At 57.5% G+C, this 44,134-nt stretch carries 43 protein-coding genes; 14 read left to right on the top strand and 29 right to left on the bottom strand.

Features of this window, described 5'->3' with window-relative positions; translation table 11 throughout:
- Positions 1-120: 120 nt before the first annotated feature.
- The 3 genes from arcD to EAY64_RS08715 all read right to left on the bottom strand — a co-directional run bounded on the left by arcD (position 121) and on the right by EAY64_RS08715 (position 3,331).
- Entirely contained in the window at positions 121-1,560 is a 1,440-nt protein-coding gene (gene arcD, locus EAY64_RS08725) for an arginine-ornithine antiporter (protein WP_103524380.1), read from the bottom strand.
- Between the two features lie 366 nt (positions 1,561-1,926).
- Positions 1,927-2,064: a DUF3149 domain-containing protein gene (locus EAY64_RS08720; protein WP_082086308.1), complete on the bottom strand. Its 138-nt coding sequence runs from the start codon at positions 2,062-2,064 to the stop codon at positions 1,927-1,929.
- 238 nt (positions 2,065-2,302) lie between these two features.
- Positions 2,303-3,331: a CDP-6-deoxy-delta-3,4-glucoseen reductase gene (locus EAY64_RS08715; RefSeq protein ID WP_103524379.1), complete on the bottom strand. Its 1,029-nt coding sequence runs from the start codon at positions 3,329-3,331 to the stop codon at positions 2,303-2,305.
- Between the two features lie 38 nt (positions 3,332-3,369).
- Here EAY64_RS08715 and EAY64_RS08710 point away from each other — a divergent pair, with 38 nt between their 5' ends.
- Positions 3,370-4,287, top strand: a complete 918-nt coding sequence (locus tag EAY64_RS08710) for a Rossmann-fold NAD(P)-binding domain-containing protein (RefSeq protein WP_103524378.1) — start codon at positions 3,370-3,372, stop codon at positions 4,285-4,287.
- Between the two features lie 36 nt (positions 4,288-4,323).
- On the top strand, positions 4,324-5,004 hold the full coding sequence (gene trmB, locus EAY64_RS08705) for a tRNA (guanosine(46)-N7)-methyltransferase TrmB (protein ID WP_103524377.1): 681 nt from the start codon (positions 4,324-4,326) through the stop codon (positions 5,002-5,004).
- A gap of 13 nt (positions 5,005-5,017) precedes the next feature.
- Here trmB and EAY64_RS08700 read toward each other — a convergent pair whose 3' ends face one another.
- The gene (locus EAY64_RS08700; protein ID WP_103524376.1) at positions 5,018-5,512 is read right to left on the bottom strand and encodes a glutathione peroxidase; all 495 of its coding nucleotides are present in this window, start codon (positions 5,510-5,512) and stop codon (positions 5,018-5,020) included.
- 58 nt (positions 5,513-5,570) lie between these two features.
- On the opposite strand from EAY64_RS08700, the gene EAY64_RS08695 reads away from it, so the two are divergent.
- Positions 5,571-6,050: a DUF1841 family protein gene (locus EAY64_RS08695; protein ID WP_199734418.1), complete on the top strand. Its 480-nt coding sequence runs from the start codon at positions 5,571-5,573 to the stop codon at positions 6,048-6,050.
- 290 nt (positions 6,051-6,340) lie between these two features.
- On the opposite strand, the gene EAY64_RS08690 is transcribed toward EAY64_RS08695, so the two are convergent.
- On the bottom strand, positions 6,341-7,294 hold the full coding sequence (locus tag EAY64_RS08690) for a D-2-hydroxyacid dehydrogenase (protein ID WP_103524375.1): 954 nt from the start codon (positions 7,292-7,294) through the stop codon (positions 6,341-6,343).
- A gap of 10 nt (positions 7,295-7,304) precedes the next feature.
- Positions 7,305-8,087, bottom strand: a complete 783-nt coding sequence (locus tag EAY64_RS08685; RefSeq protein WP_103524374.1) for a DUF2189 domain-containing protein — start codon at positions 8,085-8,087, stop codon at positions 7,305-7,307.
- Positions 8,088-8,249: 162 nt separating this feature from the next.
- Between EAY64_RS08685 and EAY64_RS08680 the strand changes: the two genes are divergently transcribed.
- On the top strand, positions 8,250-8,576 hold the full coding sequence (locus EAY64_RS08680; protein WP_059286051.1) for an FKBP-type peptidyl-prolyl cis-trans isomerase: 327 nt from the start codon (positions 8,250-8,252) through the stop codon (positions 8,574-8,576).
- Between the two features lie 53 nt (positions 8,577-8,629).
- Here the strand turns inward: EAY64_RS08680 and EAY64_RS08675 are convergent, their stop codons facing one another.
- Positions 8,630-9,259, bottom strand: coding sequence for a DedA family protein (locus tag EAY64_RS08675; RefSeq protein ID WP_103524373.1), 630 nt, complete (start codon positions 9,257-9,259; stop codon positions 8,630-8,632).
- A 116-nt stretch (positions 9,260-9,375) separates the two neighbouring features.
- Between EAY64_RS08675 and alr the strand changes: the two genes are divergently transcribed.
- The gene (alr, locus tag EAY64_RS08670) at positions 9,376-10,446 is read left to right on the top strand and encodes an alanine racemase (protein WP_103524372.1); all 1,071 of its coding nucleotides are present in this window, start codon (positions 9,376-9,378) and stop codon (positions 10,444-10,446) included.
- Positions 10,447-10,524: 78 nt separating this feature from the next.
- Here the strand turns inward: alr and glmM are convergent, their stop codons facing one another.
- The 4 genes from glmM to rlmE all read right to left on the bottom strand — a co-directional run bounded on the left by glmM (position 10,525) and on the right by rlmE (position 15,524).
- Positions 10,525-11,859 carry a phosphoglucosamine mutase gene (gene glmM / locus EAY64_RS08665; protein WP_103524371.1) on the bottom strand — a complete coding sequence of 445 codons (1,335 nt, stop codon included), beginning with the start codon at positions 11,857-11,859 and terminating at the stop codon, positions 10,525-10,527.
- Positions 11,860-12,003: 144 nt separating this feature from the next.
- On the bottom strand, positions 12,004-12,846 hold the full coding sequence (folP, locus tag EAY64_RS08660) for a dihydropteroate synthase (protein WP_103524370.1): 843 nt from the start codon (positions 12,844-12,846) through the stop codon (positions 12,004-12,006).
- Between the two features lie 69 nt (positions 12,847-12,915).
- A complete protein-coding gene (gene ftsH, locus EAY64_RS08655; protein WP_103524369.1) occupies positions 12,916-14,826 on the bottom strand; it encodes an ATP-dependent zinc metalloprotease FtsH in 1,911 nt (636 codons plus the stop codon).
- Between the two features lie 80 nt (positions 14,827-14,906).
- Positions 14,907-15,524: a 23S rRNA (uridine(2552)-2'-O)-methyltransferase RlmE gene (gene rlmE / locus EAY64_RS08650; protein ID WP_103524383.1), complete on the bottom strand. Its 618-nt coding sequence runs from the start codon at positions 15,522-15,524 to the stop codon at positions 14,907-14,909.
- Between the two features lie 136 nt (positions 15,525-15,660).
- Between rlmE and EAY64_RS08645 the strand changes: the two genes are divergently transcribed.
- Entirely contained in the window at positions 15,661-15,993 is a 333-nt protein-coding gene (locus tag EAY64_RS08645) for a YhbY family RNA-binding protein (RefSeq protein WP_103524368.1), read from the top strand.
- 82 nt (positions 15,994-16,075) lie between these two features.
- On the opposite strand, the gene EAY64_RS08640 is transcribed toward EAY64_RS08645, so the two are convergent.
- From EAY64_RS08640 to EAY64_RS08605, 8 genes are all read right to left on the bottom strand, one after another.
- Entirely contained in the window at positions 16,076-16,504 is a 429-nt protein-coding gene (locus tag EAY64_RS08640) for a DUF4149 domain-containing protein (protein ID WP_103524367.1), read from the bottom strand.
- 58 nt (positions 16,505-16,562) lie between these two features.
- Complete coding sequence (greA, locus tag EAY64_RS08635) at positions 16,563-17,039, bottom strand: transcription elongation factor GreA (RefSeq protein ID WP_103524366.1); 477 nt, start codon at positions 17,037-17,039, stop codon at positions 16,563-16,565.
- Positions 17,040-17,207: 168 nt separating this feature from the next.
- Complete coding sequence (carB, locus tag EAY64_RS08630) at positions 17,208-20,417, bottom strand: carbamoyl-phosphate synthase large subunit (RefSeq protein ID WP_103524365.1); 3,210 nt, start codon at positions 20,415-20,417, stop codon at positions 17,208-17,210.
- 26 nt (positions 20,418-20,443) lie between these two features.
- A complete protein-coding gene (leuE, locus tag EAY64_RS08625) occupies positions 20,444-21,100 on the bottom strand; it encodes a leucine efflux protein LeuE (RefSeq protein WP_103524364.1) in 657 nt (218 codons plus the stop codon).
- A gap of 23 nt (positions 21,101-21,123) precedes the next feature.
- Positions 21,124-22,254, bottom strand: a complete 1,131-nt coding sequence (carA, locus tag EAY64_RS08620; RefSeq protein WP_103524363.1) for a glutamine-hydrolyzing carbamoyl-phosphate synthase small subunit — start codon at positions 22,252-22,254, stop codon at positions 21,124-21,126.
- 244 nt (positions 22,255-22,498) lie between these two features.
- Positions 22,499-24,280, bottom strand: a complete 1,782-nt coding sequence (locus EAY64_RS08615; protein WP_103524362.1) for an acyl-CoA dehydrogenase — start codon at positions 24,278-24,280, stop codon at positions 22,499-22,501.
- Between the two features lie 216 nt (positions 24,281-24,496).
- Positions 24,497-25,432: an electron transfer flavoprotein subunit alpha/FixB family protein gene (locus EAY64_RS08610; protein ID WP_103524361.1), complete on the bottom strand. Its 936-nt coding sequence runs from the start codon at positions 25,430-25,432 to the stop codon at positions 24,497-24,499.
- 3 nt (positions 25,433-25,435) lie between these two features.
- Positions 25,436-26,185 (bottom strand): electron transfer flavoprotein subunit beta/FixA family protein, encoded by a 750-nt coding sequence (locus tag EAY64_RS08605; RefSeq protein WP_103524360.1) that lies wholly within the window; start codon positions 26,183-26,185, stop codon positions 25,436-25,438.
- 241 nt (positions 26,186-26,426) lie between these two features.
- On the opposite strand from EAY64_RS08605, the gene EAY64_RS08600 reads away from it, so the two are divergent.
- Both EAY64_RS08600 and EAY64_RS08595 read left to right on the top strand, forming a co-directional pair.
- Positions 26,427-26,846 carry a MaoC family dehydratase gene (locus EAY64_RS08600; RefSeq protein ID WP_103524382.1) on the top strand — a complete coding sequence of 140 codons (420 nt, stop codon included), beginning with the start codon at positions 26,427-26,429 and terminating at the stop codon, positions 26,844-26,846.
- Position 26,847: 1 nt separating this feature from the next.
- Complete coding sequence (locus EAY64_RS08595; RefSeq protein ID WP_103524359.1) at positions 26,848-27,312, top strand: GNAT family N-acetyltransferase; 465 nt, start codon at positions 26,848-26,850, stop codon at positions 27,310-27,312.
- Between the two features lie 43 nt (positions 27,313-27,355).
- Here the strand turns inward: EAY64_RS08595 and queG are convergent, their stop codons facing one another.
- Complete coding sequence (gene queG, locus EAY64_RS08590) at positions 27,356-28,423, bottom strand: tRNA epoxyqueuosine(34) reductase QueG (protein ID WP_226034322.1); 1,068 nt, start codon at positions 28,421-28,423, stop codon at positions 27,356-27,358.
- Positions 28,424-28,453: 30 nt separating this feature from the next.
- Here queG and tsaE point away from each other — a divergent pair, with 30 nt between their 5' ends.
- Together tsaE and EAY64_RS08580 are read left to right on the top strand one after the other, a co-directional pair.
- A complete protein-coding gene (gene tsaE, locus EAY64_RS08585) occupies positions 28,454-28,939 on the top strand; it encodes a tRNA (adenosine(37)-N6)-threonylcarbamoyltransferase complex ATPase subunit type 1 TsaE (protein WP_226034321.1) in 486 nt (161 codons plus the stop codon).
- The gene (locus tag EAY64_RS08580) at positions 28,900-30,141 is read left to right on the top strand and encodes an N-acetylmuramoyl-L-alanine amidase (RefSeq protein WP_103524356.1); all 1,242 of its coding nucleotides are present in this window, start codon (positions 28,900-28,902) and stop codon (positions 30,139-30,141) included. Before tsaE ends, EAY64_RS08580 begins: the two co-directional genes overlap by 40 nt.
- A gap of 65 nt (positions 30,142-30,206) precedes the next feature.
- Here EAY64_RS08580 and yacG read toward each other — a convergent pair whose 3' ends face one another.
- The 7 genes from yacG to EAY64_RS08545 all read right to left on the bottom strand — a co-directional run bounded on the left by yacG (position 30,207) and on the right by EAY64_RS08545 (position 36,990).
- Entirely contained in the window at positions 30,207-30,404 is a 198-nt protein-coding gene (gene yacG / locus EAY64_RS08575; RefSeq protein ID WP_103524355.1) for a DNA gyrase inhibitor YacG, read from the bottom strand.
- Positions 30,405-30,407: 3 nt separating this feature from the next.
- The gene (zapD, locus tag EAY64_RS08570) at positions 30,408-31,166 is read right to left on the bottom strand and encodes a cell division protein ZapD (protein ID WP_103524354.1); all 759 of its coding nucleotides are present in this window, start codon (positions 31,164-31,166) and stop codon (positions 30,408-30,410) included.
- A gap of 39 nt (positions 31,167-31,205) precedes the next feature.
- The gene (gene coaE / locus EAY64_RS08565; protein WP_103524353.1) at positions 31,206-31,817 is read right to left on the bottom strand and encodes a dephospho-CoA kinase; all 612 of its coding nucleotides are present in this window, start codon (positions 31,815-31,817) and stop codon (positions 31,206-31,208) included.
- Positions 31,807-32,667 (bottom strand): prepilin peptidase, encoded by an 861-nt coding sequence (locus tag EAY64_RS08560; RefSeq protein ID WP_226034320.1) that lies wholly within the window; start codon positions 32,665-32,667, stop codon positions 31,807-31,809. The genes coaE and EAY64_RS08560 overlap by 11 nt, the downstream gene beginning before the upstream one ends.
- An 11-nt stretch (positions 32,668-32,678) precedes the next feature.
- Complete coding sequence (locus tag EAY64_RS08555) at positions 32,679-33,899, bottom strand: type II secretion system F family protein (RefSeq protein ID WP_103524351.1); 1,221 nt, start codon at positions 33,897-33,899, stop codon at positions 32,679-32,681.
- Positions 33,900-33,916: 17 nt separating this feature from the next.
- Positions 33,917-35,629 carry a type IV-A pilus assembly ATPase PilB gene (gene pilB / locus EAY64_RS08550; protein ID WP_103524350.1) on the bottom strand — a complete coding sequence of 571 codons (1,713 nt, stop codon included), beginning with the start codon at positions 35,627-35,629 and terminating at the stop codon, positions 33,917-33,919.
- Positions 35,630-35,862: 233 nt separating this feature from the next.
- Positions 35,863-36,990 (bottom strand): porin, encoded by a 1,128-nt coding sequence (locus EAY64_RS08545; protein WP_103524349.1) that lies wholly within the window; start codon positions 36,988-36,990, stop codon positions 35,863-35,865.
- Between the two features lie 335 nt (positions 36,991-37,325).
- Between EAY64_RS08545 and EAY64_RS08540 the strand changes: the two genes are divergently transcribed.
- Positions 37,326-38,729 (top strand): cryptochrome/photolyase family protein, encoded by a 1,404-nt coding sequence (locus EAY64_RS08540; protein ID WP_226034319.1) that lies wholly within the window; start codon positions 37,326-37,328, stop codon positions 38,727-38,729.
- A 45-nt stretch (positions 38,730-38,774) separates the two neighbouring features.
- Here the strand turns inward: EAY64_RS08540 and EAY64_RS08535 are convergent, their stop codons facing one another.
- Together EAY64_RS08535 and EAY64_RS08530 are read right to left on the bottom strand one after the other, a co-directional pair.
- Complete coding sequence (locus EAY64_RS08535; RefSeq protein ID WP_103524348.1) at positions 38,775-39,131, bottom strand: ComEA family DNA-binding protein; 357 nt, start codon at positions 39,129-39,131, stop codon at positions 38,775-38,777.
- Positions 39,132-39,194: 63 nt separating this feature from the next.
- Positions 39,195-40,046 (bottom strand): cytochrome C assembly family protein, encoded by an 852-nt coding sequence (locus EAY64_RS08530; RefSeq protein WP_226034317.1) that lies wholly within the window; start codon positions 40,044-40,046, stop codon positions 39,195-39,197.
- A gap of 78 nt (positions 40,047-40,124) precedes the next feature.
- Here EAY64_RS08530 and ffh point away from each other — a divergent pair, with 78 nt between their 5' ends.
- The 3 genes from ffh (at position 40,125) to purB (ending at position 43,872) form a co-directional block, all read left to right on the top strand.
- On the top strand, positions 40,125-41,480 hold the full coding sequence (ffh, locus tag EAY64_RS08525) for a signal recognition particle protein (RefSeq protein ID WP_103524346.1): 1,356 nt from the start codon (positions 40,125-40,127) through the stop codon (positions 41,478-41,480).
- Positions 41,481-41,527: 47 nt separating this feature from the next.
- A complete protein-coding gene (locus EAY64_RS08520) occupies positions 41,528-42,436 on the top strand; it encodes an ATP-grasp domain-containing protein (protein ID WP_103524345.1) in 909 nt (302 codons plus the stop codon).
- Positions 42,437-42,501: 65 nt separating this feature from the next.
- Positions 42,502-43,872, top strand: coding sequence for an adenylosuccinate lyase (purB, locus tag EAY64_RS08515; RefSeq protein WP_103524344.1), 1,371 nt, complete (start codon positions 42,502-42,504; stop codon positions 43,870-43,872).
- Positions 43,873-44,134 lie beyond the last annotated feature (262 nt).

Genomic DNA, 44,134 nt, shown 5'->3' with positions numbered 1-44,134 from the left:
CTGCGCAGCTTGCCGCATTCGGAATGAACACCAAATTTAGTCATGATCAAACTCCTTCAATGTGTGGTAGGGGAGTCGGGGAGCGCCTGGTAGGCGCTCCTCAATAAACAGTTGTTGTCTTTAGAGGGTGAGCTGACCGGTAAACAGTTCGTAGGTGGCGATGGCACCCAGTACCACGATGATGGCGGCCAGTACGGCTTCAGCACCCTTGAACGGCTTCTCGCCATGTTCTTTCTTGGCCCACAGGTAGAACAGCAGGCCCGGGGCATACAGCACCATCGACAGGAACAGATACTTCACACCAGCGGCGTAGATCAGCCATACACCGTACACACTGGCGATACCGGCAATACTCAGGTCACGACCCTTGCTTTCACCTGCTTGGTAACCTTCGCCACGCTGGGCCACCATGAAGGAGTACACAGAGCACAGCAGGTAAGGAATCAGAATCATCGAGGTCGCCAGCGACAGCAGTGCCAGGTAACCGGCCGAGCTGAACAGGGTGATGACCAGGAACAGCTGGATCAGGCCGTTGGTCAGCCACAGCGAGGCAGCAGGCGAACCATTGGCATTGGTGGTGCCGAAAATGCGCGGCATCACGCCATCTTTACCAGCCAGGTAGGGTGCTTCAGCGGCCAGCAGGGTCCAGGCCAGCAGCGCGCCACCGACAGAGATCACCAGACCAGCGTTCATGATGTTGGCACCCCAGGGGCCAATCGCCTTTTCCAGTACATAAGCGGTGGACGGGTTCTTCAGTGCAGCCAGTTCCGGCTGGGTCATCACACCCAGTGCCAGTACCGATACGGCAACCAGCAGGGCGATGGTCAGCAGGAAACCCACTACAGTAGCCTTGCCCACATCACTCATCTTCTCGGCACGGCCCGAGAACATCGAGGCCCCTTCGATACCGATGAACACCCACACGGTCACCAGCATGGTGCTCTTCACCTGATCGACGATGGAACCCAGTTTCGGATTGCCCCAGAAGTCCAGATTGAAGGTGTCAATCTTGAAGGCAAACACCACCAGTACGATGAACAGCGCCAGCGGTACCAGTTTGGCAATGGTGGTGATGGTGTTGATGAACGCCGCACCATGTACGCCGCGCAATACCAGGAAATGCAGGCCCCATAACAGGACAGAGGCACAGATGATGGCCGTCGGCGTGTTGCCGTCACCAAAGGCATGGAACCAGAAGCCCAGTGCCGAGAACATCACGACAAAGTAGGAAACATTACCGATCCAGGCCGAAATCCAGTAACCCCAGGCCGAGTTGAAGCCCATGTAGTCACCGAAACCGGCGCGGGCATAACCATAAACCCCGCCTTCTACCTCCGGTTTGCGGTTGGCCAGCATCTGGAAGGCAAATGCCAGCGTCAGCATGCCCAGAAAGGTAATGGCCCAACCGATGATGATGGCGCCTGCTCCTGCGCCTGCCGCCATGTTCTGCGGTAGCGAGAAGATGCCGCCGCCTATCATGGAACCCACTACCAGTGCGGTCAGTGCGCCCAGTTTCAGTTTGGGTGCTCCGCCACCTTGTACTTCCGTTTCAGTGGACATTTTCGTTCTCCGTGAAATACATTAACCTGAAAACTATCTGTATATTATTAATTTCTTATTCGTTGATGTAATGATAATGACGAGACACAGCAGATTCCAGAAACGTCAAACACATGTTTGATCAGGATCAAATGGGCAGAGCGGGCAAATCCTGGCTGGTAGTAGGGGTAACGAGGAGGTTATAGGTGGCAGCGGGAAGATATCCCAATAGAATTTTTAAATTCGTAGCGGACAAACATTCACAAAAACTAAGTTAAATCATTTTTACAAATAATCGCAGGCAAAAAAAATGGATACGGCCCACCACCGTATCCACCAACACACACATCAAGAGGAAATCTAGACACCAATCAACATCAGGCCAGCTCAGTCATTGGGGCCGGCGTTTTTCACTTTGCGGCTGATAACGAAGATCACACCGCACACTACAACCGTGGCAAACACGATGGTCGCCAATCCCAGTACGCCGACATCGTCGGATAGAAGTTGTCCCAGCAGTTCCATCTTCCACTCCTCTAGCTGGCGGTATGCCGCCTTGATTGATTAGTCGATAGTCATAATAGCCATACTCAAAATAGGGATGTTGATGCAGGTCAAAAATACGCCTGCCGGGCCGAATGCTGGCCATAAATGTGGCAATTGAGATGATGACAGGCAGAATGCTGCCATCAGTACAGATCGGGTTTGCAAATGAAAAACCCCTGCATGCAGGGGTTTCGTGGTGTTGCTATTGCCGGCTTGCTTACTTGCCGCCAGCCATGTCCTTGGACAGGAAAAAGGCATCCGAGAAGAATTCGTCTTCCGGCAGCTTGCGTTCCTGAATGAAGCTGCGATGGGCGGACTCCACCATCACCGGTGCGCCGCAGGCATACACCTGATAGCCGGACAGATCATCAAAGTCGTCCAGCACCGCCTGGTGTACAAAGCCGGTACGGCCCTGCCAGGCATCTTCCGGCAAGGCTTCGGACAACACCGGTATCACCGTGATATTGGCATGCTGGGCCTGCCAGCTGGCAGCCAGTTCGGCCATGTACAGATCGGCCTTGGTCCGGGCGCCCCAGTACAGCACCATCTGCCGCTGGATGCCGTGATGGATGGCATGCTCGATAATGCCCTTGACCGGGGCAAAGCCGGTGCCACTGGCTACCAGAATAATCGGTTTGTCCGACTCTTCGCGCAGGAAGAAGGAACCCAACGGGCCCTTGAAGCGCATGATCTCGCGCTCCTTCATCTGGCTGAAGACGTATTCCGAGAAGCTGCCGCCCGGCTGATGGCGGATGTGCAATTCGAGGAAGGCATCGTCATGCGGCGCATTGGCGATGGAGAAACTGCGCTTCTTGCCGTCCTTCATCAGGATGTCGATGTACTGGCCGGCGCGGAACTGCAGACGCTCCGATACCGGCAGCTTCAGCTTGAGCACCGCCACATCATGCATTTTCACCATGCTTTCCACGCGGCACGGCAAGGTCTTGATCTGGATATCACCGGCACCGGCCACTTCACGGGCTTCGATGGTGATATCGCCTTGCGGACGGGCACAGCAGAACAGGGCCATACCCTGCACGCGTTCGCTTTCCGGCAGGGCTTTTTCCTGATAGCCATCCTGGCTCACGTCGCCTTCCAGCACTTTGCCCTTGCAGGCGCCACAGGCACCATCGCGGCAGCCATAAGGCAGGCCGACATTCTGGCGCAAAGCCGCTTCCAGAATGGTTTCATGCGCTTCAACACTGAACGTATGCCCACTCGGGAGCACTTTGACCTGGGAACTCATTGGGTACCTTTATTCCAAATCTGGGTAATATGCTGCCTATGCGTACATTATTGATTGCAGGTCTGGGCGATGTCGCCCGGCGCGCTCTGCCCGAGCTGGTCCGGCACTGGCGCGTTTTCGCCATTGCCCACCATCCGGCCGCAGCCGAGGCAGCACGCCAGGGCGGCGCCCTCCCCATCATGGCCAATCTGGACTGCCAGGAAAGCCTGCGCCGCATGGCGGGACTGGCCGATGACGTCTGGATTACCGCCCCGCCTCCCGCCAGCGGCCTGCGCGACAATCGCACGCGCAAGTTGTTGTACGCACTGGCAAAAGCCGACAGGATACCACAGCGTATTAGCTATATCAGCACTACTGGCGTGTATGGAAATGGGGACGGAGCCTGGCTCGACGAGTGCTCAGCGCTACACGCGCAGACCGAGCGCGCCCGGCGTCGGGTCGATGCCGAAAGCACACTGCGCGACTTTGCCTGCCGCCATGGCTGTCAGCTGAATATCTTGCGCGCACCGGGCATTTACGCGCTGGAACGTCTGCCACTGACCCGCCTGCTGCAAGGCACCCCGCTGATCCTGCCGGCGGAAGACAGCTATAGCAACCATATCCATGCCGATGATCTGGCGCGCTTGTGCATTGCCAGCCTGCAACAGCAACGGGGCGGCATCCGGGTATTCAATGCCTGCGATGACGAACCACTGACCATCACCGACTGGTATGCCATGCTGGCCGAGGCACTGGCACTGCCCATACCGCCACAACTGAGCCGTGCCGAAGTCCGGCAGCAGGTCAGCCCTGCCTTGTGGTCGTATATGGCGGAATCGCGGCGCATCCGCAATGTGCGCCTGGCGGAGCTGGGCGTCGCACTACGCTACCCCACGGCGCGGGAATTTGTCGCGCAACTGGCGGCAAATCCAGCCTGGCAAGCCGTGGCACTCGCTAAGGCAGGCAAGATTCGGTAACATGCGCGTCTTCCCGCAATTATCTGTTTGAATCACATGGAAAATCCGGCATTCGGGCGCGCCATCAGAAGCTTTGTGCTGCGTCAGGGACATCTCTCGGCAGGCCAGCAACGCGCCATGGACGAAGGCATGCCCAAATGGGGCATCGACTATCAGGCGGAAGCCATCGATCTGCAGCAGGCTTTTGGCCGCCAGGCACCCAAGATTCTGGAAATCGGCTTTGGCATGGGTGGGGCAACGGCGGAAATCGCTGCGGCCAACCCCGAGCGCGACTATCTGGGCGTGGAAGTGCATTCGCCGGGCGTGGGCAATCTGTGCAAGCTGATTGCCGAAAAGGAGTTGAGCAATCTGCGCATCATCCGCCACGATGCGGTGGAAGTGCTGGACCACATGCTGGCCGATGGCTGCCTGGATGGAGTCCATATTTTCTTCCCCGATCCCTGGCACAAAAAACGCCACAACAAGCGCCGGCTGATCCAGGCGCCGCTAGTGGAAAAACTGGTGAAAAAGCTGAAGCCGGGTGGCTATCTGCACGCTGCCACCGACTGGGAAGACTACGCCATCCAGATCATGGAAGTGTTCAGCGCCAATGGCGATCTGGCCAATAGCGCTGACGGCTATGCGCCGCGCCCAGACTATCGTCCGCTCACCAAGTTTGAAGCTCGCGGCATCAAGCTGGGGCACGGCGTGTGGGACATCATCTTCCGCCGTAAATAAACCATGGCGGGCATCAGCCGCTGGCTGCTGCCCGTTTCAGCAGGTTCTCGATATCCTCCCGCAGTTCATGCGGTTCCACCGCCGGCTCGTAGCGCTTCACCACCCTGCCCTGCCCATCTACCAGAAACTTGGTGAAATTCCACTTAACCGGGTGCGGGTGCGGCGTATCAGCCTGGGTCAGCCAGCGCCACAACGGGTCGGCCTGCGCACCGTTGACCTCGACCTTGGCCAATACCGGAAAGCCAACGGCAAAACGGCTGCTGCAAAAATCCGCAATATCCTGATCGCTACCCGGCTCCTGCCCGCCAAACTGGTTGCAGGGAAAGGCCAGCACGCTCAGCCCAGCGGCTGACAGCTCTGCATGCAGCTGCTGCAGTCCGGCATATTGCCGGGTATAGCCACATTCGCTGGCTGTGTTCACCAGCAAAACCACTCGACCTTGCAGACTGGACAGGGGTAATGGGCTACCCGAGGTGGTCAGGGCCGAGAATGCGTAAAGCGTGGTCATGGCTATCTCCCTTCCGTATAATCCTGGCTTATCCGAGAAACGTACTCAGGTATTGCACATGCTGTTTTCACCCAGCCGCCAGGATGCGCGCGGCTTCTTCTTCGACACCTGGAAAAAGCACCAGAATGGTGTGGTATTGACCGATCTGGAAAAGATCGTGCTTCCCATTCTTATAGACCACCCTGAGTACCACTCCATCCTGAATCATCCGGAAAAATATCTGGAACAGGAATGGACCCCGGAAATGGGCGAGACCAACCCCTTCCTGCATCTGGGCCTGCACGTGGCTATCGAGGAACAACGCTCGATTGACCAGCCCTTCGGCATCCGCTCACTGTATGCGCAGCTTGCCTTGCGCCATGATGACGAGCACCGCGCCCAGCACGAGATGATGGAATGCCTGGGTGAAATGATCTGGCATGCGCAGCGTTACGGTGGCGGCCCGGATGTGAACCGCTATATTTCCTGCGTGCGCGGCAAACTGGGCATGGGCGAGGAAGAACGCCCGCGTATCAATCCCAACGACATTCCGGACTGAACGGTCCGCCCTGACACTCCCCGGTGCTAGCCGCTTTTGCTGGCAGCGCAGCCCGCTGTGGACAAAAAAAGCGCCGTGGAAGACAGAGCAACCACGGCGGATCAAGCGGGGCAGCCTGAACCCGTCTCGGGCCCAGACCACTTAATACTATGCCTTAATTCAATCATTAACAATATTTTAAGCAATGCCAAAGGCATTATCAGACAGGATCAGCATTGCTATTTTAATATTTTTTCTGATTAAACAATATTTAACAAGAAGTCAGGTTTGGCCAAGCGCCAGTGCCTGGCTCACACCAGCCGGTTTTCTGCCCGGCCTGCCACATAGGCGGCAATATTGTCGGCCAGCTGCTGCGCCAACCGCTGCATGGCCTGCTGGCTGGCCCAGCCGATATGGGGCGTCACGATCAAATGCGGCAGACGGGCCTTGAGCAGCGGATTACCCTGCGTCGGCGGCTCGGTACTCAGCACATCAAAACCGGCACCTCCCAGCTGACCGTACTTCAAGGCGGCAACCAGCGCCTCTTCATCCACCAGCCCACCGCGCGCGGTATTGATCAGGATGGCCCCCGGCTTCATCGCCATCAATTCGTCCTGGGCAATCATGTTGCGGGTGTCATCATTGAGCGGACAGTGCAGGGACAGCACATCGGACGTTGCCAGCAAGTCGGCAAAGCTGACATAGCCTTCACGCACCACGCTCGCCCCTTTGCGCTCACCAAACTGCACCCGCATGCCAAAGGCGCGCGCGCGCTCAGCCAAAGCCTGACCGATGCCGCCAGCGCCGAAAATCCCCAGTGTGGCACCTTTCAGATCGCGGATTGGCGCACCAAAATGGCAGAATTGCTGCGCCTGCTCCCACACCCCGGCGGCCACATCACGCTGATAGGCCGGCAGGTTTTTCACCAGCGCCAGCATCAGCGTGAAGGCATGTTCGGCCACGGTTTCATCGCCATAGTGGCGAATGTTGGCCACAGCGATACCGCGCTCACGACAGCATGCCAGGTCGACATGGTTGTAGCCGGTCGCGGCAATGGCCAGCATTTTCACGCCAGGCAGTTGCTGCAGGGTTTCACGGGTGAAGGCCACCTTGTTGGTAATAACGATGTCGGCATCACCAACATTCCGGATAATCTGCTCCGGGGTGGTAGCGGCAATTTCGCGGTAGGCATGCTCAAACGGAAAAACGGGAACCGGGACAGGCAGGCTGTCCCGGTCGAGGAATACGATGGATGGGTGGGTCATCGGTCAGGCATCAGCTTTCATAAGTGATCATGGCGCGGTAGGCATGCCAGCTGGCCAGTCCAAGCAGCGGCATGATGATGATCAGGCCGATGAAATAGGTGGCAAAACCCACGGCAGTAAGGATCACAATCATAGCGGCCCATACTGTCATCGTCAGCAGATTCTTGTATACCGCCTGCAGGCTGTTGACCATGGCTGTCACCGTATCAACCTCCTTGTCCAGCAGCATGGGGATGGCCACCACACTGAGTGCGAACACCGTCGCCGCAAACAGGAAACCAACACCAAAATAGGCCAGCAGGAAAGGCAGGTTGGCGGGCAGCATGGCATTGGCGAGCAGCTCGTCCAGACTCGGCAGGGCTGCCGTGTCGTAGAACAAGGCAAACAGCAGCAAAGACACGCGGAACCAGCCAAACACCAGCACCGCCAGCAAGGCGGCAAACAGGGTGAAGCCCGGCAGATTAGCTTTCCAGGCAGTCATGCTGTGCCACAGGCTGACGCGCTGCGGTGCACGCACCTCCTCGTGCTGGCGCGCCAGGTCATACAGGCCGATGGCCAGAAAAGGCCCGCCAAGCAAGAACAGTGTGCTGAGCGTCAGTACAAACTGCGGCGCGCTATCGAAATAGCTGATCAGCAGATAGCCCATCAGCACAAAAGCGGCGCCGTAAAACAGGGCATCGGCAGGCGCTTTGCGCAGGTCGTTCAGGCCTTGGCGCAGCCAGAACAGTGGTTGGGTAACGGATACATGGTGAACAACCGGGTGCTCCCGGGACGTGCCGTGGGTAATGTCCATGACGAATCCCCTTCTGGTGGTGGGTGGGTAAACCAGACAGTTAATTTCTTTATAAGCCATTGATTGTAAAATACAAATACAATATGACGATCCAGCAGCCATACAAGCAGGTGAATGGTACAATTTCGCCCTGCTTGAACCAGATACAAGGACTACGACAAGATGAGCGCATTGATCATTGAAGACCTGACCGTCGGCGAAGGTGCCGAAGCCGTTGCCGGTGAAGAAGTCACCGTGCACTACACCGGCTGGCTGACCAATGGCAGCAAGTTCGACTCCAGCAAGGATCGCTATCAGCCCTTCAGCTTCCCGCTGGGAGCCGGCCATGTCATCAAGGGCTGGGATCAGGGTGTTGTCGGCATGAAGGTGGGTGGCAAGCGCAAGCTGACCATTCCGCCGGAACTGGGCTATGGTGCACGCGGCGCCGGCGGCGTGATTCCGCCGAATGCCACCCTGGTATTCGAAGTGGAATTGCTGCAGGTGGGTTGATTCTGGCCCGAAAAAAAAGCCACCGTCAGGTGGCTTTTTTCATGCTCGGCAAGCTATTTTTTCAGTTCGGAAGCAGCACAGCACTTTTTGCGGCGGCACAGATAAACAATGAGCAGCACCGTCAGCAGCACACCGACTGCCGAGAGAATGCCCACTTGGCCGCGATGCACCATGTGCATCAGCCATTCGCGCTGGGTGGCGCCGTAGTGGCCCAGATACACCCAGACAGGTACGGAAATCAGTGCGGCAAAGCCATCCATCAGCAGAAAACGCCAGTAGGGCACGCGCCGGGTCATGCCGGCAGTGATGAAGATGGGCGAACGCAGGCCGGGCAGAAAGCGGGCAACGAACAGCACCCAGGTGCCATACTTTTCAAACTTTTCCTGTACAGCCTCGAAACGCTCCTGCGTCAGGATGCGCGCAATCGGCCGGAAGCGCTGAACCTTGTGCCCATAAAAGCGGCCGGCTGCAAACATGATGCCATCGCCCGCCAGCACGCCGGCCATCCCCACCAGGAACATGATGTCCACATCGGCATAACCCAGGCCGGAAATGATGCCACCGGCGACCAGAGTGATGTCCTCCGGAATCGGAATGCCAAACCCACACACCAGCAATACGGTAAAGACAGCCACATAACCGTAACCGGTAAAGAAATCGAGAAGTATCTGCAGTATGTCCATAGTGCTCCGCCGACCGGCGCGGTCTTGTCCTGACACAAGATTTGGCCGCGGGCTGATTGTCCGAGTGCATGATCGGGCGCTTATAATAGCACACCTCGACCTTATCCTTTCTTGACATGACACGCCCTATACGGGTGGAAATCAATCATTCCGCCCTGCGCCATAATTATTTACAATCCCGCAAACAAACCTCAGGCCGCCGTGCCCTGGCCGTGATCAAGGCGGATGCCTATGGCCATGGCAGTCTGGGCTGTGCACAGGCTCTGGCCGACATGGCCGATGGCTTTGCCTTGCTCAACATCGAAGATGCCATCGCTCTGCGCCAGGCAGGTATCCAGCAAGACATCATCCTGCTGGAAGGCCCTTTCGACCGTGCCGAAGTCGAAGCCATGGCCACATATCGCATTGGCGGCGCCATTCACTCCCCTCACCAGATTGCCTGGCTGCGCGAAGGTTCCCTGCCCGGCCCTGTCGAGGTATGGCTCAAGATCAATAGCGGCATGAACCGGCTGGGCTTTCGCCCGGAGCAAGTCGCCGCCACGCTGGCCCGTCTGCAGTCCCTGCCCCAGGTCCACACCAGCACCATCATGACCCACTTTGCCACCGCAGATGATGCCCGTGGCGTAGCCGCGCAATGGCAGGCCTTTGCCCCAGTAGCAGCAGCCAGTGGCCTGGCGGTCAGCGCTGCCAATTCGGCAGCGGTATTCCGCCATCCGCAAACCCATGGCGATGTGGTACGGCCGGGCATCACGCTGTATGGCTGCTCGCCCTTTGCCGAATGTCACGGTGCTGCGCTGGGTCTGCAAACCACCATGACACTGAGTGCCGACATCATCGCCACCCAGCAGCTGCAAGCCGGCGATACCGTGGGCTACGGGCTGAACTTCCGCGCGGAGCACGCCATGCGCATCGGCATCGTCGCCTGTGGCTATGCAGACGGCTATCCGCGCATTGCCGCCAATGGCACACCGGTGATGGTGGCCGACCAGCGCAGCGCCACCGTGGGGCGAGTATCCATGGACATGCTGGCCATCGATCTCAGCCACCTCCCCGCTGCCGATATCGGTAGCCGGGTGGAGCTGTGGGGGCCGAATGTGGCAATTGAAGAAGTGGCTGCCGCAGCCGGCACCATCGGCTATGAGTTGATGTGTGCCATTGCCCCCCGGGTGCCACGCCAGTTGATCTGAACTACCCGAACTGATCGCTGCTGCCCATAAAAAAAGCCGCTGCATCGGGCAGCGGCTTTTTCTTGCACTCGGACGGAATCAGGCCACGCGCTCGATGGTGGCAGCAATGTCTCTTGCCCACTTTTCCGACAAGCTACGGTCGCTGGCCTCCACCATCACCCGCACCACCGGCTCGGTGCCGGAGGGACGCAATACCACGCGCCCCACACCGACCAGCGCGGCTTCGGCAGCGGCCAGCGCTTCGGCAGAAGCGGCTTTCCAGTCGCAGCCATTGTGGCGGACATTGATCATGGTTTGCGGGAATGGCGTCCAGTCGTTACAGGCTTCTTCCATGCTGATGCCCAGTTCGGCCAGGCTGGCCAGCACCTGCAGGCTGGAGATGATGCCGTCGCCGGTAGTGTGCTTGTCCAGACACAGGATGTGGCCAGAGGCCTCGCCGCCTACCTGCCAGCCATGGGCATGCAGCATTTCCAGCACGTAGCGGTCACCCACCTTGGCACGGCCAAAAGCCACACCCAGCTTGTTCAGGGCCAGCTCCATCGCCATATTGGTCATCACGGTGCCGACCACGCCGCCCTTGAGCTCACCGCGTGCGGCACGGGCTTTGGCGATGATGTAGATCAGCTGGTCACCGTCATACACCTTGCCGTTGCGATCCACCATGATCAGCCGGTCGCCGTCGCCATCCAGTGAAATACCGAAATCGGCATGGTGTTCCAGCACGGCGACTTGCAGGGTCTTGGGATAGGTCGCGCCCACCTTGTCATTGATGTTGTAACCATCCGGCTCGCCACCAATGACCACCACTTCGGCACCCAGTTCGTGAAACACCTTGGGCGCGATATGGTAGGTGGCACCATTGGCGCAATCCACCACCAGTTTGAGCTGCTTGAGGTCGCGCTCGCCCGGGAAGGTGCTCTTGCAGAACTCGATATAACGTTCGGCCGCACCGGAAATACGCCGGGCACGCCCCAGCTCCACCGAGCCATTGGTGGTCATCGCTTGTTCCAGCATGGCCTCGATTTCCAGCTCCAGCGTGTCATCCAGCTTTTTGCCACCTTCGGCAAAAAACTTGATGCCATTATCCTGATACGGGTTATGCGAGGCCGAAATCACCACCCCGGCCTCCAGCCGCAACGCACGGGTCAGATAGGCAATGCCCGGAGTCGGCAGCGGCCCGGTCAGCAGCACATTGACACCGGCAGCGGTAAAGCCGGCCTGCAGCGCCGCCTCCAGCATATAACCGGAAATCCGGGTGTCCTTGCCAATCAGCACGGTGGGGCGATGCGCCTTGTCATGATCCACCAGCACCCGACCGGCGGCATGGCCCAGCTTGAGAACAAAATCCGGCGTAATGGGAAACTGCCCTACTTCGCCACGCACACCATCCGTTCCAAAATATTTGCGACTCATCTCATTATCCTAATCACGTTGCCGCCACTTGGCTGGCAGCGCATAACAGCAAAATGGCCCCTGCGGGAGTAATGCATTGTACCTGTGCCCCAAGCTGCTTGGCAGCTGTCGCACCGCAAAACGCTGCGGGTCTGCCGGCTGGCATCAGCCGGCATAGGCTTGCATGGCACGCCATACCTGCAGGGCCTGATGACTGGCCTTGACATCGTGTACCCGTACTATCCTGGCACCCTGCTGCAAGGACAGCAGCGCTACGGCCAGGCTGGCTCCCAGCCGCTCGGCGGGAACGGCCTCGCCGGTAATCGCACCCAGCATGGATTTGCGCGACAGACCAACCAGTACCGGAAGACGGCTGATGGCTTCGATGCGACGCAGGCCTGCCAGTAGCTGCAAATTGTGCTCCAGCGTTTTGCCAAAACCAAAACCGGGATCGATCAGCAGGCGGGCATCGGTAATGCCGGCAGCGCGGCATAGCTCAACCCGGCGCAGCAGGTACTGCCCCACCTCTTCAACCACATCCTGATACGCCGGGGCCTGCTGCATGGTGTCGGGGTTGCCCTGCTTGTGCATCAGGCACAGCGCTACATTCGATGCAGTCACCGCCTCCACCGCGCCCTCATCTTCCAGCGCGGAAACATCATTGATCAGATCCACCGCGCCCAGTTGCAAGGCGGCGCGCATCACGGCGGTACGGCGGGTATCCAGCGACAGGGGAGCGCCTATCTCCTTGAGCTTCTCCAGTACCGGCATGACCCGGTCCAGCTCTTGCTGCACACTGACTTCCGGCGCACCGGGACGGGTGGATTCGCCACCGATGTCCAGAATGGCCGCACCGTCTGCCAGCATGCTTTCGGCACGTTGCAGCGCACTATCCAGGGTATTGAAGCGACCACCATCGGAAAACGAATCCGGCGTGACATTGAGGATGCCCATGATCATGGGCTGGGTCAGATCGAGCTGAAAACGCCCGCATTCAAGCAATTGCATGGAAAATATCTGCCTGATAAATGCAAAACAGGGCGACAGCCTAAGCTGCCGCCCTGCAAAAACCGGTGATCAGAGTTCCTGAGCCGGCGTCGATGTCGCTGCTGCCGGGCTGGCTTCCGCCGGCTTGTCTTCCGGCTTGGCAGGGAAACCGCTGCCCGGTTTGGGCGGACGCGGCGGCTTGCCATCCATGATGTCGTTGATCTGCTCGGCATCGATGGTTTCCCACTCCAGCAGGGCGGCGGTCATGGCTTCCACCTTGTCGCGATTGTCTTCCAGCAGACGGCGGGCCAGCCCGTACTGCTCGTCGATAATGCGGCGGATTTCCATATCCACTTGCTGCATGGTGGCTTCGGACAGGTTCTTGTGCGTGGTGATGGAACGACCCAGGAACACTTCGCCTTCGTTGTCGCCATACACCATCGGACCGAGCTTGTCGGACATGCCGTAGCGGGTCACCATGTCGCGCGCCATTTGCGTGGCACGTTCGAAGTCGTTGGAAGCACCGGTGGTCATCTGATTCATGAACAGCTCTTCGGCAATACGACCGCCGAACAGAATGGCCAGTCGGTCCATCAGGTAGCCGCGATCATAGGCAAAGCGGTCCTGCTCCGGCAACTGCATGGTCACACCCAGCGCACGGCCGCGCGGAATGATGGTGACCTTGTGTACCGGATCAGACTTGGGCAACAGCTTGGCGACAACGGCATGACCGGATTCGTGATAAGCCGTATTGCGCTTTTCCTCCTCCGACATCACCATGCTGCGGCGCTCGGCACCCATCATGATCTTGTCCTTGGCCGACTCGAAATCCACCATGTCCACCAGGCGCTTGGCGCGACGGGCAGCAAACAGCGCAGCCTCGTTCACCAGGTTGGCCAGATCAGCACCGGAGAAACCCGGCGTGCCACGTGCGATGACTGAAGGTTCCACATCGGCAGCAATCGGCACCTTGCGCATGTGCACGGACAGGATCTGTTCGCGACCACGGATATCCGGCAGCGGCACCACCACCTGGCGGTCGAAACGGCCCGGACGCTGCAGGGCGGGGTCGAGTACGTCAGGACGGTTGGTCGCAGCGATCACGATGACAGTGGTGTTGGTTTCGAAACCATCCATCTCCACCAGCAGCTGGTTCAGCGTCTGTTCGCGTTCATCGTTGCCACCGCCCAGACCAGCACCACGCTGGCGGCCAACAGCATCGATTTCATCAATGAAGATGATGCACGGCGAATTCTTTTTCGCCTGCTCGAACATGTCGCGGACACGGGCAGCACCCACGCCGACAAACATTTCCACAAAGTCCGAACCAGAGATGCTGAAGAACGGCACCTTGGCTTCGCCGGCAATCGCCTTGGCCAACAGCGTTTTACCGGTACCCGGCGAGCCACACAGCAGGATGCCGCGCGGAATGCGGCCACCCAGGCTCTGGTAGCGGGACGGATCACGCAGGTAATCGACGATTTCCTTTACTTCTTCCTTGGCTTCATCGCAGCCGGCCACATCCGCAAAGGTTACGGTATTGGTGTCCTGATCCAGCATGCGCGCCTTGCTCTTGCCGAAGGAGAAAGCACCGCCCTTGCCGCCGCCCTGCATCTGGCGCATGAAGAAAACCCACACGCCAATCAGCAACAGCATCGGGAACCAGCTGATGAAGATGCTCATCAGCATGGACGGTTCTTCTTCCGGCTTGGCGGAGAAGCGTACATTGTTCTTGATCAGGTCTTCGACCAGTTGCGGGTCGTACGGAGCGTAGGTGGCAAATGCCGAACCGTCAGTCCGCTTGCCCTTCAGCCACTGGCCACGCAGGGGATGGCCCTCAATGCTCAGGGATTGCACCTTGCCGGATTCGACATCGCTGATGAATTGCGAGTACTCGATCTGGTTCTGGGCGTCCTGGCGTTTGTTGAACTGATTGAATACTGTCATCAGTACCAAACCGATGATGACCCAGATGGCTATATTTTTGCCGATATTGTTCACGAGTAGCGGACTCCTCTGTGCCCTGACTTTGCGGTTGCGTATTTCATTGGTATGGATTGTAAACCCCGGGGGGTTGTATGTCAGCGTCGGCCCTTGCCCAGCAAGTAAATTTCGCTGGAACGATCGCGCGAGGCCTTGGGTTTGCGGGTGACCACCTCTTCGAACAGCTCGCGCATGGCCTGGAGGTAGGACTGGAAATCACTGCCCTGGAACACTTTGACGAGAAAACTGCCGCCGGGTTTCAGGTGATCGCGCGCAAATTCCAGCGCCAGCTCACACAGGAGAAAACTTCTGGCCTGATCCATGGCGCTCATTCCTGAGATATTGGGTGCCATATCGGAAATTACAAGGTCCAGCGCACGACCATCCAGCAGGTCGACAAACTGCTGCAGAATTTCTTCTTCACGAAAATCGCCCTGGATGAATTCCACATCGGCAATCGGATTCATCGGCAGAATATCCAGTGCAAACACCTTGCCCTGCTCGCCAACGATACGGGCGGCCACTTGCGACCAGCTGCCTGGCGCGCTCCCCAGGTCGGCCAGCACGGTACCTGGGCGTATCAGTTTGTCTTTTTCGTTGATTTCCAGCAGCTTGTACGCTGCTCTTGCCCGATAACCGTCTTTCTTGGCCATCTGTACATACTGGTCGTTAACATGTTCGCGCAGCCAGGTATTGCTGCTGGTACTTCTTGCCATGGGTAGCTTTCTGCCAATCTCGTCCAGCATAGCCGGTGGGCTATCCTGTTGTTTTTCAGTCTGTTTGTGGCCAGAGTTTGGGCAAAGGGCCAAACTCTAGTAGAATCCCGTTTTGCTTTGAAACCAAGCCTGTCCAATGAAAATCGAACTGCAACCTTTCCAGCGCCAACACCTCAAGGGTCTGGCCCAGACACTCAACCCGGTCGTGATGATCGGCAATAATGGTCTGAGCGACTCCGTACTGCGCGAAATCGCCATCAGCCTGGATGCCCACGAGCTGATCAAGATCCGCGTTCAGGGTGATGACCGCGTTGCCCGCGTCGCTCTGTACGAGCAGATTTGCGATGAACTCGGCGCTGCGCCGGTACAGCATATCGGCAAACTGCTGGTGCTGTGGCGTCCCAGCGACAAGCAGCGCATCGTGCTGCCGAAAAACAAAAAGGCACTGAAACTGGCGTCGCAATCCTGAGCCAGCTCTTGGCCGGTATAGCAAAAGCGGTGGGACTCCACCGCTTTTATTTTGTCCCGGCCATGCTTGTGGTCAGCTTCGTTCAGTCACTACGCAGGATGTAAGCCAGGCCCATCAGGCTTTGCACCAGATAGATCAGGCTGGAAATGGCATGCCAGGTGGCAAAGCCACCGCCAAACAGCCCTTCCGCCGCATGGTTCATCTGCAACTTCAGCTCGGCGATGATGGGAGTGACGGCAAAGTGGTTGATGACAGTGCACAGCAGCATGCCGACGATCAGCCAGAAGCTGCTTTCCTTCATGCCGCGCACGCCGTTGCGCCAGATATTGTCCACCAGCAGAAACACCCCGCACACCAGACCGACCCATGCAATGGCGGCAAACAGCTTGCCGGCCACCATGCCTGCGGTCACCGTGTCCAGCATCTTGAACAGCACCGGCGTGACAATCAGGCCGATGACCCACAGCCCGCCTATCCAGAAGGTTCTGGTAATCGCTCGCAATCCGTCCATGCGTGCTCCCTGACTCCACAGCAAAAACGCGCGAAAGCGCGCGTTTGATCTGACAGTTTTAGATGTACTTGACGTCTAGCACTTCGTATTCGCGGATGCCGCCCGGAGCCAGTACCTCGGCCACGTCGCCGGCTTCCTTGCCGATCAGCGCACGGGCAATCGGCGAATTGACCGATACCTTGCAGACCTTGATGTCGGCTTCATCGTCGCCCACGATCTGGTAGGTGACCTTGTCTTCGGTTTCCAGATCCATCAGTTCGACCGTGGCACCAAACACCACGCGACCATCCGCATCCAGCTCGGCCGGATTGATGATGATTGCATTGGAAATCTTGCCTTCGAGATCGGCAATACGGCCTTCGACGAAGCCTTGGCGTTCCTTGGCGGCGTCGTATTCGGCGTTTTCCGACAGGTCGCCATGCGAACGCGCCTCGGCAATCGCTTCAATAACCGCCGGACGTTCCACGCTCTTCAGGCGTTGCAGTTCTTCCTTGAGAAGCTCGGCGCCACGCAGAGTCAACGGGACTTTGTTCATTCGGGTGTTCTCCTGAGGCGGTACCCCGCCGTCATCAAAAACACAAGCCGCCGTACGAGACGGCGGCTTGGGTGTTGCGGGTTCAATAGCTAGATTGTAACGGCAAATCGCTTGCGGTTCAAAGCTTCAACGCAGAACTTGTCCCTTAGCTTCCAGCTGGCAACAAGATTAGTGCTTGATGGAGGCGTGCAGTTCCTGAACGCTGTAAACATCAAACTCTTCCACATGCGCCATACCCACACACACGGCCTTGGCACCAGCCAGGGTAGTGTATTGCGGAATACGCGCCTGCAGTGCGCTGCGACGGATGGAGTGGCTGTCCTGAATGGCCTGGCGCTTTTCATCCACGGTATTGACCAGCACGTCGATTTCGCCGTTCTTGATCATGTCGACGATGTGCGGACGGCCTTCGTTCACCTTGTTGACCACCTGCACCACGATGCCGGCTTCGGCCAGGGTCTTGGCCGTGCCACGGGTGGCACATACACCAAAGCCCAGACGTTGCAGTTCGCGTGCCACATCAACCGCGCCATTCTTGTCGGACTGGCGTACCGACAGGAATACCTTGCCAGTGCGCGGCAGCTTGTCGCCGGCAGCCAGCTGGCTCTTGACGAAGGCTTCGGCAAAGCTCTTGCCTACGCCCATCACTTCGCCAGTGGACTTCATTTCCGGCCCCAGGATGGTGTCGACGCCAGGGAACTTGATGAAGGGGAATACCGCTTCCTTCACCGCGTAGTACGGCGGGATCACTTCCTTGGTGAAGCCTTGTTCGGCCAGGCTGATGCCGGCCATGGCGCGGGCAGCGATCTTGGCCAGCGATGCACCGGTCACCTTGGAGACAAACGGCACGGTACGCGAGGCACGCGGGTTCACTTCCAGCACGTAGATGGTGTCACCCTGGATGGCGAACTGTACGTTCATCAAGCCGACCACATTCAGCGCACGCGCCATGGCTTCGGTCTGGCGACGGATTTCGTCCTGTACGGCCGGGAAGAGGCTGTACGGCGGCAGCGAGCAAGCGGAGTCTCCGGAGTGCACACCAGCCTGTTCGATATGCTGCATGATGCCGCCGATGACGACATCCTTGCCGTCGGAGATGCAATCCACATCGACTTCGATGGCGTCGTTGAGGAAGTGATCCAGCAGTACCGGGCTGTCGTTGGACACCTTCACCGCTTCGCGCATGTAGCGCTCGAGGTCGGCCGGCTCGTGCACGATTTCCATCGCACGGCCGCCCAGTACGTAAGACGGGCGCACCACCAGCGGATAGCCGATTTCTTCAGCCAGCTTCATGGCATCGGCCGGGGTGCGGGCGGTGCGGTTCGGCGGCTGCTTCAGGCCCAGATCGTGCAGCAGCTTCTGGAAGCGCTCACGGTCTTCGGCAGCGTCGATCATGTCCGGGCTGGTGCCGATAATTGGCACACCATTGGCTTCCAGCGCACGCGCCAGCTTCAGCGGCGTCTGGCCGCCGTACTGTACGATCACGCCGAACGGTTTTTCGATGCGGCAGATTTCCAGTACGTCTTCCAGCGTCAGCGGCTCGAAGTACAGGCGGTCGGAAGTGTCGTAGTCGGTCGATACGGTTTCCGGGTTGCAGTTGACCATGATGGTCTCGAAACCGGATTCACGCAGCGCCAGTGCGGCATGCACGCAGCAGTAGTCGAATTCGATACCCTGACCGATACGGTTAGGGCCGCCACCCAGTACCATGACCTTCTTGCGGTCGGACGGGTTGGCTTCGCACTCTTCTTCGTAGCTGGAGTACATATAGGCGGTGGAGGTGGCAAACTCGGCCGCGCAGGTATCCACACGCTTGTAGACCGGATGCAGGCCCAGTGCCCAGCGCTTGGCACGCACTGCAGCCTGGTCGGTATTCAGCAGCTCGCCCAGACGACGGTCGGAGAAGCCCTTGCGCTTCAGGCGACGCAGCTCGTCAAAGCCCAGCTCTTCCACCTTGCGGCCGGCCAGGGCTTTTTCTTCGCCCACGATGTCTTCGATCTGCGCCAGGAACCACGGGTCGATCTTGCTCAGGGCAAACACGTCGTCACGGCTCATGCCCACGCGGAAGGCGTCGGCCACGTACAGGATGCGTTCCGGTCCCGGGGTGCTGACTTCGTGACGGATGGTTTCTTCGTTGCTGGTTACCGAGTTGAAGCCGGACAGGCCGGTTTCCAGGCCACGCAGCGCCTTGTGCATGGATTCCTGCAGGGTGCGGCCCATGGCCATCACTTCGCCCACCGACTTCATCTGGGTGGTCAGGCGGTTATCGGCCTGCGGGAATTTTTCGAAGGCAAAACGCGGAATCTTGGTGACCACGTAGTCGATGGACGGTTCGAACGAAGCCGGGGTCGCGCCGCCGGTGATGTCGTTCTTCAGTTCGTCCAGGGTGTAACCCACGGCCAGCTTGGCAGCGACCTTGGCAATCGGGAAGCCGGTGGCCTTGGAAGCCAGCGCCGAGGAACGCGACACACGCGGGTTCATCTCGATCACGATCATTTCGCCGTTCACCGGGTTGGTGGCGAACTGCACGTTGGAGCCACCGGTGTCCACGCCGATTTCACGGAGTACCGCAATCGATGCATTACGCATGATCTGGTATTCCTTGTCGGTGAGGGTTTGTGCCGGGGCCACGGTGATGGAGTCACCGGTGTGCACGCCCATCGGGTCGAAGTTCTCGATGGAGCAGATGATGATGCAGTTGTCATTTTTGTCGCGCACCACTTCCATTTCGTACTCTTTCCAGCCGAGTACGGACTGCTCGATCAGCAGTTCATGGGTGGGGGACGCTTCAAAGCCGCGCTCGCAGATCGCCAGGAATTCTTCCTTGTTGTAGGCGATACCACCACCGGAGCCGCCCATGGTGAAGGACGGGCGGATCAGCGTGGGGTAACCCACCTTGGATTGCGCTTCCAGCGATTCTTCCATGCTGTGGCAAACGAAAGACAGCGGGCAGGACAGGCCGATCTTGGCCATGGCTTCCTTGAAGCGGCCACGGTCTTCTGCCTTGTCGATGGCGTCTTCGGTGGCACCGATCAGCTCGACATTGTACTTTTCCAGCACGCCGTGCTTGGCCAAGTCCAGCGCACAGTTCAGTGCGGTCTGACCGCCCATGGTCGGCAGGATGGCGTCCGGACGTTCCTTGGCAATGATTTTTTCCAGAACAGGCCAGGTAATGGGTTCGATGTAGGTGACATCGGCCATGTTCGGGTCGGTCATGATGGTGGCCGGATTGGAGTTCACCAGAATGACTTTGTAACCTTCTTCACGCAGGGCCTTGCAGGCCTGGGCGCCGGAGTAGTCAAACTCGCAGGCCTGGCCAATCACAATGGGGCCAGCGCCGATGATGAGAATACTCTTGAGGTCGGTACGTTTCGGCATGTTATCGCTCAGTCAATTTCAATTGTTCAGTTCAGGCTGGCTGCCGCCAGTTTGGCCCCGAAGCCCAGAAACAGCGCGCCCACTCCGCCAGACATGGCAGAGGACAGTTTGCGGCGGCGGCGGAAGGCTTCGGCCAGTCTTGCTCCGGACACGATGATGGTGGCCAGATAGAGGGCGCTGCAGCATTGCAGCAAGCCGCCCAGCACAAGAAAGGTCAGCACCGGGTGCGGATAGGCCGGGTCGACGAATTGCACGAAGAAGGACACGAAGAACAAGATGGCCTTGGGGTTCATCAGGCTGATGACCAGCGCCTTGACGAAGGGACGGCTGGCGTCCACTTCGCGCTGTGCTTGCGGCGCAGCGTCTTCCGTACGGGAAGTGCTGCGCCAGGCACGCCAGGCGCCACGCAGCATCTGCAGGCCCAGCCAGGTCAGGTAAGCACCACCGGCATACTTGACCATGGCAAACAGGGCCGGATTGGCCTTGAGCACCCCTGCCGCCCCTGTGGCGGCCAGCGTCATCAGGATGGCATCACCGGCAAATACCCCGCAAGCCCCCACAAAGCCGCGGCGGATGCCGCGCTGTGCCGCCACCGACAGCACATACATGGAGTTGGGGCCTGGCAGCAGCACGATGATGATGGTGCCGATCAGGTAGGTGGTGATATCGGTAATGCCCAGCATGCTTGTTCTCCGTTCTGGTCCGTTTACTTCGCCTGGCTCATCGCCGTGATGAAGCGGTCAAACAGATAGGCCACATCTTCCGGGCCCGGGCTTGCTTCCGGGTGACCCTGGAAGGAGAAGGCCGGACGGTCGGTCAGTGCAATGCCCTGTACAGTCTGGTCGAACAGGCTGCGATGGGTCACGCGCACATTGGCCGGCAGGGTGGATTCATCCACCTGGAAGCCGTGGTTCTGGCTGGTGATCATCACGCGGCCGCTGTCCAGATCCTGCACAGGATGGTTGGCACCGTGGTGGCCGAACTTCATCTTGCTGGTCTTGGCACCAGTGGCCAGACCCAGCAGCTGATGACCCAGGCAGATACCGAATACCGGCAGGCGGGTGTCCAGGATTTCGCGGATAGCGGTGATGGCGTAGTCACACGGCTCCGGATCACCAGGGCCGTTGGACAGGAACACGCCATCCGGCTGCAGCGCCAGCACGTCCTTGGCCGGAGTCTGCGCCGGCACCACGGTCAGCTTGCAGCCGCGTTCGGCCAGCATGCGCAGGATGTTGTGCTTCACGCCGAAGTCGTAAGCCACCACGTGGAACTGAGTCTCGGCCTGTTCGCTGTAGCCGCTGCCCAGTTTCCATTCGCCCAGCTTCCACTGGTAGGATTCGGTGCAGCTGACCACCTTGGCCAGATCCTGACCGGCCATGGAACCGAAACCGCGTGCCAGTTCCAGTGCGCGGGCTTCGTCCAGATCGGCACCGGCCATGATGCAGCCGGCCTGAGCGCCTTTTTCGCGCAGAATGCGGGTGAGGCGACGGGTGTCGATATCGGCAATGGCCACGACATTGTTCTTGGCCAGGTAGTCGGACAGCGAATCTTCGGCGCGGAAGTTGCTGTGCAGCAGCGGCAGATCACGAATGATCAGACCGGATGCGAAAACGGCGCGGGATTCGGTATCTTCCGAATTCGCGCCGACATTACCGATATGGGGATAAGTCAGGGTGACGATTTGTTTGGTGTAGGAGGGATCGGTGAGGATTTCCTGATACCCGGTCATGGCGGTATTGAATACCACTTCGCCGACCGTATGGCCGGTGGCTCCGATGGCACTGCCCTTGAAGAGGGTACCGTCAGCCAAGACGAGGATCGCTGGTACGGTTGACACTGACTAGCTCCTGTTGCGTTTCGCTTGTATGTTTTTGCGGATTTTTATGTGAATAACGGGACACGACGTTTTGCGCCTGTCCCGTTTGGTTAAACCTTACCATCATACCGCTTTCGGCCAGTTGAAACAAGCCACAAGCACCTGTTTTTGCATCACTTCCTGCTTTTCCCTGCCTTGCTTCCCATACTTTTACATAAAGAAACAGCCACCCGCAGGTGGCTGTTCAGCAGAATAAAACGCCAGCTTAGAACAGGCTGTCGTCCAGCTCCAGCACGCTGTCCGCACCATCCACAATGGCTGCAGCCAGGCCGGAAACCTGCGGCAGCAGATGCTCGGCAAAGAAGCGGGCGGTGATGATTTTGGCCTTGAGGAAATCCTCGTCCACACCATCTTCACCCAGCTTTTCGCGCGCGATCAGTGCAGCGCGGCCCAGTTGCCAGCCACCCAGCACAATACCCATCAACTTGAGGAAAGGCACCGAACCGGCAGCAGCCAGCTGCGGCTGCGCGCCAAAACTGCCCAGAATGAAGGCCACGCAACGCTCAGCCTCGGCGGCAGCCTGCTGCAGATTGCTCGCCATGCTGGCGTAACCGGCAGCAGCCAATTTCTCAGCGGTGGCACGTGCTTCATCCAGCAGCGCACGGGCAGTGGCACCGCCTTCACTGAAGGTTTTACGGCCGATCAGGTCCAGCGCCTGAATGCCGGTGGTGCCTTCGTAAATGGCAGTGATACGAGCATCGCGGTAATACTGCGCCACGCCGGTTTCTTCGATAAAGCCCATGCCGCCATGCACTTGCACCGCCAGGCTGGTCAGTTCGTTGGCCTGCTCGGTATTCCAGCCCTTGACGATGGGGATGAGGAAATTCACCAGCGCCTGATTACGCGCGGCTTCACTGGCCACCGGATGGCGCGAGGCGCGATCCAATGCAGCGGCAGTATAGAAAGCCAGTGCGCGCTGGGCTTCGATCTGGCTGCGCATGGTCATCAGCATGCGGCGGATGTCGGGGTGCTTGATGATGGCCACACCAGCCGGGTCCGGCGAGCCGACGGCACGGCTTTGCACGCGGTCGCGGGCATATTCCACCGCCTTCTGGTAGGCACGCTCGGATACCGACATGCCCTCCACGCCCACGCCCAGACGGGCGTGGTTCATCATGGTGAACATATAGCCCAGGCCCTTGTTGGCCTCGCCTACCAGATAACCGATAGCACCGCCATTGTCGCCAAAGCTCATCACCGCAGTCGGGCTGCCATGAATGCCCAGCTTGTGCTCCAGCGAGACGCAGCGCACGTCGTTACGCGCACCGAGGCTGCCATCAGCATTGACCAGGAACTTGGGCACGATGAACAGAGAAATGCCCTTCACGCCGGCCGGCGCATCCGGCAGACGGGCCAGCACCAGATGGACGATGTTATCGGCCATGTCGTGCTCACCCCAGGTGATGAAAATCTTCTGGCCGGTGACCAGATAGCTGCCATCGGCCTGCGGCACGGCACGCGAGCGCACCTGGGCCAGATCGGAACCGGCCTGCGGTTCGGTCAGGTTCATGGTGCCGGTCCATTCGCCACTGGACATGCGCGGCAGGTAGACTGCTTTCAGTTCTTCCGAGGCATGGTGGTGAATGGCCTCTACCGCACCCAAGGTCAGCAGCGGGGCCAGCGAAAAAGCCAGATTGGCAGAACACCACATCTCTTCGGCGGCAATGGCTACCAGGGCCGGCATGCCCTGCCCGCCAAAATCAGCCGGGGCACGCAGGCCCACCCAGCCAGATTCGACATATTGCTGCCAAGCGTCCTTGAAGCCGGGGGCGGCGGTCACTTCGCCATCTTTCAACGTGGCCCCCTTGTCGCCCTGCTTGTTGATGGGCGCCAATACGCCTTCGGCAAACTTGGCGGCTTCTTCCAGAATGGCATCCACCAGTTCGACCGAGCAGTCTTCATAACCAGGCAGGCTGCACACCGAGGTCAACTCGGCCAATTCATTGAGAACAAAGCGAATTTCTTTAACTGGCGCATTATAAATCATGAATCTCTCCTTATTCTTGCTGCACTATAATCGTCGTAGATATGAAAAAACCGGCTCGCCGTCTACCTGATGCATGAGCATGCCCACCCACCGCGAGCTGCGGCGGGAAAGCTTGCTCCTCCATGAAGCAGACCGGTCGTAGCCGGTTTTTATTTTTTGATTCCGGCGGCTATCTTGCCTGCTCGGATGGGGAGGATTTCCCCTCCCCGTACTGCATTACTTGGACAGCTCGGCCAGCAGTTCCGGCACCACGGTGAACAGGTCACCCACGATGCCGTAATCGGCTACCTGGAAGATCGGCGCTTCTTCGTCCTTGTTGATCGCCACGATCACCTTGGAATCCTTCATGCCGGCCAGATGCTGGATGGCACCGGAAATACCCACGGCGAAGTACAGCTGCGGCGCCACTACCTTGCCAGTTTGGCCGACCTGGTAGTCGTTCGGCGCGTAACCAGCATCCACTGCGGCACGGGAAGCACCGACAGCAGCGCCCAGCTTGTCAGCCAGCGGTTCGATCACGGCCTTGAACTGTTCTTCCGAACCCAGCGCACGACCACCGGACACGATGATCTTGGCGGCGCCCAGTTCCGGACGGTCGGACTTGGTCAGCTCCTGGCCGATAAAGCTGGACAGTTGCGGATCAGCAGCCACGGCCACGCTTTCCACCGCAGCGGAACCACCCTGAGCGGCCGCCGCATCGAAAGCGGTGGTGCGCACGGTGATCACCTTGATGGCATCAGCCGATTGCACGGTAGCCAGTACGTTGCCGGCGTAGACCGGGCGCACGAAGGTGTCGGCCGATTCGATGGCGGTGATTTCGGAGATCTGCGCCACATCCAGCAAGGCAGCCACGCGCGGCAGCAGGTTCTTGCCAAAAGAGGTAGCCGGCGCCAGCACATGGCTGTAGCCCTTGGCTACTTCCACCACCAGCGCGGACAGGCTCTCAGCCAGACCGTGCGCGTATTGGGCGGCATCGGCCAGCAGCACCTTGCTCACACCAGCCACGCTCTTGGCGGCATCGGCAGCAGCAGCGGCATTGTGACCAGCCACCAGTACGTGTACTTCGCCCAGCTTGGCAGCGGCGGTTACGGTATTCAGGGTGCCTGCTTTCAGGCCCTGGTTGTCGTGTTCAGCGATAACGAGAATGGCCATGGCTTACAGCACCTTTGCGTCGTTTTTCAGTTTGGCTACCAGCTCGGCAGCATTGGCTACCTTGATGCCGGCAGAGCGCTTGGCAGGTTCGGCCACTTTCAGCGTTTTCAGACGCGGCGTGACATCGACACCCAGATCGGCCGGGCTGGTCTTTTCCAGCGGCTTTTTCTTGGCAGCCATGATGTTGGGCAGCTTGATGAAACGCGGTTCGTTCAGACGCAGGTCGGCGGTAACCACGGCCGGCAGGCGCAGCTTGACGGTTTCCAGGCCACCGTCGATTTCACGGGTGACGTCCACCGTTTCGGCAGCCACATCCACCTTGGAGGCGAAAGTGCCTTGTGCCCAACCCAGCAGCGCGGCAGCCATCTGGCCGGTCTGGTTGGCATCATCATCAATGGCCTGTTTGCCGACGATCAGCAGTTGCGGCTGTTCCTTGTCCGCCACGGCCTTGAGCAGCTTGGCCACGGCCAGCGGCTGCAGTTCGGTATCGGTTTCCACCAGAATGGCACGGTCAGCGCCCATGGCCAGAGCGGTGCGCAGGGTTTCCTCGCACTGCTTCACGCCCATGGAAACCACAACGATTTCGGTGGCCTTGCCGGCTTCCTTCAGACGTACGGCTTCTTCCACCGCAATTTCGTCAAAGGGGTTCATCGACATCTTGACGTTGGCGACATCGACATCAGACCCGTCAGCCTTCACCCGAACCTTCACGTTGTAATCGACAACGCGTTTAACAGCGACTAGAACTTTCATATTCCTCCAGCGAATAGCTCTCTGGGTTAATCGAACTCGGAAGGGACTTGCTACCGTGGTGTTTCCCGAATTATGCCCCAACGCCATTTCAAACGAGCGTTTGGTTGAATTTTAGTGTGTGGCACGTAGCAAAAAAACAACTGATTGCAGATACTACGTCATTTCCGCTTAATTTGCATTTCGTCTGCTGCATGGCACAATGCAGTGCAGCAATTTCAACGTCATAGCCGGAGACACCCTCATGACAGTCTACTTTGAAGATATCAAGGTCGGCGATTCTGCCGAATACGCCAAAACCATTACCGAAGCCGATATCCTGATGTTTGCAGCTGTTTCCGGTGATGACAATCCGGTGCACATCAATCAGGAATTCGCTGAAACCACACCGTTTGAAACCCGCATTGCCCACGGCATGCTGACCGCCAGCCTGATCTCCACCGTAGTCGGCACCAAGCTGCCAGGCAACGGCACCATCTACCTGTCGCAATCCACCCGCTTCAAGGCACCGGTGCGCATTGGCCAGACCGTGACCGCGCGCGCCACCGTGGTGGAAATCTTCCCGGAAAAGAAACGCGTCAAGCTGGCCACCCAGTGCCTGGTACAAGGCAAGGTGATTCTGGATGGCGAATCACTGGTGATTGCACCGTCCCGTGGCGACTGAAATGGCCCTGTCTTTGCGCATCGTGCCGCTGACTGACGAAACCGGCAAGGTCACCGAGCCGGAATTGCTGGCACGGTGCAGCAGCCTGCATCGCCAGCTGCGCCCTACTCTGCCGGAACACGGCCACAGCTATGCGGCAAAAATGCAACGCGTCTGTTCGTTTGGCGCACGCATGGTGGCGGCACTGGATAGCGACGGCAAGCCGCTGGGTCTGGCACTGTACCGCGTGTACGAAAACACCTATGAAGACCTGCGGCTGTATATCGATGACCTGGTCAGCGATGAAGCCCACCGCTCACAAGGTATAGGCAGCCAGTTGCTGGACTGGTGTGCCGACGAAGCACGGCGGCTGGGCTGCGGCTTTCAGGTACTGGATTCCGGTACCTGGCGTACCGAAGCACACCGCCTATATTTCCGCCAGGGATTCAGCATTACCTCGTTTCACTTCACCAAGCCGCTCAACTGAGTTGGCTGGAGTCATGCATCGGGGAGCCGCAAGGCTCCCTTTTTCATTGGCCGCTCGCTGCGCGCTCGCGCTGTTGCTGCAAAGCCCAGCGTACCGGCTCGGCCACCAGTTCTTCATCGGCATGCTGATGCTCTTCCAGTGCAACAACGATAGCCGGATCGTATGGCGCATTGCCCAAGCCAATGGCCAGATTGGACAGCCACTTGGCGTAACCGATGCGGTAGATCGGACTACCCGCCAGCTTTTCCTTGAACATGGCTTCGCTCCAGCCAAACAGCTCGAGTAGCGATGCGCCATCGAGGCCATGCCGTACGGCAAAATCGGCCTCGACGGTATTGACGGCAAAGCGGTTCCACGGGCAAACCAGCTGGCAGTCGTCGCAGCCATAGACCCGATTGCCGATCAAGGGCCGCAGCTCCAGTGGGATGGCTGACTTCAGCTCGATGGTCAGATAAGAAATGCAGCGGCGCGCATCCACCTGATAAGGCGCGGTGATAGCCTGGGTCGGACAGATATCGATACAGCGCGTGCAGCGGCCGCAGTGCCCGTCCTCCTCTTCATCCACCGGCAAGGGCAGGTCAGTAAACAATTCGCCCAGAAAAAACAGCGAGCCCTGCTGCCGGTTCAACAACAGGGTATGTTTGCCGCGCCAGCCCAGACCGGACTGTGCAGCCAGCGCCACCTCGGCCACCGGCGCACTGTCGGTAAACACCCGGTAACCGAAATCACCAATAACCTGGGTGATATGGTCGGCCAGCTTTTGCAGGCGGGCACGCAAGACCTTGTGATAATCACGCCCCAGCGCATAACGTGACAGATAGGCCAGACGGCCATCCTGCAGCACCGACTCGCTGGCCTGCGCCTCGGCCGGCCAGTACGGCATGCGCACGCTGATGATGGTCAGCGTGCCGGGGACCAGCTCGGCCGGTCTCACCCGCAGTGCACCATGCCGGGCCATATAGTCCATTTCGCCATGACAGCCTGCGTCCAGCCAGGCTTGCAGCTTGCGCTCGGCCTCCTCGGGTAGCTCGGCTTTGCCGATTCTGGCATCGGCAAAGCCCAATTCTCGAGCCCAGGCTTTGATTTGACGCGCCAATTCGGGATAATCCATGTTTTGATAGGATTTCTCAGTCATATGGCCATGGATGATACCAGCGTTCACTGCGGCAGCCTGCCCGATGAAGCCGCCACCCTCGCACTGGGCGGCGCACTGGCGCGTGCCTTGCAAGCAGGCGTGGTGATATTCCTGCAGGGCGACCTGGGTGCCGGCAAAACCACCTTCAGCCGCGGCCTGCTGGCCGGTCTTGGTCATGCTGGCAGGGTAAAGAGTCCGACGTATACTCTGGTGGAGAGCTATCCGCTGGCCGGCCTGACCGTGCACCATTTCGACCTGTACCGCTTTGCCGACCCGGAAGAATGGGATGATGCCGGCTTTCGTGACTACTTCGGCCAGGACACTGTCTGCCTGGTGGAGTGGCCGGACAAGGCTGGCGACTTATTGCCCGTCGCCGACCTGACGCTGGAACTAGAAGTCAGCGGTCAGGGTCGCACGTATCGTTTAACCGCAAGCACAGAAACCGGACAGTCATGCCTGACTCGACTTTCGACCCCACCCGCCGCCGCCTGATTGGCGCGGCAGCCGCCACCTTCCTGCTCAGCGTCAGCAAGCTTGGCTTCGCAGGCAACAGCCAGGTGGTTGCCATTCGCATCTGGCCGGCCTCCAGCTATACCCGCATCACGCTGGAAGCCAGCGATGCCATCAAGTTCAAGCAGTTCACCATCAGCAATCCCGACCGACTGGTGATCGACCTGGAAGGGGTGCAGCTCAACAGCGTGCTGAAAGACATCAGCAGCCAGATCGCTGACGCCGATCCCTACATCAAAACCGCCCGTGCCGGCCAGTTCAGCCCCGACACGGTAAGGCTGGTGCTGGAGCTCAAGACCGACGTCAAACCACAGGCCTTCACCCTCAGCCCGGTAGCCGAATACAAGCACCGGCTGGTGGTCGACCTCTACCCAGCCAGCGGCACACAAGATGATCCGCTGATGGCACTGCTGGACGACTACAACAAGGGCAAGCTGACCGAACCGCCACCGCAGGTGAAACCAAAGAAAAATGATGCCAACCGTCCCATTGTGGTGATGCTGGACCCGGGACACGGTGGTGAAGACCCGGGCGCCATCGGCATGAACGGCACCCGCGAAAAGGATATCGTGTTGCGCATTGGCAAACAGTTGAAGCGCATGATTGATGCCGAGCGCAATATGAAGGCCTTCATGACCCGCGAGGAAGACATCTTCATTCCGCTGGGCGTGCGCGTGGCCAAGGCACGCAAACTGAATGCCGACCTGTTCATCTCCATCCATGCCGATGCCGCGCCCAACCGCAGTGCCCGTGGCTCATCGGTATTTGCCTTGTCCGAGAAAGGTGCATCCAGCGCCTTTGCCAAGACCATGGCGCAATCGGAAAACAGCTCCGACCTGATCGGCGGGGTGAAAATTGCCAGCAAGGACAAGTTCCTGGCGCACACCCTGCTCGACCTCACCCAGACCGCTACCATAAATGACAGCCTGAAGCTGGGCAAGATCATGCTGGGCAAGGTGGGGGGCTTGAACAAATTGCACAGTTCCCAAGTGGAACAAGCCGGTTTTGCCGTGCTCAAGGCCCCGGACATTCCGTCCATCCTGGTCGAAACCGCCTTCATCAGTAATCCGGAAGAAGAGCAGCGCCTGCTGGATGGCGATTTCCAGCAGCAGATGGCAGGTTCCATCCTCAGCGGTGTCAAATCCTACTTCACTCAGGGAGCCGCACTGGCCGCCCGTGCCTGAGTGTCCCCCCGCAATGATCAAGGCCCGCAATTGCGGGCCTTGTTTTTTTATATCGCCGAAACGGCTCAGGAGTAGCGCGAAGGATCAATTTCGCTGTCCGGGCTTTCCTCCTGCGCCGGTACACGATAAGTTTCGCTGGCCCACTCACCCAGATCGATCATCTTGCAACGCTCGCTGCAGAACGGGCGAAACTGACTGGCAGGCTCCCAGCGCACGGCAGCGCCGCAGGTGGGACAAGGTACGGTACGAACGGCTTGGGACATGGCTCAGAACTTGCAGTTGGTCAGGGTAAATTCGACATCGCACTCGGTCTGCCGTGGGCGGCTTTCACCGGTTACGGCACTGACAAAGCGCACGTTGATCGCATATTTGTTAGCGGACAGCTCCGGCAATACATTCAGGCCGGGGTCATAAGCGATGCGGATCATCTGCACCACCTTGCCACCGGACATCTGCTGAAAAGCACCATTGCGGGCGACATAATGATGTGTCTTGCCGCTGTCGCGCAGCAGATGCAACAGGATGCGCGCAGCCTCGGCCGTCGGCATCAGCGGTGCGGCCCAGCGCCGCATGTCGCGCCGCCGCTCTTCAGCCGGCTTCTGCTGCCACAGATGATAAGAAGGCAAATCAAACTGGCAGGTGCCACCGGGAATGCCGGCACGCTGCTTGATGGCCATCAGCCACTCGTTTTCACGCAGATGCTGGCCAAACTTGCCGGTGACGCCCAGCAACTGGCTGGAAGACAGCTCGATTTCATCCAGGACCTTTTCCAGCGTTTCTTCCGCCACATTGGGATTTTCGCGCAGCGCTTCCAGCACCTGTTTCTGCCGCTCGAGCTCCTGCAACAGATCGGCCTTCAAATCGGCACGGGAGGCCGTTTCCAGCAATTCGAACAACACCAGCAGCCCGGCATGATGATCCAGCGGATGATCCTTGCCAAGAAAATAAGCCAGCCGGTCATACAGCTGCTCCAGTCGAAGCAGGGTACGGGTTCGCTCGGTGACAGGAAACTCAAAACTGATCACAAGACGTTTGCCCTTCTTGGTGGCTTGGAAAATGCCTTGTCACTGGCTGTGGGCAAGGTTTGCAAGATAATACTGGTGTTTGGCCTCAACTTGAAGCTGCAATGCCGCAAGCGAGCCGTCATTATCGATGACATCGTCTGCCCGTGCCAGTCTTTGCACACGCGGCATCTGCGCCGCCATGATGGCGCGTACCGCATCTGCGGTCAAACCACTGCGGGCTTGCACCCGTGCCAGCTGCACTTCTTCCGCACAATCCACCAGCAGGCTGCGCCGCACCAGTGCCAGATAATCCGGATTTTCAAACAACAAGGGCACCACCAGTAGCGCATAGGGCCCACGAGCGACATCCAACTGGCGGACAGATTCGGCACGAATCAACGGATGCAGGATGGACTCCAGCCGGCGGCGGTTAGCCGGATCAGCAAAAGCCAGCGCACGCATGGCGGCACGGTCCAGCGCACCACTCTCAGCCACCACCTGACTACCAAACGCAGCAGCAAGCAGCGGCATGGCCGCACCATCCGCCGCAGTCAGTGCATGCGCAATGACGTCGGTATCCACCACCGGTACACCCAGTGTGGCAAAGTGCGCAGCGGCAGCACTTTTCCCGGAACCGATGCCACCGGTCAGGCCGACAATATCAATGGGCATAGGCGCTCAAATACCAGCTGACAATATCCTGCCCCCACAGCAAGGCAATCCAGCCGGCGGCGGCCAGGTAGGGGCCAAATGGCAAGGCCTGACCACGGCCCATACGCGCCAACAGAATCAGTACGATACCGACCACCGCCCCCACCAAGGAAGACAGCAGAATGATCAGCGGCAACATGCTCCAGCCCAGCCAGGCGCCAAAGGCTGCCAGTAACTTGAAATCACCATAACCCATGCCCTCCTTGCCGGTGGCTAGCTTGAACAGCCAGTACACCAGCCACAAGCTCAGATAGCCAGCCATGGCACCCAGCACGGCATCAGAGAGTGCGACAGTGCCGGTCAGCAGATTGAACAGCAGGCCGGCCCACAGCAAGGGCAGCGTCAGACTGTCTGGCAGCAACTGGGTATCGGCATCAATGAAGGTGAGCGCCACCAGAACCGCAGTCAGCGCCAGGTAGGCCGGCAATTGCACACTCCAGCCATAATGCCAGGCCAGCAGTGCAAACAGGCCACCGGTGAGCAGCTCCACTGCCGGATAACGCAGACTGATCGGCGTGCTGCATGCATGACAACGACCACGCAACAAGGCATAGCTCAACAGGGGAATATTCTGCCAAGGGCGAACTTCTTGCCGGCATACCGGGCAATGCGATGCAGGGACCAGCAGATTGTACTTGGGCTGTACCGTGGGCTCCCGCCCCAGATAGGCATCACACTCCTGCTGCCAGCCCAGCTCCATCATCTTGGGCAAGCGATGAATCACCACATTGAGGAAGCTGCCAACCAGCAGACCAAGCAACAATACCACCAGCACCAGCAAGCCAGCGTTGCCAGCGAAAACACTTGCCATTTCACCCATGCTTAACCTACCACCTGACCCATCTTGAAAATCGGCATGTACATGGCGATGACCAGGCCACCAATCAGTACCCCCAGAATCACCATGATGGCCGGCTCCAGCAGGCTGGAAAGCGAAGCCACCGCGTTGTCGACCTCCTCTTCGTAGAAATCGGCAATCTTGTCGAGCATCTGGTCCAGGGAGCCAGACTCCTCGCCGATCGAGGTCATCTGCAACACCATATTGGGAAACAGCCCGGTACGCTGCATTGAAAAGCTAAGGCTGGAACCGGCACTGACATCATTCTGAATCAGCTTGGTGGCTTCGCTATAGACCTGATTACCCGAGGCCCCCCCCACTGAATCCAGCGCTTCAACCAAGGGCACACCAGCCGCAAACAAGGTGGACAAGGTTCGCGTCCAGCGGGCAATGGTGGCTTTGCGGATGATGTCGCCAATCACCGGCAGCTTCAGCAAGATGCGATCAAATTGCTCCTGCAGCTTGGGGGTGCGCTTGAAAGCATAAAAGAAAGAAAAAATGCCACCGAAGATGGAACCGAAAATCAGCCACCACCAATGAACGAAGAAATCCGACAACCAGATCACCACCAATGTCGGCGCAGGCAGGTCGGCACCAAAGCTGGAGAACAGGTCCTTGAAGGCCGGGATCACGTAAATCATGATCACGGCGGTAATGATGAAGGCGGTAGCGACAATCGCCGTCGGGTAGATCATCGCAGATTTGATCTTGCCCTTGATGGCCATCACTTTTTCTTTATAGGTGGCCAGCTTGTCGAGCAAGGAATCCAGCACACCGCCAGTCTCGCCCGCAGCAATCAGATTGCAAAACAGCTTGTCAAAATACAGCGGCTTTTTGCGAAAGGCTTCTGCCAGGGACAGACCTGTCTCGACGTCGGCACGAACCTCCAGCAGCATCTTGGTCACAGCCGGATTGCCGTGCCCCTTCGCCGTGATATCAAAGGCCTGCAGTAAAGGCACACCGGCCCGCATCATGGTGGAAAGCTGGCGGGTAAACAGCGTGATGTCTTTTTCGGTGATCTTGCGCCCAAAACCAGCCCTCCGGCGCTTTACCTTGAGAACATTGATGCCTTGTCGCCGTAATTGCGTCTTGGCAACGGCCTCGGTTTCCGCACGCAGTTCGCCACGAATCACCTTGCCGGCCCGGTCCTTACCTTCCCACTCCCAGATAAACCCCGGATTTTTCTTTTTCGCTACGGTCGCCATGCTTGTCTTTCTTGTAGCTAGTCGTTGGTCACTGCCTCGATTTCGGCCAGCGAGGTCAGCCCTCTCTTGACCTTGAGCAGGCCCGCATGCCGCAAATCGACCATGCCCTCTTTCAAGGCCAGGTCATTGATATCAATCGCGGTACCATTTTGCATGATCAGCCGGGTCATGGCATCGGTAATCGGCATCACTTCATAAATACCGGTACGCCCCTTATAGCCGGAGCCGCGACACTCATCGCAGCCCACCGGGCCATAGGGCTTCCAACTACCATCCAGTTCTTCCTGCCGGAACCCCGCCCTCAGCAAAGCGGTATCAGGGATATCCACCGGGGCCTTGCAATGACTGCACAAACGACGTGCCAGACGCTGCGCCATGATCAGCAATACCGAACTGGCCACATTGAACGGCGCCACCCCCATGTTCAGCAAACGGGTCAGGGTGGCCGGAGCATTATTGGTGTGCAGCGTGGAGAATACCATGTGGCCCGTCTGGGCGGCCTTGATGGAAATATCCGCGGTCTCGAAGTCGCGGATTTCACCCACCATGATCACATCAGGATCTTGCCGCAAGAAGGCTTTCAAGGCAGAGGAGAAGGTCAGGCCAGCTTTTTCGTTGACGTTGACCTGATTGATGCCGGGCAAATTGATTTCTACCGGGTCTTCTGCCGTGGAAATATTGATATCCGGCTTGTTCAGGATATTCAGGCAGGTATAAAGCGACACCGTTTTACCGCTACCGGTTGGCCCGGTGACCAGCACCATGCCATAGGGACGGCCAATGGCCTCCAGCAGCAATTTCTTCTGTTCCGGCTCAAAACCCAACTGCTCGATATCCAGCGATGCCGCAGACGCATCAAGAATACGCATCACGATCTTTTCGCCATACAAGGTAGGCAAGGTGCTGACACGAAAATCAATCGAGTGTGTCTTGGAAATAACCAACTTTAGTCTGCCATCTTGTGGCACCCGCTTTTCCGAAATATCCAGGCGCGAAATCACCTTGATGCGGGAGGCGATCTTTTCTTTAAGCAATAAGGGAGGCTGGGCAATTTCCTTGAGCTGGCCATCGACCCGGTACCGGATACGGTAAAATTTCTCATACGGCTCGAAGTGAACGTCGGAAGCCCCGCCAGTAATGGCATCCAGCAGCACTTTGTGGATGAACTTGACGACCGGCGCATCATCGACATCGGGCTGATTGGTTTCGCTATGTGCAGTCGGCGCATCCGGATCGACAAACTCCAGATCACCAAAATCCTCGTTTTCCAGCGCCTTGATGGCAGCCGTGGCATCCTCAGTATACTTGCCAATCACCTTGGAGAGCTTGTCATCCTCGACTACCACCACCTCGACCGTCAGGCCGGTCTTGAAGGTAATCGCATGAAAAGCCGAGGTCTGGGTCGGATCGGAAGTACCGATATAAAGCTTATTGCCACGCTTGAACAAGGGAACCAGGCGGCGACTACCGATCAGCTCCTCATCAACCATGCTCTTTGGGAGTTGAGCGGGATCTATCGCCCCCATATCCAGCAAAGGATAACCAAATACCCCAGAGGCAAAGGTCGCCACCTCGACAGCTGACATTTTCTTGCTGGCAATCAACTGCTCGACAAAGCTGATACCGGAAGCCTGCGCCAGACGCTGAATCGCCTCCGCATCCTGCAACAGCAGGGCATTATTCTGAACAAGTGCCCGCCCCAGGCCAGATATCCCTGCAGAAGCTTCCATAAAATCCCTTTGTCTATTCTCAGCACACCCAACGCTGGGCATTACCAGCACTGGGCATTACCACTGCCATGCCGGCATTATATGCGCAGGTGACACAAAGTGGCAGCACCGTCAGCACTCATAGAAGCCAAGCGACTCAGCGGAAAACAGCACGGATCGCAACACCGACCCAGGAATAAAAAAAGGACTGCCTAAGCAGTCCTTTTCATGAGTTTTAACTCTCTAGTCGAGAATTAGAACTTGTGCTGAACGCCAACAGCAACAGTGTGCTCGTTGGAGTACTTGTCGCCAGCGGTGTTAACAAAGCTATTTTGAACGTAGCCATAGGAAGCGTAAGCAGTGGTGCGCTTGCTCAGAGCGTAGTCAGCACCCAGCACGTACTGGTTCAGGTGACCCTTAGCCTCGACGCCATCAACCGAAACACCCCATACACGGCCGTAAGAGAACTTCGGAGTGATAGCACCAAAGGTGTAACCCAGAGTCAGACCAGCTTCTTTCTTTTTCAGCTCTTTACCATCAGCTGCTGCTGCATCAGTTGTACTGAGGACGGAGGAGAAAGTAGCGTCTACACCTTTGGAACTATCCAAACCGTCGGAAGAGGCCAACTTGGACTGACCATAGTAAGCAGCAGCCAGGATGTTGTTGGCATTGTAGCCAGCTTCCAAGCGCCAGTAGTTACCCGGCTTCCATTCACCACCATCGGTCTGGTAGTTGTTGTTGTAGCGCTGATAACCGAAAGTACCAAAGTAACCGGAGTTGGTGTAGGTAGTACCAATGCTGAAGGTGTTTTGCTTGTTGGTGGCGTTGGTTTCGTCAACACCGTAAACAATAGCACCGCTCAGGCCGGCAACAAACTCAGGAATGTCGTAACGGATGGCGTTCTTAACACGACCGTCCAGCTGGTTGATAGAGCTGTAGGATTGACCGTTAACACCCTTGTTACCGTAGATCCAAGCATCCGGAGCGCCTGCATCGGAGTTCAGGAAGGTGCTCAACTTACCGATACGTACCTTACCGAAAGCGCCTTGCAGACCCACAAAGGAGTCACGGGAGGCGAAAGTATTACCGTAGCCGTTACCGGAAGAAGAGCCGGTGGTGCCGTCGATGTTAAGGCCTTGCTCAACTTGCCAGATGGCTTTCAGGCCATTGCCCAGGTCTTCGTTACCCTTGAAACCGATCAGGGAACCGGTGTCGTCGATACGGGTAACAGCCTTCGGCTTGTTGTTCACGTCCTTAACGCCGTTAGCGTAGGTCTTGCTGCTTTCCATATCGGCTTCGATGGTGCCGTAAATGGTTACATCAGCCATTGCGTGGGCTACCGGCAGAGCGGCCAGAGCCAGGGCGATCAGCTTCTTGTTCATCGCTAATTCCTTTCGAAGTCAGTTTAATGTAGTCCTGTTAGATTGCCCCTTACAGCTGAGGCACCCGGACATTTTTTCACTGCCGATTGATCGGCTAGTTGCTGCCTGAAATATAAAGCGCTCGTTGCAAAAATACAAAACATCGCAGCAGACCACTCAGCAAGCACTCAGTCCACACTAACAAAAAAACAATGTAAGTTATTGTTTTTTATTAGATATAACCAAAAAATAGTAAAAAATTCCGCCAAACCAAAAATACAACACACCCGCAAATGTGTTGCAAAAATGATGAAAAATTGCATCATCACTCCCTAGATATATCAACGAGACTGAGCATGAGCATGCCTCAAACACATATTTTCTGGTTCCGGCGGGACTTGCGCGTAGATGACAATGCCGGCCTGTTCCATGCCTTGAAGTCTGGCGCTGCAGTGCGCTGTGTTTTTGTGTTTGATACCGACATCCTTGCCTCATTACCGCCAGCAGACCGGCGCATCGCCTTCATCTGGGACTGCGTGGCTGACTTGCGCCAACGACTGCAGGCTGCCGGCAGTGATTTGCATGTGGCGCATGGCCGGGCACAGGACATCATTCCTGAGCTAGCCCGACAATGGAATGCAAGCAAGGTATTCGCCAACCGCGATTATGAGCCAGCGGCGATACTGCGCGACGAGCAGGTAGCCGCCAAGCTGGCTCAACAGTCGGGGCAACTGGAGCTGTTCAAGGATCAGGTGATTTTTGAAACTGACGAGGTACTGACTGCTGCTGGCCGTCCTTATACCGTGTTCACACCTTATAAGAATGCTTGGCTTAAACGGCTGACACCATTCTTTGTTCAGTCCTATCCCAGTCAAAACCATCTAGCGCAGATGGATTGCTGGCAGACTCCGCCCTCCCCCTCACTGGAGACGCTTGGCTTCAAGCGGGCACACACGGCCTTGCAAGGTGGAAGTGAAGACGCGGATCAACTCTTTGCCGACTTCATGCTACGCATTACCCACTACAAGAGCTGGCGCGACTATCCTGCCGCAAAAGGCGTCTCTTACCTGTCGACGCATTTGCGGTTTGGTACCATTTCCATCAGGAAACTGGCGCAATTTGCCTGGCAACAAGGAGGAGAGGGAGCCGAATGCTGGCTGGGAGAACTCATCTGGCGGGATTTTTACCAACAGCTGCTGTGGCATTTCCCCCAAGTAGTGGGTAACAGCTTTAAGGAAGAATACCGCCAGCTAGAATTTGAAAATTCGCCACAGTGGTTCGCTGCGTGGCAGGAGGGACAAACCGGCTATCCCATCGTTGATGCGGCCATGCGGCAATTGAAGCAAACCGGTTATATGCACAATCGCCTGCGTATGATCACCGCCAATTTTCTGGTCAAAGACTTGCTGATTGACTGGCGCTGGGGAGAAGCCTACTTTGCCGAGACATTGCTAGACTTCGACCTGGCAGCCAACAACGGCGGCTGGCAATGGGCGGCATCGACCGGCTGCGACGCACAGCCTTACTTCCGTATTTTCAACCCGGTAACGCAATCGGAAAAATTCGACCCCGAAGGCAAGTTTATCCGGCGCTATGTGCCGGAACTGGCATCATTTAACAACAAGGACATTCATGCCCCTTGGCTAGCCAAAAATCCACCGCTGGGTTTCCAACTTAAACGCGACTACCCTGCCCCCATTGTGGATCATGCGGTACAACGTCAACACGCCTTGCAGCTATTCAGCAAGAACAGGAGCTAGAAAAACAAAGCGCCCTGCCGGGCGCTTTGTTTTTGCAAGCAATGCTTATTTCTTTGCCGCTGGTTTGGAGGCTTCTTTCTTGGCTACTACCGGCTTACCTGCTGGAGCTGCAGCCTTGGCAGGGACAGCAGCTGCAGGAGCGGTACTCGCCCCACTAACAGCGATATCCTTACGCAGCTTTTCCAGCGTTTTATCACCAATACCCGATACTTTCTTCAAGTCATCCACTGACTTGAAGGCACCGTTCTTGGTGCGGTAATCGATAATCGCCTTGGCTTTGACAGGCCCGATACCATTGAGGGACTCAAGCTGTTGCTGGGTAGCGGTGTTGATATTGACAGCAGCAAAAGCTGAGGCGCAGATAAACAACAGGCCAACAATCATGGCAAACAGTTTTTTCATGGAGCAGCTCCTCGTTTCAGATGGAAGTGATGACAAAAATAGCAATCCACAACAACAACTTGTTCAGACACGATGCAACAACAACTCCAAGACCATTTTGCTGCCGATATAAGCCAATAGCAAAGCTGCGAAACCAGCCAGTGTCCAGCGGATCGCCACTTTGCCACGCCATCCCTTGAAGTGACGCCCCAGCAGCAGCGCCGCAAACAACAGCCAGGAAATAACGGAAAAAACCGTCTTGTGACTGAGCGCAACTGCCTTGCCAAAAACCTCTTCAGAAAAGACCACGCCAGTCAGCAGAGACACAGTAAGCAGCATGAAACCGATGCCAATTACCTGGAACATCATCTTTTCCAGTGACAGCAATGGTGGCAATTGCCTTACCAAAGATAACCAGCGCTTGTCATGCAATGCCTTTTCCAGAAACAGCATCAGCACCGCCAGCAAAGCGGCAATGGCAAACAGACTGTAAGCCACAATAGAGACCAATACATGCAGGGCAAAAGCCGGATTGCCCAGATCGTGCATAATGTGCTCGCCGGGGAAAACCAGCGCAAATCCCAGCGTCGTCATCGCCAGCGGCATCATGAACAGTTGCAAGCCCTCCACCCGATAGAAGAAGCTGCAGGTCCAGTAGATCACCAGCATCATCCAGACCACCACCGACAAGGCACGGCCAACGCCCAGTGAAATCATGTTGCCTTCAGACAGCGGGGACATCACTGCATAGGCATGCAACAGCAAGATGATACCCAACAAGGTATGCTCGAAACGGGGGTTGCGCGGCAAACTGGCCACACCCTTCCAATTGCCGATAAAGTGCCAGGAAAGGCCGCCATAGGCGCAGATGAGCAGGATTGTCAGAACAAAAATAAAAGCAGTCATGGTGTTAGCGCCATCATTTGCGGGCGTCAACCCGGCAGCTCGTGGTAAAATCGACAGTTTGAAAGTCTACACCAACCTGTCCCTCGTTGGCAGACAGAAGGACTCAGCATGCTAGACAACCTGACCAACCGCCTGTCCGGCGTCATCAAGAATCTGCGCGGCAATGCCCGCCTGACAGAAAGCAATATCCAGGATGCCCTGCGCGAAGTGCGCATGGCCTTGCTGGAGGCCGACGTCGCACTACCTGTCGTCAAATCCTTTATCGCCCAGATCAAGGAGCGCGCCCTGGGCCAGGAGGTCATGGGCAGCCTGACGCCAGGCCAGGCCCTGGTTGGTGTGGTGAATGACGAACTCGTCAAATTGATGGGTGAAAAAAACGACGCCCTCAATCTGGCCGCCGTTCCACCCGCCATTGTACTGATGGCAGGTTTGCAGGGTGCCGGTAAAACCACCACAGTGGGCAAGCTGGCCAAACTGCTGAAAGAAACGCAGAAGAAAAAGATTCTGGTGGTATCGGCCGACGTATATCGCCCCGCCGCCATTGAGCAGTTGAAGCTGTTGGCCGAGCAAGTCGGCGTTGAGTGGTTCCCCTCGGACAGCCAGCAGAAACCTGTCGATATCGCCCGTGCTGCTGTTGATCATGCCAAGCGTCACTTCTTTGATGTGCTGATGGTCGATACAGCCGGTCGCCTTGCCATCGACGAAGCCATGATGGCGGAAATCAAGGCCGTGCATGCTGCGATCAATCCGGTGGAAACGCTGTTTGTCGTCGATGCGATGCAGGGCCAGGATGCCGTTAATACTGCACAGGCTTTCAATGAGGCCCTGCCGCTGACTGGTGTCATCCTGACCAAGATGGACGGTGATTCACGCGGCGGTGCCGCACTCTCCGTACGCCACATTACTGGCAAGCCGATCAAATTTATCGGCGTAGGTGAAAAAGTCAGTGGGCTGGAAGCCTTCCACCCTGATCGTATCGCCAGCCGCATCCTGGGCATGGGCGATGTGTTGTCGCTGATTGAAGAAGTCCAAAAGGGCATCGATCAGGACGAAGCCGCTGCCATGGCCAAGAAATTGAAATCCGGCAAGGGCTTCGATCTGGAGGACTTCAAGGCACAGATGCAGCAGATGAAAAAAATGGGCGGCATGTCCAATCTGCTGGAAAAAATGCCGGGCCAACTGGGTCAGATGGCCAAGGGTATTCAAGGTGCAGAAGCCGAAAAATCCATGCGCCGCATCGAGGGCATCATTAACTCGATGACGATGGAAGAGCGTCGCAAACCGGAACTGCTGAAAGCCAGCCGCAAACGCCGTATTGCAGCCGGCTCCGGCGTGACGGTGCAAGAGGTCAATCGTCTGCTCAACCAGTTTGAACAGACGCAAAAGATGATGAAACAGTTCTCCGCCAAGGGCGGATTGATGAAAATGATGCGTGGCATGAAGGGCATGATGCCCGGGATGTAAGCGAAACGGGTGCCAGGCACCCGTTTTTCTTGACGTGAAGGAAATGCATGCAGTTTGATGTCATCGTACTGACGAAGCAATCCCTGCTCCAGCTGAATGAAGCCGACTGGTATAGCCGTCAGGTTCATCATGAAGATGGGCTGGTCATGGCGGCTCTGGCTGCGCAGGGCTTGCGCGTTACTCGCAAGGCCTGGGATGACCCGGATTTCGACTGGACACAGACGCGCTGCATACTGTTTCGCACGACCTGGGACTACTTTGAGCGCTTTGCCGAGTTTGGCCCCTGGCTCAATCAGGTTGCTAACCAAACGAGGCTATTTAATAGTGCTGAGCTGATCAGCTGGAATATCGACAAACATTATCTGGCAACACTGGAAAAAAAAGGCATCAACACGGTCAACAGTCACTACATTGAGAGAGGTGACTCCCGCAGCCTGGAGCAGTGCCTGTACGACTGCGCATGGGAGCAGGCCATTCTCAAGCCGGTAGTGTCCGGCTCGGCACGCCACACCTATCGCCTGAATGCAGGAAACAGTGCCGCGCTGGAATGTACTTTTGCCGAACTGATCCAGCAAGAAGCCATGATGTTGCAACCATTCCAGCAGCACATACTGAGCCAGGGCGAGTTGTCACTGATGGTGATCGATGGCGCTTTCAGTCATGCCATCCGCAAGTTACCACAAGCAGGCGACTTCCGGGTGCAGGATGACCATGGCGGCAGCGTCCATGTCCATCAGGCCACGGCGGAAGAACGCACTTTTGCCGAATCCACGGTGGCTGCACTACCTTTTGATGTGCTATATACCCGTGTTGATATCATTCGCGACAATCATGGAAAGCTGGCCTTGATGGAAGCAGAAATGATCGAACCCGAACTGTTTTTCCGCTTCAAGCCGGAAGCCGCCGACAAACTGGCTGCCGGACTAGCACGCAGGCTGACATACCAGCCTGACTGAAACGCTTTGTTTTGTACTGAAACCTGCCAGCCCGACTGGCAAACCACGCTTGGAAATACCTCGTCATGAATCTGAACCCGCTGACCGCCCTGAGCCCGCTGGATGGCCGCTACGCCGCCCAGGTTGAAGGCTTGCGCAACTTGTTCTCCGAATATGGCCTGATGAAGTTCCGTATCAAGGTTGAACTGGAATGGCTGAAAATGCTGGCTGCCGAGCCGGGCATCGAGGAAGTGAAGCCCTTCTCCGAGGCAACCATCCGCGAAATCGATGAGGTCATCAGCAACTTTACCGTACAGCACGGCGAAGAAGTAAAAGCCATCGAAGCACGCACCAACCACGACGTGAAGGCCATTGAATACTGGCTGAAAGAGCGTCTGTCGGGCAATACCGAAGTAATGGCCGCCAGCGAGTTCATCCATTTTGCCTGCACATCGGAAGACATCAACAATCTGTCGCATGCATTGATGCTGAAAACCGCGCGCAATACCGTGGTGCTGCCGGCGCTGGACGAAGTCATCCTCAAGCTGCAACAACTGGCACACGAACTGGCCGACCTGCCGATGATGTGCCGTACACACGGCCAACCGGCCACGCCCTCCACCATGGGCAAGGAAATGGCCAATGCCGTCTATCGCCTGAAGCGTCAGCGCGAACAGCTGGTCGCCCAGGAAATCCTCGGCAAGATCAACGGCGCAGTGGGCAATTACAATGCACATCTGGTTGCCTATCCGCAGATTGACTGGGAAAGCCTGTGCGGCCGCTTTGTGTCCGGCCTGGGGCTCACTTTCAATCCCTATACCATCCAGATCGAGCCGCATGACTATATGGCCGAGTTGTATCAGGTGGTGGCCCGCGTCAACACCATTCTGATCGACCTGAACCGCGACATCTGGGGCTATATCTCGCTGGGCTATTTCAAACAGAAGGTGAAGAAGGACGAAGTTGGCAGCTCTACCATGCCGCACAAAGTCAACCCGATCGACTTCGAAAACTCCGAAGGCAATCTGGGCATGGCCAATGCCATCCTGAACCATCTGGCAGAAAAGCTGCCACTGTCACGCTGGCAGCGCGACCTGACCGACTCCACCGTGCTGCGCAATATGGGCGTCGGTTTCGGCTACACCATGCTCGGCTTCAAAGCCTGCCTGAAGGGCCTGAACAAACTGGAAATCAATCCGGCAGCCATCACTGACGAGCTGGGCCGCAGCTGGGAACTGCTGGCAGAACCGATTCAGACCGTAATGCGTCGCTACGGCGTGCCCAATCCCTACGAGCAGCTGAAAGAGCTGACCCGCGGCAAGGATGGCATTACCCGCGAGACTCTTTCTGCCTTCATCAAGGGCCTGGAAATTCCCGAAGCCGAAAAAGCACGCCTGCTGGAGCTGACACCGATCGCTTATGTGGGCAAGGCTGCCGAGCTGGCAAAACGCATTTGAACTGCAGAGCAATGACAAAAGCCGCCTTCGGGCGGCTTTTTTATTGACACTGAACCAGGAACACAAAAGAATGGGCCACATCCCTAAGAATGCGGCCCTAAATAGATGACTCGAGGGAATACGTTCTGAACAGCAAACCGAACGTATATACTGCAGTGTGCTAGACACACACAAGAAAAGACCACTCATAAGAGTGGTCTTTTCTTGAAAACTTGGTTGCGGGGGCAGGATTCGAACCTACGACCTTCGGGTTATGAGCCCG

It is taken from the genome of Aquitalea palustris (assembly GCF_003693445.1).
Lineage (GTDB): Bacteria > Pseudomonadota > Gammaproteobacteria > Burkholderiales > Chromobacteriaceae > Aquitalea > Aquitalea palustris.
The sequence above is the reverse complement of the archived record's forward strand: the minus strand, read 5'-3'. Positions and strand labels throughout refer to the sequence as shown.

Excerpts from the sequence above, each read along its gene's own strand:
- queG (WP_226034322.1), bottom strand. The coding sequence starts at position 28,423 with ATGGATTATCCCGAATTGGCGCGTCAAATCAAAGCCTGGGCTCGAGAA.
- carB (WP_103524365.1), bottom strand. The coding sequence starts at position 20,417 with ATGCCGAAACGTACCGACCTCAAGAGTATTCTCATCATCGGCGCTGGC.
- leuE (WP_103524364.1), bottom strand. The coding sequence starts at position 21,100 with ATGCTGGGCATTACCGATATCACCACCTACCTGATCGGCACCATCATC.
- pilB (WP_103524350.1), bottom strand. The coding sequence starts at position 35,629 with ATGGAAGCTTCTGCAGGGATATCTGGCCTGGGGCGGGCACTTGTTCAG.
- EAY64_RS08685 (WP_103524374.1), bottom strand. The coding sequence starts at position 8,087 with ATGGACATTACCCACGGCACGTCCCGGGAGCACCCGGTTGTTCACCAT.
- EAY64_RS08615 (WP_103524362.1), bottom strand. The coding sequence starts at position 24,280 with ATGATTTATAATGCGCCAGTTAAAGAAATTCGCTTTGTTCTCAATGAA.
- EAY64_RS08595 (WP_103524359.1), top strand. The coding sequence starts at position 26,848 with ATGGCCCTGTCTTTGCGCATCGTGCCGCTGACTGACGAAACCGGCAAG.
- alr (WP_103524372.1), top strand. The coding sequence starts at position 9,376 with ATGACACGCCCTATACGGGTGGAAATCAATCATTCCGCCCTGCGCCAT.
- EAY64_RS08555 (WP_103524351.1), bottom strand. The coding sequence starts at position 33,899 with ATGGCGACCGTAGCGAAAAAGAAAAATCCGGGGTTTATCTGGGAGTGG.
- EAY64_RS08710 (WP_103524378.1), top strand. The coding sequence starts at position 3,370 with ATGCGTACATTATTGATTGCAGGTCTGGGCGATGTCGCCCGGCGCGCT.
- EAY64_RS08535 (WP_103524348.1), bottom strand. The coding sequence starts at position 39,131 with ATGAAAAAACTGTTTGCCATGATTGTTGGCCTGTTGTTTATCTGCGCC.
- folP (WP_103524370.1), bottom strand. The coding sequence starts at position 12,846 with ATGCAATTGCTTGAATGCGGGCGTTTTCAGCTCGATCTGACCCAGCCC.
- arcD (WP_103524380.1), bottom strand. The coding sequence starts at position 1,560 with ATGTCCACTGAAACGGAAGTACAAGGTGGCGGAGCACCCAAACTGAAA.
- EAY64_RS08700 (WP_103524376.1), bottom strand. The coding sequence starts at position 5,512 with ATGACCACGCTTTACGCATTCTCGGCCCTGACCACCTCGGGTAGCCCA.
- EAY64_RS08580 (WP_103524356.1), top strand. The coding sequence starts at position 28,900 with ATGCCTGACTCGACTTTCGACCCCACCCGCCGCCGCCTGATTGGCGCG.
- EAY64_RS08605 (WP_103524360.1), bottom strand. The coding sequence starts at position 26,185 with ATGAAAGTTCTAGTCGCTGTTAAACGCGTTGTCGATTACAACGTGAAG.
- rlmE (WP_103524383.1), bottom strand. The coding sequence starts at position 15,524 with ATGGCAAGAAGTACCAGCAGCAATACCTGGCTGCGCGAACATGTTAAC.
- EAY64_RS08675 (WP_103524373.1), bottom strand. The coding sequence starts at position 9,259 with ATGGACATACTGCAGATACTTCTCGATTTCTTTACCGGTTACGGTTAT.
- EAY64_RS08715 (WP_103524379.1), bottom strand. The coding sequence starts at position 3,331 with ATGAGTTCCCAGGTCAAAGTGCTCCCGAGTGGGCATACGTTCAGTGTT.
- coaE (WP_103524353.1), bottom strand. The coding sequence starts at position 31,817 with ATGCCCATTGATATTGTCGGCCTGACCGGTGGCATCGGTTCCGGGAAA.
- ffh (WP_103524346.1), top strand. The coding sequence starts at position 40,125 with ATGCTAGACAACCTGACCAACCGCCTGTCCGGCGTCATCAAGAATCTG.
- yacG (WP_103524355.1), bottom strand. The coding sequence starts at position 30,404 with ATGTCCCAAGCCGTTCGTACCGTACCTTGTCCCACCTGCGGCGCTGCC.
- EAY64_RS08600 (WP_103524382.1), top strand. The coding sequence starts at position 26,427 with ATGACAGTCTACTTTGAAGATATCAAGGTCGGCGATTCTGCCGAATAC.
- EAY64_RS08640 (WP_103524367.1), bottom strand. The coding sequence starts at position 16,504 with ATGGACGGATTGCGAGCGATTACCAGAACCTTCTGGATAGGCGGGCTG.
- EAY64_RS08520 (WP_103524345.1), top strand. The coding sequence starts at position 41,528 with ATGCAGTTTGATGTCATCGTACTGACGAAGCAATCCCTGCTCCAGCTG.
- EAY64_RS08690 (WP_103524375.1), bottom strand. The coding sequence starts at position 7,294 with ATGACCCACCCATCCATCGTATTCCTCGACCGGGACAGCCTGCCTGTC.
- EAY64_RS08560 (WP_226034320.1), bottom strand. The coding sequence starts at position 32,667 with ATGGCAAGTGTTTTCGCTGGCAACGCTGGCTTGCTGGTGCTGGTGGTA.
- trmB (WP_103524377.1), top strand. The coding sequence starts at position 4,324 with ATGGAAAATCCGGCATTCGGGCGCGCCATCAGAAGCTTTGTGCTGCGT.
- EAY64_RS08695 (WP_199734418.1), top strand. The coding sequence starts at position 5,571 with ATGCTGTTTTCACCCAGCCGCCAGGATGCGCGCGGCTTCTTCTTCGAC.
- EAY64_RS08545 (WP_103524349.1), bottom strand. The coding sequence starts at position 36,990 with ATGAACAAGAAGCTGATCGCCCTGGCTCTGGCCGCTCTGCCGGTAGCC.
- EAY64_RS08680 (WP_059286051.1), top strand. The coding sequence starts at position 8,250 with ATGAGCGCATTGATCATTGAAGACCTGACCGTCGGCGAAGGTGCCGAA.
- EAY64_RS08610 (WP_103524361.1), bottom strand. The coding sequence starts at position 25,432 with ATGGCCATTCTCGTTATCGCTGAACACGACAACCAGGGCCTGAAAGCA.
- glmM (WP_103524371.1), bottom strand. The coding sequence starts at position 11,859 with ATGAGTCGCAAATATTTTGGAACGGATGGTGTGCGTGGCGAAGTAGGG.
- greA (WP_103524366.1), bottom strand. The coding sequence starts at position 17,039 with ATGAACAAAGTCCCGTTGACTCTGCGTGGCGCCGAGCTTCTCAAGGAA.
- purB (WP_103524344.1), top strand. The coding sequence starts at position 42,502 with ATGAATCTGAACCCGCTGACCGCCCTGAGCCCGCTGGATGGCCGCTAC.
- tsaE (WP_226034321.1), top strand. The coding sequence starts at position 28,454 with ATGGATGATACCAGCGTTCACTGCGGCAGCCTGCCCGATGAAGCCGCC.
- EAY64_RS08540 (WP_226034319.1), top strand. The coding sequence starts at position 37,326 with ATGAGCATGCCTCAAACACATATTTTCTGGTTCCGGCGGGACTTGCGC.
- EAY64_RS08720 (WP_082086308.1), bottom strand. The coding sequence starts at position 2,064 with ATGGAACTGCTGGGACAACTTCTATCCGACGATGTCGGCGTACTGGGA.
- EAY64_RS08645 (WP_103524368.1), top strand. The coding sequence starts at position 15,661 with ATGAAAATCGAACTGCAACCTTTCCAGCGCCAACACCTCAAGGGTCTG.